The 54965-nt window shown below is 64.9% G+C and carries 56 protein-coding genes (2 of these 56 running past the window's edge); 38 read left to right on the top strand and 18 right to left on the bottom strand.

Annotated features, from left to right (window positions below; translation table 11 throughout):
- Together AC1ROB_RS17515 and AC1ROB_RS17510 are read left to right on the top strand one after the other, a co-directional pair.
- Positions 1-959, top strand: the 3' portion of a protein-coding gene (locus tag AC1ROB_RS17515) for a magnesium and cobalt transport protein CorA (RefSeq protein ID WP_492969830.1). It extends 13 nt beyond the left edge of the window; 959 of the gene's 972 nt are visible here — the last part of the coding sequence; its start codon lies off the left edge, out of view; its stop codon occupies positions 957-959.
- Between the two features lie 168 nt (positions 960-1127).
- Positions 1128-1397, top strand: coding sequence for a hypothetical protein (locus AC1ROB_RS17510; protein WP_492969831.1), 270 nt, complete (start codon positions 1128-1130; stop codon positions 1395-1397).
- A 123-nt stretch (positions 1398-1520) separates the two neighbouring features.
- Here AC1ROB_RS17510 and AC1ROB_RS17505 read toward each other — a convergent pair whose 3' ends face one another.
- Positions 1521-3473, bottom strand: coding sequence for a methyl-accepting chemotaxis protein (locus AC1ROB_RS17505; protein WP_492969832.1), 1953 nt, complete (start codon positions 3471-3473; stop codon positions 1521-1523).
- A 144-nt stretch (positions 3474-3617) separates the two neighbouring features.
- The gene (locus tag AC1ROB_RS17500) at positions 3618-4445 is read right to left on the bottom strand and encodes an SDR family NAD(P)-dependent oxidoreductase (protein ID WP_492969833.1); all 828 of its coding nucleotides are present in this window, start codon (positions 4443-4445) and stop codon (positions 3618-3620) included.
- Positions 4446-4631: 186 nt separating this feature from the next.
- Here AC1ROB_RS17500 and AC1ROB_RS17495 point away from each other — a divergent pair, with 186 nt between their 5' ends.
- From AC1ROB_RS17495 to AC1ROB_RS17485, 3 genes are all read left to right on the top strand, one after another.
- Complete coding sequence (locus AC1ROB_RS17495) at positions 4632-5303, top strand: hypothetical protein (protein ID WP_492969834.1); 672 nt, start codon at positions 4632-4634, stop codon at positions 5301-5303.
- Positions 5304-5539: 236 nt separating this feature from the next.
- Positions 5540-7771: a hypothetical protein gene (locus AC1ROB_RS17490; RefSeq protein WP_492969835.1), complete on the top strand. Its 2232-nt coding sequence runs from the start codon at positions 5540-5542 to the stop codon at positions 7769-7771.
- 50 nt (positions 7772-7821) lie between these two features.
- Positions 7822-8526 carry a hypothetical protein gene (locus tag AC1ROB_RS17485; protein WP_492969836.1) on the top strand — a complete coding sequence of 235 codons (705 nt, stop codon included), beginning with the start codon at positions 7822-7824 and terminating at the stop codon, positions 8524-8526.
- On the opposite strand, the gene AC1ROB_RS17480 is transcribed toward AC1ROB_RS17485, so the two are convergent.
- A complete protein-coding gene (locus tag AC1ROB_RS17480; protein ID WP_492969837.1) occupies positions 8517-9017 on the bottom strand; it encodes a flavin reductase family protein in 501 nt (166 codons plus the stop codon). The two genes, AC1ROB_RS17485 and AC1ROB_RS17480, sit on opposite strands and share 10 nt — an antisense overlap.
- A 32-nt stretch (positions 9018-9049) precedes the next feature.
- Positions 9050-10744 (bottom strand): tetratricopeptide repeat protein, encoded by a 1695-nt coding sequence (locus AC1ROB_RS17475; RefSeq protein WP_492969838.1) that lies wholly within the window; start codon positions 10742-10744, stop codon positions 9050-9052.
- A 179-nt stretch (positions 10745-10923) separates the two neighbouring features.
- Here AC1ROB_RS17475 and AC1ROB_RS17470 point away from each other — a divergent pair, with 179 nt between their 5' ends.
- The 7 genes from AC1ROB_RS17470 to AC1ROB_RS17440 are packed head-to-tail and all read left to right on the top strand — an operon-like array spanning position 10924 to position 16901.
- On the top strand, positions 10924-11388 hold the full coding sequence (locus tag AC1ROB_RS17470) for an SUF system Fe-S cluster assembly regulator (RefSeq protein WP_492969839.1): 465 nt from the start codon (positions 10924-10926) through the stop codon (positions 11386-11388).
- A gap of 18 nt (positions 11389-11406) precedes the next feature.
- The gene (gene sufB, locus AC1ROB_RS17465) at positions 11407-12867 is read left to right on the top strand and encodes a Fe-S cluster assembly protein SufB (RefSeq protein ID WP_492969840.1); all 1461 of its coding nucleotides are present in this window, start codon (positions 11407-11409) and stop codon (positions 12865-12867) included.
- A 24-nt stretch (positions 12868-12891) separates the two neighbouring features.
- Positions 12892-13641: a Fe-S cluster assembly ATPase SufC gene (sufC, locus tag AC1ROB_RS17460; protein ID WP_492969841.1), complete on the top strand. Its 750-nt coding sequence runs from the start codon at positions 12892-12894 to the stop codon at positions 13639-13641.
- Positions 13642-13651: 10 nt separating this feature from the next.
- On the top strand, positions 13652-14953 hold the full coding sequence (gene sufD, locus AC1ROB_RS17455; protein ID WP_492969842.1) for a Fe-S cluster assembly protein SufD: 1302 nt from the start codon (positions 13652-13654) through the stop codon (positions 14951-14953).
- Positions 14950-16194 carry a SufS family cysteine desulfurase gene (locus AC1ROB_RS17450; protein WP_492969843.1) on the top strand — a complete coding sequence of 415 codons (1245 nt, stop codon included), beginning with the start codon at positions 14950-14952 and terminating at the stop codon, positions 16192-16194. Before sufD ends, AC1ROB_RS17450 begins: the two co-directional genes overlap by 4 nt.
- Positions 16194-16541 (top strand): SUF system Fe-S cluster assembly protein, encoded by a 348-nt coding sequence (locus AC1ROB_RS17445; protein ID WP_492969844.1) that lies wholly within the window; start codon positions 16194-16196, stop codon positions 16539-16541. Before AC1ROB_RS17450 ends, AC1ROB_RS17445 begins: the two co-directional genes overlap by 1 nt.
- 12 nt (positions 16542-16553) lie before the next feature.
- A complete protein-coding gene (locus AC1ROB_RS17440) occupies positions 16554-16901 on the top strand; it encodes a HesB/IscA family protein (RefSeq protein ID WP_492969845.1) in 348 nt (115 codons plus the stop codon).
- An 18-nt stretch (positions 16902-16919) separates the two neighbouring features.
- On the opposite strand, the gene AC1ROB_RS17435 is transcribed toward AC1ROB_RS17440, so the two are convergent.
- Positions 16920-18509 (bottom strand): hypothetical protein, encoded by a 1590-nt coding sequence (locus tag AC1ROB_RS17435; RefSeq protein ID WP_492969846.1) that lies wholly within the window; start codon positions 18507-18509, stop codon positions 16920-16922.
- Between the two features lie 95 nt (positions 18510-18604).
- Between AC1ROB_RS17435 and AC1ROB_RS17430 the strand changes: the two genes are divergently transcribed.
- From AC1ROB_RS17430 to AC1ROB_RS17420, 3 genes are read left to right on the top strand one after another with little or no spacing between them, the layout of a single operon-like run.
- Entirely contained in the window at positions 18605-19351 is a 747-nt protein-coding gene (locus AC1ROB_RS17430; protein WP_492969847.1) for a class I SAM-dependent methyltransferase, read from the top strand.
- A complete protein-coding gene (locus AC1ROB_RS17425; protein WP_492969848.1) occupies positions 19348-20355 on the top strand; it encodes a glycosyltransferase family 2 protein in 1008 nt (335 codons plus the stop codon). The genes AC1ROB_RS17430 and AC1ROB_RS17425 overlap by 4 nt, the downstream gene beginning before the upstream one ends.
- Positions 20352-20687 (top strand): DMT family transporter, encoded by a 336-nt coding sequence (locus tag AC1ROB_RS17420; RefSeq protein WP_492969849.1) that lies wholly within the window; start codon positions 20352-20354, stop codon positions 20685-20687. Before AC1ROB_RS17425 ends, AC1ROB_RS17420 begins: the two co-directional genes overlap by 4 nt.
- A gap of 1 nt (position 20688) precedes the next feature.
- Here the strand turns inward: AC1ROB_RS17420 and AC1ROB_RS17415 are convergent, their stop codons facing one another.
- Positions 20689-21813, bottom strand: a complete 1125-nt coding sequence (locus tag AC1ROB_RS17415; RefSeq protein WP_492969850.1) for a DegT/DnrJ/EryC1/StrS family aminotransferase — start codon at positions 21811-21813, stop codon at positions 20689-20691.
- A 26-nt stretch (positions 21814-21839) separates the two neighbouring features.
- Complete coding sequence (locus AC1ROB_RS17410) at positions 21840-22817, bottom strand: NAD-dependent epimerase/dehydratase family protein (RefSeq protein WP_492969851.1); 978 nt, start codon at positions 22815-22817, stop codon at positions 21840-21842.
- A gap of 125 nt (positions 22818-22942) precedes the next feature.
- Here AC1ROB_RS17410 and AC1ROB_RS17405 point away from each other — a divergent pair, with 125 nt between their 5' ends.
- Positions 22943-23344, top strand: coding sequence for a hypothetical protein (locus tag AC1ROB_RS17405; RefSeq protein ID WP_492969852.1), 402 nt, complete (start codon positions 22943-22945; stop codon positions 23342-23344).
- Between the two features lie 18 nt (positions 23345-23362).
- Here the strand turns inward: AC1ROB_RS17405 and AC1ROB_RS17400 are convergent, their stop codons facing one another.
- From AC1ROB_RS17400 to ugpB, 4 genes are all read right to left on the bottom strand, one after another.
- Positions 23363-24457, bottom strand: coding sequence for a sn-glycerol-3-phosphate import ATP-binding protein UgpC (locus tag AC1ROB_RS17400; RefSeq protein WP_492969853.1), 1095 nt, complete (start codon positions 24455-24457; stop codon positions 23363-23365).
- Positions 24454-25305 carry a sn-glycerol-3-phosphate ABC transporter permease UgpE gene (gene ugpE, locus AC1ROB_RS17395; RefSeq protein ID WP_492969854.1) on the bottom strand — a complete coding sequence of 284 codons (852 nt, stop codon included), beginning with the start codon at positions 25303-25305 and terminating at the stop codon, positions 24454-24456. Before ugpE ends, AC1ROB_RS17400 begins: the two co-directional genes overlap by 4 nt.
- Positions 25305-26186, bottom strand: coding sequence for a sn-glycerol-3-phosphate ABC transporter permease UgpA (ugpA, locus tag AC1ROB_RS17390; protein ID WP_492969855.1), 882 nt, complete (start codon positions 26184-26186; stop codon positions 25305-25307). Before ugpA ends, ugpE begins: the two co-directional genes overlap by 1 nt.
- A 73-nt stretch (positions 26187-26259) precedes the next feature.
- The gene (ugpB, locus tag AC1ROB_RS17385; RefSeq protein WP_492969856.1) at positions 26260-27612 is read right to left on the bottom strand and encodes a sn-glycerol-3-phosphate ABC transporter substrate-binding protein UgpB; all 1353 of its coding nucleotides are present in this window, start codon (positions 27610-27612) and stop codon (positions 26260-26262) included.
- A 120-nt stretch (positions 27613-27732) separates the two neighbouring features.
- Between ugpB and AC1ROB_RS17380 the strand changes: the two genes are divergently transcribed.
- Together AC1ROB_RS17380 and AC1ROB_RS17375 are read left to right on the top strand one after the other, a co-directional pair.
- Entirely contained in the window at positions 27733-28464 is a 732-nt protein-coding gene (locus AC1ROB_RS17380; protein WP_492969857.1) for a M48 family metallopeptidase, read from the top strand.
- Between the two features lie 9 nt (positions 28465-28473).
- Positions 28474-29706 (top strand): multidrug effflux MFS transporter, encoded by a 1233-nt coding sequence (locus AC1ROB_RS17375; protein WP_492969858.1) that lies wholly within the window; start codon positions 28474-28476, stop codon positions 29704-29706.
- Here AC1ROB_RS17375 and AC1ROB_RS17370 read toward each other — a convergent pair.
- A complete protein-coding gene (locus AC1ROB_RS17370) occupies positions 29703-30740 on the bottom strand; it encodes an alpha/beta hydrolase family protein (protein WP_492969859.1) in 1038 nt (345 codons plus the stop codon). The two genes, AC1ROB_RS17375 and AC1ROB_RS17370, sit on opposite strands and share 4 nt — an antisense overlap.
- On the bottom strand, positions 30740-32827 hold the full coding sequence (locus tag AC1ROB_RS17365; RefSeq protein ID WP_492969860.1) for a transglycosylase domain-containing protein: 2088 nt from the start codon (positions 32825-32827) through the stop codon (positions 30740-30742). Before AC1ROB_RS17365 ends, AC1ROB_RS17370 begins: the two co-directional genes overlap by 1 nt.
- Before the next feature lie 152 nt (positions 32828-32979).
- Here AC1ROB_RS17365 and AC1ROB_RS17360 point away from each other — a divergent pair, with 152 nt between their 5' ends.
- The 5 genes from AC1ROB_RS17360 (at position 32980) to AC1ROB_RS17340 (ending at position 35938) form a co-directional block, all read left to right on the top strand.
- Positions 32980-33117, top strand: coding sequence for a hypothetical protein (locus AC1ROB_RS17360; protein WP_492969861.1), 138 nt, complete (start codon positions 32980-32982; stop codon positions 33115-33117).
- A 5-nt stretch (positions 33118-33122) separates the two neighbouring features.
- Entirely contained in the window at positions 33123-33920 is a 798-nt protein-coding gene (locus AC1ROB_RS17355) for a metal ABC transporter ATP-binding protein (protein ID WP_492969862.1), read from the top strand.
- On the top strand, positions 33877-34800 hold the full coding sequence (locus AC1ROB_RS17350) for a metal ABC transporter permease (RefSeq protein WP_492969864.1): 924 nt from the start codon (positions 33877-33879) through the stop codon (positions 34798-34800). The genes AC1ROB_RS17355 and AC1ROB_RS17350 overlap by 44 nt, the downstream gene beginning before the upstream one ends.
- A 1-nt stretch (position 34801) precedes the next feature.
- Positions 34802-35713, top strand: coding sequence for a metal ABC transporter solute-binding protein, Zn/Mn family (locus AC1ROB_RS17345; protein WP_492969865.1), 912 nt, complete (start codon positions 34802-34804; stop codon positions 35711-35713).
- Between the two features lie 81 nt (positions 35714-35794).
- Positions 35795-35938, top strand: coding sequence for a hypothetical protein (locus AC1ROB_RS17340; protein ID WP_492969866.1), 144 nt, complete (start codon positions 35795-35797; stop codon positions 35936-35938).
- 77 nt (positions 35939-36015) lie between these two features.
- Here AC1ROB_RS17340 and AC1ROB_RS17335 read toward each other — a convergent pair whose 3' ends face one another.
- Both AC1ROB_RS17335 and leuA read right to left on the bottom strand, forming a co-directional pair.
- Positions 36016-36354 (bottom strand): P-II family nitrogen regulator, encoded by a 339-nt coding sequence (locus AC1ROB_RS17335; RefSeq protein WP_290811128.1) that lies wholly within the window; start codon positions 36352-36354, stop codon positions 36016-36018.
- Between the two features lie 211 nt (positions 36355-36565).
- Complete coding sequence (gene leuA, locus AC1ROB_RS17330) at positions 36566-38260, bottom strand: 2-isopropylmalate synthase (protein WP_492969867.1); 1695 nt, start codon at positions 38258-38260, stop codon at positions 36566-36568.
- A gap of 442 nt (positions 38261-38702) precedes the next feature.
- Here leuA and AC1ROB_RS17325 point away from each other — a divergent pair, with 442 nt between their 5' ends.
- The 6 genes from AC1ROB_RS17325 (at position 38703) to AC1ROB_RS17300 (ending at position 43439) form a co-directional block, all read left to right on the top strand.
- Entirely contained in the window at positions 38703-39404 is a 702-nt protein-coding gene (locus AC1ROB_RS17325) for a CoA transferase subunit A (protein ID WP_492969868.1), read from the top strand.
- A gap of 21 nt (positions 39405-39425) precedes the next feature.
- Entirely contained in the window at positions 39426-40076 is a 651-nt protein-coding gene (locus AC1ROB_RS17320; RefSeq protein WP_492969869.1) for a 3-oxoacid CoA-transferase subunit B, read from the top strand.
- Positions 40077-40219: 143 nt separating this feature from the next.
- Entirely contained in the window at positions 40220-41683 is a 1464-nt protein-coding gene (locus AC1ROB_RS17315; RefSeq protein ID WP_492969870.1) for a M20 family peptidase, read from the top strand.
- 62 nt (positions 41684-41745) lie between these two features.
- Entirely contained in the window at positions 41746-42099 is a 354-nt protein-coding gene (locus AC1ROB_RS17310) for a DUF6152 family protein (protein ID WP_492969871.1), read from the top strand.
- Positions 42100-42101: 2 nt separating this feature from the next.
- On the top strand, positions 42102-42599 hold the full coding sequence (locus AC1ROB_RS17305; protein WP_492969872.1) for a hypothetical protein: 498 nt from the start codon (positions 42102-42104) through the stop codon (positions 42597-42599).
- 237 nt (positions 42600-42836) lie between these two features.
- Positions 42837-43439 (top strand): YbaY family lipoprotein, encoded by a 603-nt coding sequence (locus AC1ROB_RS17300; protein WP_492969873.1) that lies wholly within the window; start codon positions 42837-42839, stop codon positions 43437-43439.
- Between the two features lie 79 nt (positions 43440-43518).
- Here AC1ROB_RS17300 and AC1ROB_RS17295 read toward each other — a convergent pair whose 3' ends face one another.
- Together AC1ROB_RS17295 and AC1ROB_RS17290 are read right to left on the bottom strand one after the other, a co-directional pair.
- Positions 43519-43953, bottom strand: coding sequence for a hypothetical protein (locus AC1ROB_RS17295; protein WP_492969874.1), 435 nt, complete (start codon positions 43951-43953; stop codon positions 43519-43521).
- A gap of 18 nt (positions 43954-43971) precedes the next feature.
- Entirely contained in the window at positions 43972-44355 is a 384-nt protein-coding gene (locus tag AC1ROB_RS17290; RefSeq protein ID WP_492969875.1) for a YkvA family protein, read from the bottom strand.
- A gap of 98 nt (positions 44356-44453) precedes the next feature.
- Between AC1ROB_RS17290 and AC1ROB_RS17285 the strand changes: the two genes are divergently transcribed.
- From AC1ROB_RS17285 to AC1ROB_RS17245, 9 genes are all read left to right on the top strand, one after another.
- On the top strand, positions 44454-45197 hold the full coding sequence (locus tag AC1ROB_RS17285) for a substrate-binding periplasmic protein (protein WP_493031521.1): 744 nt from the start codon (positions 44454-44456) through the stop codon (positions 45195-45197).
- Positions 45198-45285: 88 nt separating this feature from the next.
- The gene (locus AC1ROB_RS17280; RefSeq protein WP_492969877.1) at positions 45286-46047 is read left to right on the top strand and encodes a 3-hydroxyacyl-CoA dehydrogenase; all 762 of its coding nucleotides are present in this window, start codon (positions 45286-45288) and stop codon (positions 46045-46047) included.
- Between the two features lie 223 nt (positions 46048-46270).
- Complete coding sequence (locus AC1ROB_RS17275) at positions 46271-46612, top strand: ArsR/SmtB family transcription factor (protein WP_492969878.1); 342 nt, start codon at positions 46271-46273, stop codon at positions 46610-46612.
- Positions 46609-47499 (top strand): SRPBCC family protein, encoded by an 891-nt coding sequence (locus AC1ROB_RS17270; RefSeq protein WP_492969879.1) that lies wholly within the window; start codon positions 46609-46611, stop codon positions 47497-47499. The genes AC1ROB_RS17275 and AC1ROB_RS17270 overlap by 4 nt, the downstream gene beginning before the upstream one ends.
- A gap of 309 nt (positions 47500-47808) precedes the next feature.
- Entirely contained in the window at positions 47809-48777 is a 969-nt protein-coding gene (gene mdh / locus AC1ROB_RS17265; protein ID WP_492969880.1) for a malate dehydrogenase, read from the top strand.
- 198 nt (positions 48778-48975) lie between these two features.
- A complete protein-coding gene (locus AC1ROB_RS17260; protein WP_492969881.1) occupies positions 48976-49170 on the top strand; it encodes a YqaE/Pmp3 family membrane protein in 195 nt (64 codons plus the stop codon).
- A gap of 358 nt (positions 49171-49528) precedes the next feature.
- Positions 49529-50749 carry an MFS transporter gene (locus AC1ROB_RS17255; RefSeq protein WP_492969882.1) on the top strand — a complete coding sequence of 407 codons (1221 nt, stop codon included), beginning with the start codon at positions 49529-49531 and terminating at the stop codon, positions 50747-50749.
- Between the two features lie 4 nt (positions 50750-50753).
- Positions 50754-51164: a hypothetical protein gene (locus AC1ROB_RS17250; RefSeq protein WP_492969883.1), complete on the top strand. Its 411-nt coding sequence runs from the start codon at positions 50754-50756 to the stop codon at positions 51162-51164.
- Positions 51165-51168: 4 nt separating this feature from the next.
- Positions 51169-51885 carry a response regulator gene (locus AC1ROB_RS17245; RefSeq protein WP_492969884.1) on the top strand — a complete coding sequence of 239 codons (717 nt, stop codon included), beginning with the start codon at positions 51169-51171 and terminating at the stop codon, positions 51883-51885.
- 13 nt (positions 51886-51898) lie between these two features.
- Here the strand turns inward: AC1ROB_RS17245 and AC1ROB_RS17240 are convergent, their stop codons facing one another.
- Positions 51899-54965: the 3' portion of a hybrid sensor histidine kinase/response regulator gene (locus tag AC1ROB_RS17240; RefSeq protein ID WP_492969885.1), read on the bottom strand. Its footprint extends 758 nt past the window's final position; 3067 of the gene's 3825 nt are visible here — the last part of the coding sequence; its start codon lies off the right edge, out of view — the gene reads right to left on this strand; its stop codon occupies positions 51899-51901.

Genomic DNA, 54965 nt, shown 5'->3' with positions numbered 1-54965 from the left:
TGGCCTGTGCGGCCTATGGCAAGGGCAGCCGCATCTGCGACGTGCCGCTGGATGAATCCGCCTTCCGTCTGCCGGCGGGTGCGGATTTCGTCTGGATCGGTCTCCATGACCCCGATCCCGATGCCCTGGAAAATCTGCAGAAACGTTTCGGTCTGCATCCGCTGGCGGTCGAGGATGCGGCCATGGCGCATCAGCGCCCGAAGCTGGAAGTCTATGGCGATGGCCTGTTCATCGTGTTGCGCACGGCGCGGCTGGTGAACGGCGATGTCGAATACGGCGAGACCCATATCTTCGCCGGCCAGGGCTATGTGATCTCGGTGCGCCATGGCGCCTCGTCCTCCTATGCCGAGGTGCGCAGCCGGCTCGAGCGCAAGCCGGCGATGCTGCAACTGGGCGAGCAGGCGGCGGTGCATGCCATCGTCGATTTCGTCGCCGACAATTTCTTCCCCGTCATCGACGACATCGCGGGAGAACTGCGCGAGATCGAGAATCGGGTGCTGGACGAGACGCTCGACCGCGTGATGATCGCCCGTATCTACGAACTGCGCCGCGAACTGCTGGGCATGCGCGGCATCGTGCTGCCGCTGCTGGAAGTGAGCGGCCGGCTCGAAAGGCTGGACCTGCCGCTGCTGACGCCGGATATCCGGCCCTATTTCCGCGACGTGCACGATCATGTGCAGCGCGTGGCCGACTCGATCGACGATCTGCGCGAGGGGCTGGCGGCGGCCTTCGAGACCGAAATCCTGCTGGCCGGTGTGCGGCAGAACGACATTGTGCGCCAGCTCGCCGCCTGGGCGGCGATCCTGGCGGTGCCGACGGCCATTGCCGGCATCTACGGCATGAATTTCGAGCATATGCCCGAACTGCATTGGCGCTACGGCTATGGCCTGGTGCTGGGGGCGGTGGCCGGCATCTGCGGCTGGCTGTTCTGGCGATTCCGCAAAAGCGGCTGGCTGTAAGAGGCTTTTCTGCCCGGCAACCGCCCGGTCACAGGGCTGTCGCCGAAACGGCATCTCGGTCACAGGCCGGTCACAGCGGTCGCTGAACTGTAGCAGCCAGATCACACCCGCTGCGCTGCGCTTTCGCCTAGGCTTTGTTCATCAAGACAAGCCCGAGCGGAGGTTCACATGACGACCACTCTGAAGATCGAAATCGAGGCCGCCCAGCGCCAGGCTCAGCAGTTGCGCCAGGAACGCGAGATTTGCGACCGCGAAATCAGCCTGATGAGCGGCCACTTCTCGCGCGCCTGCGGCACGCTGTCCGATATCGACAGCTTCTCGGCCAGTCTGCGCCGCCGCCGTCGCCTTGACGATGAGCTGAAGCTGACCACCCGTCAGGTGGTGGCGATGCGCCGCCAGCTCGTCGTGCAGAGTGGCTACAAGGCCGCCCATAGCTGACGCTGACCCATTCCTCGTCCGCCGTTTTGCAGAGCCGGCGGGCACCACGGGAACACGGCCGCAGGGAAGTCACCCCTGCGGCCGTGTTGCATTTCAAGCCCGTGAGCGTCAGGGGCGCGAGCGTCAGGCCCGCAGCGCCACCACATTGTCAGGCCGGACAGCACCGCCGCCGGTCCTGAAGAAGCTGACCAGATGGGCCAGCTGGGTTGCCTGCTGCGACAGGGCCTGGGCCGAGGCGCTGGTTTCTTCGACCAGGGCGCCGTTGCGCTGGGTCATTTCGTCCATGGTGCCCACCGCGGTGTTGATCTGATCCAGGCCGGTGGCCTGTTCGCGGCTGGCGCCGGCGATTTCGGCCACGATGTCCGATACCTTCTTGATGGCGGTGACGATCTCGGTCAGCGAGGCTCCGGTCTGATTGACCAGCGCCGCACCGGTTTTCACCTGCGCGTTCGATTCCGTGATCAGCGCCTTGATGTCTTTCGACGCGTTGGCCGAGCGCTGCGCCAGCGCACGCACTTCCTGCGCGACGACGGCAAAGCCCTTGCCGGCCTCGCCGGCGCGGGCGGCTTCCACAGACGCATTCAGCGCCAGCAGGTTGGTCTGGAAGGCGATCTCGTCGATCAGGCCGACGATATCGGCGATCTTGCGGGCACTGGCCTCGATCTGTGTCACGGCGGTCACCGCATTGGCGACGACGCTGCCGCCCTTTTCGGCGGTATCGCGCGCCACTGTCGCCAGCTGGTTGGCAGCCTGGGCGTTGTCGGCATTCTGCTTCACCGTCGCGGTGATCTCATGCATGGAGGCCGCCGTCTCTTCGATGCTGGCGGCCTGAGATTCCGTGCGGCTGGCCAAATCCTGGCTGCCGGTCGAGATTTCGGCAGCAGCCTCCTTGACGGCAACAGAGCTCTGGTTCAGCTCGCCCGCAATCTCGCGCAGCTTGCCGGCCATCTCGTTGATGCCACCCTTCAGCTTGCCGAAGACCCCGTGATAATCGCCACGGATATCGTTGGTCAGGTCGCCCTGGGCCATGCCGGCCGTCACGGTGGCGATCTCACCGGTCACCTGCTGCAGCATCGAGGTCAGGCCGTTGAGGCGCTGGCTGATGGTCAGCAGGAAGCCTTCCTTGTCGCTTTCGTTCAGGCGGTTGTCGAGGTTGCCGGCGGCGGCCTTGTCGCACAGCGCTGAAATTTCCTCGATCGCTTTGCGCTCGCGGATTTCGCGGGCGCTGCGCTGTTCCTCGGTCACCCGACGCTGTTCGGCGATATCGGCTTCGGCCTTTTCGCGGGCAATCATATTGTCCTTGAATACCTGCACGGCGCGGGCCATCGCGCCGATTTCGTCCTTGCGGGCGGCGCCGTCGACCATCGCACTGGTGTCGCCCTTGGCGAGCGTGCCCATGGTGTCGGTCATGCGGCGGATCGGGCGGGTGATGGTGCCGATCGCAATGAACCCGGCAATCAGCAGGGATATGATGATCGAACCGGCCACGGCGAGCAGCATGTTGATGCGCTCCTGGGCATACATGGCCGAGATTTCGTTATTGATGTCGTTGACGGCCTTTTCGTTATTGTTGACCGATGTCTGGATGCGTTCGATCAGCTCGTCGCGCGCCTTGGCATTCTCCGGTGCCGTGGCAAAGGCCTGGGCCGCGACACCATCCTGTTTCTCGGCGATGTCGATAATGCGGCGGCGCGTGGCGATAAAGGCTTCGATCTGACCGCGCAGTTCGGCGAAGGCCTGGCGGCGGTCGGCCGGCACCAGGCGTTCCCACTTGAGGGTCTCCTGCATGACCTTGTCGAAATTCTGTGCCGCCGTGGCGCCGAAGCGCTTCAGTTCATCGGCGTTGCGGGCGGAATAAATCGCGCGGCTGTCGGCGATCACGGTCTGCAGCAGCGCATAGACGCGCATGCCCTGCAGGGCGCGGCTCGAAATGGCGGTCATATCGTCGGTCTTCTGATCGGAGACATCGATGATGGAGCGGGCCATGATCCCGATGCCCAGCGTCGAGGCTGACAGCAGAAGGATGACGAAAAAGATTCGGGTCAGGATTTTTGTATCGGAGAGCAGGCGGGACATGGCGGCCTCAATGGGGTCAGCTTCTACCGCCCCCTCTTTAGGCCCGTATGGCGAGTATCAGAGCTAATTTTCCGTACATGTTTATGCAGAGTTTATGTAGCTGATGGCGCTATTTGCTCCGTATGCATCGAGGAGGCGGGCGACTTACGGTTGTTTGCCGGCTGTCCGCGCCGCGGCCACCGGATCGCTCAGCACCGACGGCATGGTCACCCGGGCCTTGTTCTTCCAGCCGACAAGGCTTTGATCGTCGCCGCGCAGCAACGCGCGGCAGGCCTTGGCCGCCACCTCGGCCGGATCGGTCTTGGCGCTGTGGTTCACCTTCGAGCGCTGCATGCCGGCGCGTTTGAAGAAGTTGGTATCCGTCGGGCCCGGCAGCAGGGCCGTGACCGAGACGCCGGTATCCTGCAGCGAATGCCGGATCGCCTCGGCGAAGGACAGCACGAAGGCCTTGGTGGCGGCATAGACCACCAGATAAGGGTCGGGTGTGGTGGACTCGGTCGATGCGGTGATCAGGATCTTGCCGCGATGGCGCTGCATCATGTCATGCAGGATCAGTTTGGTCAGATGCACCACCGACACGGCGTTGAGCTGGATGATGCGCAATTCAGCTTCCAGATCGGTTTCGGCGAAATCGCCATAGACGCCGGCGCCGGCGTTGCAGCACAGCACCTCCACCGGTCCTGCTTCGCGGGCGGCGGTATACAGCGTTTCCACGCCATCGCGGGTGGCGAGGTCGCAGACCACCGCCTCGACCTGAACGCCACAGGCACTGCTCAGGCCCTGGGCCGCCTCGCGCAGGGCGGCGGCGTTGTCGGCGGCGATCAGCAGGTCGTGGCCATGCTGGGCCAGCTCTCGTGCCAGTTCGTAACCGATGCCGCGCGAGGCACCGGTCACCAACGCCAGCGGCCGGCCGGATCGGCGGCGCGAATGGGTTTCGGTACCGGGAATACTGTGGATCAGCCGGTGGGCCATCACTGTGCTCCTGTCTCATGCCGTTGGGGGCTATGCCGGGGCAACCCGGGGCGCCGAGACAGGTTCCGTCGATGCCGGCCATGCCGCCTACCATATTATGCGGTTACGACCTGTGGAATTTGCTTGTCGCAAATAGAACAAATATGGTACAAGCGGAAGGGTTATATAACAATGGAGTGGGGCGGCATGGCGGGCGACTATACCTATCGGTGTCATGACGTTTGTCTGAGCATGTTGGACTGGGCGCGGTTCGCCGATGCACTTTATGACAATTTTCCCGAAGGCAGATATTTTAACAATCCGTCGATCTTGAGCCGCATGTGGAAGGAACCGCCGCCATGTATGCAGGGGGAACACATGCTGCGGCTTGGTGACGGCGCAGATTCGCTGAATCCTGATGATCACTCAGAGACCGAGATGCATTTCGATCCGGACTGGCGCCCGCAATGGTATGTGACAGGCGAACCGATCAACGACTTCCTGCCTGAACCGGGCTCTCACTGGGATCTGCGCCAGCCGCGCCTGCCGGCTTTCCGCTTCGAGTTCAGTTTCGTTAAACCTGCGGCAGACGGGCAGCCCGAGCATATGAGCGGGGATGGCAAGTACTGGTTCTTCTACGAGCCCGGCAATCGCGAGCATCTGGCGATCGGTCATCGGGCCTTCCGGTTGTTCCGCGAGGTCGCGACCAACCAGAACCAGCTCGTTGTCGCGACAGATGGCAGGGTGTTGCAGCGCCGGCGCATATCGGGACTTTGGCTCGGTCGCGATGCCATCCGCTGGGCCAAGGAAGACCCTGCCAGACTGCTGGCCTATTACGATGACGCAAGCGATCCGGTGGGGGTGCGGCCGTCGCTTTGAACGGGCTCCGATTGGCCAGAACTGGCCTCGAACTGGCCGGAACCGGCATCGAATTGGCTCTCAACGGGCCCGCATGGGTATCAAATTGGCATCGCATGGGCCCCGACTGGGCCTGAACTGGCCCGCTCATCATGGCGCGGGGACCTGTCAGGCCCTTGGAAAGGCTGGATTTCTCTACCGCAATGGGCTGCAATCGGGTGTTTCATAACGCCGCCCGCAGTCTGAAGGGGGATTTCATGGCCGAGATGCAGACCGATGTCGCCGGAACCGAGTTGCAGGAGCGGCCCGTGAACGAGAATGCCCATCGCTGGCGCTTCTTCCGCGCCGGCGGTTTCGATCAGCTGCGCATCGAGACCGGCGAGGATCTGAAGCATCTCAGCCAGCTCGACCAGAAGCTCTGGCTGGCGCTGAGCTGTCCGGCCAAAGGCATCGATTTCGACCGTCGCACGCTCGAACTGATCGACGAGGACCATGACGGCCGCATCCGCGCCGTCGAACTGCTCAATGCCGTGCGCTGGACCTGCCGGCTGGTGCGCAACCCCGATGCGCTGTTTGCCGGCCATGCCGAACTGCCGCTCAACCAGATCGACGACAGCACGGCGGAGGGGGCACGCATCCTCGCCTCGGCCAGACGCATCCTCACCAATATCGGCAAGCCCGACGCCCATGCCATCGGACCGGAAGATGCCGCCGATGTGGGCCGCATCTTCGCCAAGACCACGCTGAACGGCGATGGCGTGGTGCCGCCCTCGGCGGCGAAAGAGCCGGAAACGGCGGCGGTGATGCAGGCGATCATGAAACTGGTCGGCGAGAAGCCGGATCGCGGCGGCGAAACCGGACTCTCCAAGGATGAGGCCGATGTCTTCTTCGCTGCGGTGGATGCCTATATCGCCTGGTGGGACGAGGCCAAGGCGAAACCGGAGATCCTGCCGCTGGGCGAAGGCACGCTGCCGGCGGTCGAGGCCGTCCGCGCGCTGCAGTCCAAGCTCGACGATTATTTCTTCCGTTGCCGCCTCGCGGCTTTCGATCCGGTGGCCGGCGCCGCGCTGAATGCCGATGACAAGGATTTCGCCGCCATTGCCGATGGCGACCTGTCGGCCGGCACGCCGGCCGTGGCGGCTTTCCCGCTGGCGCGCATCGAGGCCGAACGGCCGCTGCCGCTGGGCCATGGTATCAATCCGGCCTGGGCCGCCGATGTGACGCGTCTGCGCGAGGCTGCGGTGCTGCCGTTGCTGGGCAGCGAAACCGGCACGCTGACCGAAGCCGACTGGCGCATGCTGCAGGAAAAACTCGAACCCGCCATGACCTGGCTGACGCGCAAGGCCGGCGCCCTGGTCGAACCGCTCGGCATCGCCCGGGTGCGCGAGATCAAGGCGATGGATGCGCAGTCCAGGATCACCGCGCTGATTGCCGCGGATGCGGCCCTGGCGCCGGAATTCGAGGCCATTGCCTCGGTCGAGACGCTGGCGCGCTATGTGCGCGACCTCGTGCCGTTGCTCAACAACTTCGTCGCCTTCAAGGATTTCTACACCCGGCGCGGCAAGGCGATCTTCCAGGTTGGCACGCTGTATATCGACGGCCGCTCCTGCGATCTCTGCGTTGCCGTGGACGATCCGGCCAAGCATGCCACGCTGGCCTCACTGAGTCGTATTTATCTGCTCTATTGCGACTGCACCCGGCGCGGTTCGGACGGCAAGCCGACCAATGAAAAGATGACGATTGCCGCCGCCGTCACGGCGGGCGATGCCGACCAGCTGATGGTCGGGCGCAACGGCGTGTTCTACGACCGCCAGGGCCGCGATTGGGATGCGGTGATCGTCAAGATCGTCAGCCATCCGATCTCGATCCGCGAAGCCTTCTGGCTGCCGTTCCGCAAGGTGGGAAAATTCGCCAACGAGCAGATCGAGAAATTCGCCACCGCGCGCTCCAAGGCCAACGAGCAGCAGATGACCAACAAGCTGCTGGAGACCGGCAGCCAGGCGATCTCGGGCGGCGCGCCGGCCGCACCGGCGGCAGCGCCGCCGCCACCGGCATTCGATGCGGCGAAATTCGCCGGCATCTTCGCCGCCATCGGCCTGGCCATCGGCGCCATCGGCACGGCGCTGGCTTCGGTGGTCACCGGTTTCCTCAATCTGGCCTGGTGGCAGATTCCGCTCGCCATCTTCGGCGTGCTGCTGCTGATCTCCGGTCCGTCCATGATCATCGCGGCGATGAAGCTGCGGCAGCGCAATCTCGGCCCCCTGCTGGATGCCAATGGCTGGGCGGTGAATGCGCGGGCGCTGATCAACATCCCCTTCGGCAGCAGCCTGACCCAGCTGGCAAAGCTGCCGGCCGGTTCCGAACGGGCGCTGACCGATCCTTACGCGGAAAAGCAGCGGCCCTGGGGGCTGTATATCCTGCTGGCCCTGCTCGTGGCGGTCGGCATCGCCGGCTGGCGCTACGGCTGGTGGGCCCGGCTCCTCGGTTAACCAAGACGGCGATAGGGGAAAACCGCTAGAATGGCGGCCAGAGATCGACCATGAGCCTGCAACCGCGCTTCTTCAACGCCATCGGCACGCTGCGCCATGCCGACCGCCTCGGCTTCCTGACCCAGGATGTCCGTGCGGCTGGCACGGTGCTGGGGTTCTTCGGTGCTGCCGCGGCGCTGGGAGCGCGGCCCGATGAACTGGCGCTGATGGTCTGCCGTCGCCTCAGCCCCGCTGATCTGCATCGCCAGATCGTGCTGGTCTTCCATCAGAATGCGCCGTTTGCCGACAGCCTCGGCAAGCTCTATCGCGCCCATCGCCGGCCGCTCGGTTTCGAGGGCCAGAAGCGCTGGTGCGCGATCCCCGAGCCGGCGTTCCTCGGCGATGAAACCTTCGCGCTGCTGGCGGCGCGGTTCCCCAATCTGCTGCTGATTGACCAGGATGCCGACGGCAAATCGCATGTCGCTGTCTATGCCTCGATGGGCTTCAGCGAGCATCCGCAGCTCAAGCTCGCGCCGCTCGGCCGCTCGGCTGCGCCGCCGATGCCGCAGGGACCGGCCAAGGTGACGCCGCTGCCGCGCCGGGTCATTCCGGTGCCGCCGCGGCCGCAGCCGCGTGCGCTGTCATCGGTATCGGCGCCGGTGGTGCCGTTGCGGCCGCGACGCCTGAAAAGCGTGGTGGCGCTGAACGAAACGGTCGAGCGCAAGGTGGTGAGCGAGTTCCGCCGCCTGTTGCAGGCGGTGGCGCATTATTCCTGAGTGATCGGGCCCGTGCACATATAGGCGCCGTCCTGGTAGACCAGCGGCGCCACGTCGCTGCGACAGTTCGCCCGCACCACCCGGGCGATGCAGATCGAATGACTGCCATAGGCATGCAGCGCCTCGACCTCGCAGAAGATATTGGCCTGGGCATCGGTGAGGAAGGGCACGCCGCTGGCATCGTTCTGCCAGTCGCCCTCGGTGAAGCGGATCTCGCCTTCCACGGCACCGCCGAAGACTTCCGACAGGCGCTGCTGGCTGCGGTGGAGCAGGTTGATGCAAAGCCGTTTGCCCAGCCCGAGCTGGGCATGCAGCGCCGCCGAGCGGTTGACGCAGGCCAGCACCGCCGGCGGATCGGCCGAGACCGACGTGACGGCGGTGGCGGTCATGCCGTGGCGCTGGCCATCGTCCGCCGTCGTGGAGATCACGGTGACGGTGGCGGCCAGCCGGCGCATGGCATTGCGGAAGGCGACGTTGAGCGGATCGGTCATCGCATTATGATGTAGCGGAGGGAAGCGGCCAGTTAAAGTGCCCCGGAAAGTGCCTTGGGCAATTCGCGGGCGACGCTTTCCGCCAGGCCGGTCCAGTCGTTGCGTGCCTGCTGGCGCCACAGCCGGGCGGTCGGATACCAGGGTGTGGTGTCGCTGCCCTGGGTCCAGTACCAGTGCGGCGAAATGCCCCGGTGCAGCAGCAGCCAGGTCGGCTTGCCCAGGGCAGCCGCCATATGGGCCGTGGTGTTGCTGGTGGAAATCACCATGTCCAGCGCGGCCACCTGGGCGGCGAATCCGTCCAGATCCTTCAACTGGTCGATGGCCGGATCGTAGAGCAGGTCGACGCCATGGGCAGCCAGCAGCGCCGCGCGGTCGTCGGCGCGGTTACCGTATTGCAGGTCGACGAAGCGGTAGCCGGGCAGGGTAAGGATCGGCGCCAGATCGGTCAGCTTCGCCGACTTTGGCGCGCCGAGCTTGATGTTGCCGCTATGCCAGGCCACGCCGATCAGCGGCCGCGGATCGGTGGCCTGATACTGCGCGCGGATTGCGGCGGCGCGTGCCATGTCGGCCCGGATCGGCAGGGCGCCGGTACAGTCAGCCGGGCTGGACCGGAACACGGCGGCGAGATCGAACAGCGTTGCCTGCACGGTGAGATCGGGTTCCAGCAGGCGCGGCTGCGGCGGGTTGGTGCGCGCGTGCAATTCGATATCGGGGAAGCTGCGCGCCAGGATCGGGATCATGCGCGGGTCGCATTCGATCACCGGCGTGATGCCGCGTGCGAACAGCTCGGGCAGCAGGCTCCACAGCACCAGCGATTCTCCCACACCCTGCTCGGTGAACAGCAGCATATGCGCGCCGGGCGGCAGCGCCTCGCCCTTCCAGAAGGGCAGGGTGAAGGGCCGCTTGTCGCGGTCGGTGTCGGCCAGACTCCAGCGCGCCTCGAAATGCGGCCAGGCATTGCGGTAATCGCCTTTGACCATCAGGGCCGTGCCATAGCGCATATGGGCTTCGCCATGGCCGGGCTGCTGGCGCCAGGCGCGTTCATACCATTGCAGCGCGGCCTCCAGATCGTCACGGCCGCGGGCGAGGTCGCCGCGCGCCAGCGCCACGTCCAGGCCGGCCTGCAGTTTGACGGGCGCGCTGTCCATGGCGGCAAAAGCCGCTTCAGCGCTTTCATAGTCACCGCTGGCCAGCAGGGCGAGGCCGAGATTCTTGCGGAAGAAGCCCATCTGCGGCTTGAGCGCGATGGCGCGGTTCAGCGCCGTTATGGCGGCAGCATAGTCGCGCAGGTCCATGCGCGCCGTGGCCAGGTTGCTCCAGGCATCGGCCCAGTCGGGTTTCAGCGTCAGCGCCGTTTCGTAGGCGGCGGCAGCCTCTTCGGCCCGGCCCAGCTGACGCAGCAGGTTGCCGCGGTTGCTGTGCGCCTCGGCGGAACCGGGGTTGAGGCTGAGCGCGCGGTCCAGCGAGGCCATGGCGACCTCGGCCTGGCCGGTCAGGCGCAGCAGTTCACCCAGGTTGCTGTGGAAAGGGGCATGGCCGGGACTGAGCCTCACGGCTTCCTGGAGCAGGGGAATGGCCTCGGCGGTGCGGCCGGCCCCGTGCAGCGCGATGGCCCGCTCGTTGAAGGGCGCGCCGGCCAGCACGATCCCGGGTGCGACTCCGGGCGCCGAGGCGGTCGTGCCGCCTGTCGCTGCCTTCCCCTGGGCCCGCCGTTCCTTCCGATTCACGCCTTCCTCCATACTGAACCTTACCCCTTGCCCCGGGACCCCTTAAAAAACCCCTTTAATGCCCGTCTTGACTTCCGATTTTCGGAAATCATCTTGCAATCCAGACCAGATTGGTCTTATTTGCCGCCGTCCAACCGGACCAGCTCGGTATGGATTGCTAATTGCGAAGGATTTGCAACATGTTGCGCCTGAGCCGCCTGGCCGATTACGGCGTCATGGTGATGGCCCATATCGCCGCCGAACCCGCGGGCGTGCATAACGCACCCGATGCGGCGGCGGCTACGGGCCTGCCGGGACCGACAGTGGCCAAGATCATGGCCAAGCTCGGCCGCGCCGGTCTGCTGGTATCCCATCGCGGCGCCCATGGCGGCTACCGCCTGGCGATGCAGCCGGAGCAGGTTTCCGTTGCCGCCATCGTGACGGCGCTGGATGGTCCGATCGCGCTGACCCAGTGCTCGGACCATCACACGCCGAGCGCCTGCGACCGCGAGAATCTCTGTGTTTCGCGCCGCGGCATCAACCGCATCAACACGGCGATCCGCAGCGCGCTGGAAGGCGTGACGCTGGCCGAGTTGGCGCGGCCTTCTTACGACTTCCTCAGTCCCCTGCCGCCGCGCGCCAATGCGCCGGCGCCCAACGCTTAAAATACGGAGCCACGCCCCATGGCTGCCAATGCCCAAACCATCGAAACCGTCGAAGGCCTGGCCGGTGACTATAAATACGGCTTCGTTACCGATATCGAGTCCGAGCTGCTGCCCAAGGGCCTGAGCGAAGACACCGTCCGCTTCATCTCGGCCAAGAAGGGCGAGCCGCAGTGGATGCTGGACTGGCGCCTGCGTGCCTATAAGGCGTGGCTGCGCATGGCCAAGGAAAAGGGCGAGCCGACCTGGGCCAAGGTCAGCTACCCGGAAATCGATTTCCAGGACATTCACTATTACTCGGCGCCGAAGAAAAACACGCTGAAGAGCCTGGATGAGGTCGATCCCGAGCTGCTGGCCACCTATGAGAAGCTCGGTATTCCCCTGAAGGAGCGCGAGATCCTGGCCGGCGTGGCGGTGGATGCCGTGTTCGACAGCGTCTCGGTCGCCACCACCTTCAAGGGCAAATTGAAGGATATGGGCATCATCTTCTGCTCGATGTCCGAAGCCGTGCGCGAATATCCCGAACTGGTGCAGAAGTATCTCGGCTCGGTTGTGCCGGTCACCGACAACTTCTATGCCACGCTGAATTCCGCCGTCTTCTCGGACGGCTCGTTCGTCTATGTACCGCCGGGCGTACGCTGCCCGATGGAGCTGAGCACCTATTTCCGCATCAACGAGGCCAAGACCGGCCAGTTCGAGCGCACGCTGCTGATCTGCGACAAGGGCGCCTACGTCTCCTATCTGGAAGGCTGCACCGCGCCGATGCGCGATGAAAACCAGCTGCATGCCGCCGTGGTCGAGCTGGTCTGCATGGAAGATGCCGAGATCCGCTATGCCACGGTGCAGAACTGGTATCCGGGCGACAAGAACGGCAAGGGCGGTATCTACAATTTCGTCACCAAGCGCGGCGCCTGCCGCGGCGCCCGCTCGAAGATCAGCTGGACCCAGGTGGAAACCGGTTCGGCCATCACCTGGAAATATCCGAGCGTGATCCTGCAGGGCGATGACTCGGTGGGTGAGTTCTATTCGGTGGCTGTGGCCAACAATGCCCAGCAGGCCGATACCGGCACGAAGATGATCCATATGGGCAAGAACACCAAGTCCACGATCATCTCCAAGGGTATCTCGGCCGGCAAGGCGCAGAACACCTATCGCGGCCTGGTGCGGGTGATGCCCGGCGCCACCGGCGCACGCAACTATTCCCAGTGCGACAGCCTGCTGATCGGCGACCGCTGCGGCGGCCATACCGTGCCCTATATCGAAGTGAAGAACCGCTCGGCCAAGGTCGAGCATGAAGCCACCACCTCGCGCATTTCCGACGACCAGCTCTTTTACTGCCGCCAGCGCGGTCTGTCCGAAGAGGATGCTGTATCGACAATCGTGAACGGTTTCTGCAAGGAAGTGCTGCAGAAGCTGCCGATGGAATTCGCCGTCGAAGCCCAGAAGCTGCTGGGTGTCAGCCTCGAAGGCTCGGTCGGTTAGAGATTACGCCCCAAGGATTGCCCCATGCTTGAGATCAAGAACCTGCACGCCAAAGTCGACGGTAAAGACATCCTGCGCGGCATCAACCTGGTGATCAATCCGGGTGAGGTGCATGCCATCATGGGCCCGAATGGGTCTGGCAAGTCGACGCTGTCCTATGTGATCGCCGGCCGCGACGGCTATGAGGTCACCGAGGGCGACATCCTTCTCAATGGCCAGAGCCTGCTGGTGATGGAACCGGAAGAGCGCGCCCGCGAAGGCCTGTTTCTGGCCTTCCAGTATCCGGTCGAGATTCCCGGCGTGGCCAATGCCACCTTCCTGAAATCCGCCGTCAATGCCGTACGCAAGCATCGCGGCCTGGCTGACCTGGATGCGATGAATTTCCTGAAAATCGCCAAGGCCAAGATGAAGCAGCTGCAGATGGACGAGAAGTTCCTCTCGCGTCCGGTCAATGTCGGCTTCTCGGGCGGCGAGAAAAAGCGCAACGAAGTGTTCCAGATGCTGATGCTGGAGCCCAGCATGGCGATTCTGGATGAAACGGATTCAGGCCTGGATATCGATGCTCTGAAGGTCGTGGCCGAAGGCGTCAATGCCCTACGCAGCCCCGAGCGCTCAGCACTCGTGATTACCCATTACCAGCGCCTGCTGGACTATATCGTGCCTGACGTCGTGCATGTGCTGGCCGGCGGTCGCATCATCAAGACCGGCGGCAAGGAACTGGCGCTTGAGCTGGAAGCCAAGGGCTATGCCGATATCGTGGCGGACGCGGCCTGAGGACAGCATCATGGCCGCCTTGCCCCTGATCGATCATCTGGCCGGCGCTTATGAAGCGGCGGCCGCAGGCCTGCCCGGCGCCAGGACGCCGGCGGTGGCTGCGCGTCGCCAGGCGGCGCTGGAAACCTTCCGCCGTCTTGGCCTGCCGAACCAGAAGCTGGAAAGCTGGAAATTCACCGGCCTGAACGCGCTGGAGCGTCAGCAATGGGCCTTGCCGGCCAATGACGGAAGCGTCGATGCCGCGCGCCTGAAGGCCACGGCCCTGGCTGCAGACAGTCACCGTCTCGTTTTCGTCAACGGCCGCTTCGATGCCGCCGCCTCGCGCATCGGCATCCTGCCGAAGGGCGTGACGCTGCTGCCGCTGAGCCAGGCCGGCGAGGCACTGCCGGCTGTTCTGGCAGCCGCCGGGGAAGACCGCACGGTATCGCTGAGCGAGCTGAATGCGGCCTTTGCCAGCGATGGCATGGTGCTGCAGCTGGCGGACGATGCCATGCTGGACCAGCCGGTCGAGATCGTCGCTTTCGGGGCCCCGGCTCTCGTCAACCTGCGTCACTTGGTTCGGCTAGGGAAAAACGCCAAAGCCACCCTGATCGAAAGCTATCGCGACGGCGGCACCGACGGCGCAGGCTGGAGCAATATCTTTGCCGGTATCGAACTCGGCGCCGGTGCACAGCTCACCCATATCCGCCTGCAGGGCGAAGCGGCGACCAGCTATCACGCGGCACTGGGCCGTGTCGCCGTGGGCGACGATGCCCGCTATGCCCATGTCTCGGTCCAGGCCGGCGGCGCCATGGCGCGGCACGAACTGCGCATCGAATATACCGGCCGCAATGCCGAAGTGGATGTGCGCGGCCTGGTGCTGGCGCGCGGCACGGCCCATCTGGACCACACCCTGTTCCTGCATCATGCCACGCCCGACTGCCGCAGCAACCAGCTGTTCAAGCATGTGGTCGACGAGCAGGGCCATGCGGTGTTCCAGGGTGGCATCCGGGTTGCTCCGCACGCCCAGAAGACCGATGCACAGCAGCTCAGCCGCACCCTGCTGCTGGGCGACCGCGCCCAGATCGATACCAAGCCGGAACTCGAAATCCTGGCCGATGATGTGAAATGCAGCCATGGCGCCTCGATCGGCGACGTGGATGCCCAGCAGCTCTTCTACATGCAGGCCCGCGGCATCAGTGCCGGCGAGGCTCGCCGCCTGCTGCTCAGCGGCTTTGCCTATGAGGTGGTGGAGGCCGTACCGGAGGGCGCGTTGCGCGACCATGCCGAGACGTTTGTCGAGGCCTGGCTGGCTGAAGGGGTGGTGCGATGAGCGCGCTGCCGAAAACCAGAACCGTCGCCTTCGATATCGAGCGCATCCGCGCCGATTTCCCGATCCTGTCGGAAAAGGTGCATGGCAAGCCGCTGGTCTTCCTCGACAGCGGTGCCAGCGCCCAGAAGCCGCGCGTGGTGATCGATGCCATGACCCGCATGTATGAGCGGGTCTATGCCAACGTGCATCGCGGCATCTACAGCCTGAGCCAGCAGGCCACCGACGAATACGAAAAATCCCGCGACACCATCGCCCGCTATATCGGCGCCGACAGCCGCGAGATCGTTTTTGCCCGCAACGCCACCGAAGCGATCAATCTCGTGGCGCACAGCTGGGGCTGGAAGCATCTGAAAGCCGGCGATGAGGTGCTGGTCACCCATCTGGAACACCATGCCAATATTGTGCCCTGGCAGATCCTGCGCGAGCGCTATGGCGTCGTGCTGAAGGTGGCGCCGATTGACGATGACGGCGCCCTGATCTGGGACGAATTCGTCAAGCTGATCGGGCCCAGGACCAAGCTGGTTTCGGTCGCCCATGTTTCCAATACGCTGGGCACCGTCCTGCCGGTCGCCGAGATCGTGAAGGTTGCTCATGAGAAGGGCGCGAAGGTTCTGATCGACGGCAGTCAGGCCGTGCAGCATATGCGCGTCGATGTGAAGGCGCTGGATGCCGATTTCTACGTCTTCACCGGCCATAAGCTCTATGGTCCCACCGGCATCGGCGTACTCTATGGCAAGGCCGAGGTGCTGGAGACCATGCCGCCCTGGCAGGGCGGCGGCGACATGATCCTGTCGGTGACCTTCGACAAGACCGAATACAACGACATCCCGCACCGCTTTGAGGCCGGTACCCCGGCTTTCGTCGAAGCGGTCGGCCTGGGTGCCGCCATAGAATATGTCGAAAGCATCGGGCTGGAGGCCATTGCCGCCCATGAGCATGACCTGCTGGCCTATGCCACCGAGAAGCTGTCGGCGATCAACTCGCTGCGCATCATCGGCACGGCCCGGGGCAAGACCGGCGTGATCTCTTTTGTGCTGGGGAGTATTCACCCGCACGATATCGGCACTATCCTTGACCGCGAGGGCATCGCGGTGCGGGTGGGCCAGCATTGCGCCCATCCGGTGATGGAGCGCTTCGGCGTGCCGGCCACCGTTCGGGTGTCGTTCGGGATGTACAATACGCGGGCTGAGGTCGATGCGCTGTGCGCCGGCCTGCAGCGGGTCAGGGAGATTTTCGGCTGATGTCGGCGGCAGGCGCAGAGCAGAAACAGGCGGTTCCGGCCCCGGAAGAGCTTCGGGAACAGGTCCTTGAGGCCCTGAAGACGGTCTTTGACCCGGAAATACCGGTTAACATTTACGAATTGGGCCTTATATACAAGGTTGAGGTGAACGAGGCGCGGGATGTCCAGATCGACATGACGCTGACCTCCGCCAACTGTCCGGCCGCCCAGTCGATGCCGGCCGAGGTGGAGCAGAAAAGCCGCTCCATCGCCGGTGTCGGCGAAGTGACGGTCGATGTCGTCTGGGATCCGCCGTGGAGCCCTGAGCATATGTCAGAGGCGGCCAGGCTCGAACTGGGTGTGATGTAAGGAAGCGATGCGATGACGGCCGTAGCCAAATTCAAACCGATCACGCTGACCGATGCGGCAGCGGAGCGGGTTCGCGCGCTGATCGCCCAGTCGGACAAGCCGGTGCTTGGCCTGCGTATCGCGGTCAAGACCAAGGGCTGTTCGGGTATGTCCTACGACATCCAGTATGCCGCCGAAGCCGAGAAGTTCGACGAAGTGGTGGAAGACAAGGGCGTCACGGTCCTGATCGAGCCGAAGGCGCAGATGTATATCTTCGGCACCGAGATCGACTGGGTGGAAGACAAGCTGCAATCCGGTTTCGTATTCCGCAATCCCAATGAAAAGGGCCGTTGCGGCTGCGGCGAGAGCTTCCACGTCTGACGCGGGAAGGCTGGCGGCTTATTTCAGCCCGTCGCGCCGGCGATAGATCGTATAACGCTCGAAATCCAGCGCCTTTTCGTAATCCTCGAAGCGCTTGGCGAACAGCGGATTGCGCGAGAAGTAATCCAGATAATTGAAGGTTTCGCCCTGGCAGCGCGGAATGCCGGCGACGCTGTCGACGATCAGCAGCGACGGCTTTTTCTTGTAGAAATCTTCGGCCACGGTGCGGAAGACAAACAGCTCCGCCGCCGTCATCGCTTCCGGCGGGTTATACAGCGGCGCCAGTTCCTTGCAGTCGGCATAGGCGCCCTGCAGCAGCCATGTGCTCTCGAAGCGCATGGTCATGTGCATCTTCAGGTAATTGATCAGCGGGAAATGCGGGTAGATGCCGGGCGACAGCACCAGGATGCGGTCGTTGCGGCGCTCCTGCTTCACCACATGCATCAGGCGCCGCAGATCGGATTCGCGGTATTCCAGCTGTTTGAAGAACGGCCGGCTGTGCAGGCATTCCTGGTAGAAGATCAGCAGCATCAGGGCGGCGGCAAACAGTTTGACCGGCCGGTTGTCGCTGCGCTTGGGCCAGACCACATGGTCCATCACATAGGCGATGATGGTGCCGGCCAGCAGCAGGGTGAAGGCCTGGGCCGGAAGGGCGTGATAGGGCCAGCCCTTGCCCTGGGCATAGGCCGAGACCAGGCCGCCGAAACCGGCCAGGCAAATGACGCGGGCCATATGCGAGCGCATGGCGCCGAAGGCGGCGATGGCCAGCAGCGGCAGGATCGCGGTGGGGGCGGCCAGGTTCTCGCCCAGCGCCAGGCTGAACCAGTTGTTCTGGCTGACTTCGCTGTAGAAGGCGCGAGCCAGCGGCAGGGCGACGGTGAAATATTCCGGCGTGACGATGACGGCGAACAGGGCATGGGCCACGCAGACCGCCAGCACCGCCCAGGGCGCCGGATCGGCCAGGCTGCGCCGCAGGGTGATCTGGCTGGCGATATAGAGTTCGACGAACAGCGGGATGCCGAGGAAATACGGCTTCATGGCGAAGCCCAGGCCGGCCATGATGCCGGTAGCGATTTTCAGGCGCTGGCTCAGGTCTTCGCCATCGGCGCGTCCGCTGGCCACCAGCAGATAGGGCATCGCCAGGATCAGCATGATGTGTTCGCGCTGGGCGAACATGTTGTTGGGATAGACGATCAGCAGGAACAGCAGCAGGGGCGGCAGCAGCGCATCCGCCGTGGCATGGGCGGGATCGAGGCTGGCATTCAGCACCACGCGGCAGGTGATGAAGGAGGCGCCGATGCCGATGCCGAGCAGGGCGACCAGCACGGTGGTGCCGGCGATGCCGGTCAGTTTGGAGATGCCCTCGGGCAGCAGATGCAGCACGAAGACCAGTGGGGTGTTGATGTCGATGGCATCGACATAGAGCCGGGCGCCTTCGAGCCAGACGCGGGATATATACAGGATGACCGCGGTATCGTGGTTGATCGGCGGCAGGAAATAGCCGGCAATCCAGAAGGTACAGACCGCCAGCACCAGGCCGTGCAGCAGGCGCGGCCAGTCCAGCCCGCGTCTTTGCAGGGCATCAGGTGGGGGCGTGGTCTGGTTCATGGGTCTATTACAGCAATCCGGACTGGCGGAGCCTAGGGTCGGCTTGGTAAATCTTCACTTACGACTGGGACTTATCTCAAAAACGGTCAGGATGCATGGAGCGGGTTGAATACCACCGGATGGCGATGCTGGAGACCACCATGTGGTGGTACCGGGCTCTGCATGCCGGATTGATCGACCGTCTGGGCGCCGCCGGCCTGCCGGTCGGTGCGCGGCTGCTGGACGCCGGCTGCGGCACCGGCGGCCTGCTCGCCCGTATATCCGGCATGGTGCCCGCCCTGCAGCTGAGCGGCCTGGAATACGATGCCGAAGCGGCCGGGCTGGCGCGCCAGAAGACCGGTCTGGCTGTCGAGGTCGGTTCCGTCAACGCCATGCCCTATGCCGATGCCAGCTTTGATGCGGTGGTCAGTGCCGATGTGCTGTGCCATGCCGGGGTCGACCAGACGGCGGCCCTGGCCGAGTTCCGGCGCTGCCTGAAGCCGGGCGGCCTGCTGCTGCTCAATCTGCCGGCCTATCAGTGGATGGCCTCGGCCCATGATGCCCATGTCCACAATGCGCGGCGCTATACCGCCGGCGGCACACAGGCCATGCTGGAGGCGGCGGGCTACGGGGCGGTGCGCTGCGGCTATTGGAACAGCCTGCTGTTTCCGTTAATGCTGCTGCACCGGCTGACGGCCAGAGGCTCGGGCGGGACGGAGCAGGGCAGCAGCGATGTGCGGCCTTTCCCGGCCTGGCAGGACAAGCTCTTTTTTGCCGTCACCGCGCTGGAACGGCATCTGGCCCGGATGGGGCTGCGGCTGCCGTTCGGCGGTTCGGTTTGGGTACAGGCCAGAAAAGCATGATCGACCAGCAGATGACCGCAACAGCATTCTCCGGCGCGCCGCAGGCGGCACCCGCCTTCGCCCTGTCGATTGTGGTGCCGGTCTACAATGGTGCCACCAGCGTGCCGACCCTGGTTGAAGCCCTGGCAAAGCTGGAGGTGTCTGGCGGCCACGAGATCGTGCTGGTCAACGACTGCAGCCCCGACAATTCGCTGGAGGTCTGCCGCGAGCTGTGCCGCAGGAACGCCGTGGCGCTGACCGTAGTGAACCTGGCGCGGAATTTCGGCGAGCATAATGCCGTGATGGCGGGACTGAGCCATGCCCGCGGCGAATACATCATCAACATGGACGACGATCTGCAGAATCCGCCCGAGGAAGTCGTGCGGCTGTGGCAATACGCCAAAGACAACAAATACGACGTCGTCTACACCTACTATGCCGACAAGCAGCATGCTGCCTGGCGCAATCTGGGCAGCCGCTTCACCAACTGGTGCGCCGACCATTTGCTCGACAAGCCCAAGGGCCTGTATCTCTCCAGTTTCCGCTGCATGAGCGCATTCACGGCGCGCAATATCTTGTCGCATACCGGACCGTTCCCCTATGTCGATGGCCTGGTCATGCAGGTGACGCAGAATATCGGCCGCCTGCAGGTGCACCATCTGCCGCGGGCCGAGGGCCAGAGCAACTACACGATCCGCCGCCTGGTGCGGCTGTTCATGTCGATGTTCCTGAATTTCTCGGTCATGCCGCTGCGTATCGGCACACTGGTCGGCTTCGTCATGGCCGGGCTCGGCCTGCTGGTCTTCGTCGTCATCCTGATCGAGGCGATCAGTGGCCGCACGCCGCAGGGCTATGCCTCGGTGATGGCGGCGATCCTGCTGCTGGCCGGCGTTCAGCTCATCATGCTGGGCCTGGTGGGCGAATATCTCGGCCGCCTGTTCCTCACCATCAACAAGAAGCCGCAGTTCATTGTGCGTGACGTCGAGCGCAACGCTCTGGCCGACAGACCCGGAGATGCGCCATGACCTGGTTCTATGTGGCGCTGGTGGCCGGCATCCTGCTGGGCGTCGGCGGCCAGATCCTGTTGAAGTCCGGCGCGTCGGGCGAGACCCTGCTGCAGCAGTTCCTGTCGCCACAGTCGATCATCGGCCTTGCGCTCTATTTCGCCGCGGCGCTGTGCTACATGTACGCGCTGCGCAAGATTCCGGTTTCGATCGCTTTCCCCAGTGTGGCGCTGTCTTACGTGCTGGTGGCGCTGCTGGGTTATTGGCTGTTCAACGAGCCGCTGTCGATGCCCAAGGTGGCCGGCATTGCGCTGGTCTGCGTCGGGGTCATCCTGATCACGCGCTCGGCCTAGGTCAGGCTTTCCACACGTCCTTCACTGCGGCAATCACCGTATCGACATCGGCATCGCTGAGCTGCGGATAGAGCGGCAGGCTGAGCACGCTCTTTGCCGCGCGTTCGGTATTCGGCAGGCCGCCGGGTCCGAGCGGCACGCGGTCCTTGTAGGCCGGCTGCAGATGCACCGGCACCGGATAATGGATCAGTGTGCCGACGCCGCGGTCCTTCAGCTTCGCCTGCAGGTCGTCGCGGCGGCTGCCGGCATCGATCACATAGAGATGATAGGCCGGAGCGGCGCCCTTGCGCGGCACCGGCGTCTTCAGGCCGCTCAAGCCTGCCAGGCCGGCATCGTAGCGTGCGGCGATGGCGCGGCGGCGGTCGGTATCCTGGGCCAGCCGGGTCAGCTTGACGCGAAGGATGGCGGCTTGCAGCGGATCGAGCCGGCTGTTCATGCCGCTGATGGCGCTGATATAGCGCTCGCGCCAGCCATACTCGCGTAGCGCCCGCAGCGTCTCGGCCAGTGCCGCATCGTCGGTGGTGATGATGCCGCCATCGCCGATGGCGCCGAGATTCTTGGTCGGATAGAGACTGTAGGCTGCGGCCTTGCCCCAGCGGCCGACCATGCGGCCGTCCACGGTGGCGCCATGGGCCTGGGCGTTGTCTTCCAGCAGCAGCAGGCCATGCTGCTGTGCGATGGCGGCGATCTCGGGCATGGCCGCCGGCTGGCCGTAGAGATGCACGGGAATGACCGCCTTGGGTTTCGGCGTCCCGGCCGGCCAGGATTTCAGCACAGCCTCCAGGGCCGCCACCGACATGGTGTAGTGGTCGTCGCTGTCGATCAGCACCGGCGTGGCGCCGACCAGCTCGATGGCCGAAACGGTGGCGACCGCCGTATGGGATACCGTGATGACGGCATTGCCGGGCCCGACGCCGAAGCCGCGCAGGGCGACGATCAGCGCATCGGTGCCGCTGGCCACGGCCACGGCATGCTGGCTGCCCGTATAGGCCGCGAATTCCTTCTCGAAGGCGGCGACTTCCTCGCCCTGGATATACCAGCCGTTTTCCAGCACGCGGCGGATGGCGGCGTCGATGTCCTCGCGCTGCGCCAGGTAGGAGGCTTTCGGGTTGGTCTGCGGAATCATCGGCGCATTCTCATCAGTAAATGGGCTCACAGGTAATGGGCCGCATGCGTGCGGTAATACGCAACGGTCTGCTGCAGTCCTTCGGCCAGCGTGGTCTTCGGCTGCCAGCCGGTGGCGGCGCGGAAGGCGCGATCATCGGCGACATAGTCGCCGATATCGATTTTCTTGCGTTCGGCCGGAAAGACCTTGCGGTCGAAGCCGCCGCTGCCGGCGATGCCGATCAACAGGTCGGCCAGTTCGAGCAGCGATACCGGCGGACAGCCGCCGATATTGTAGACCTGCCCGATGGCGGCCTCGCTGTCGGCGGCCGCCAGCAGCGCATCCACCATGTCCTCGACATAGGTGAAGTCGCGCTTCTGCTCGCCGCCCCAGACCTCGAACCGGGTGTTCTGGATCGCGTGGCGGACCCAGATGCCAAGAAACGTCTGCTTGGCATCCCTGATGCGCATGCGCGGGCCGAACACGTTGGTCAGCCGCAGGGCCGTCGTGCGCATGCCATGCACGCGCGCATAGAGCATGTGATAGGCCTCGGCGGCATATTTGTGGATGCCGTTGATATCCGGCGGCGCGATCGGATGGGCCTCGTCGACCGGCAGATAGCGGGGCGGGCCGTAGAACTGCCGCGTCGAGCTGAATATCAGGCGTGCCTGCGGATTGACCCGACGCACCAGCTCCAGGAAGCGCAGATTGGCCTCCTGGTTCAGCCGCATGTCTTCCAGCGGCTGTTGCATCGAGTCCATATGCGAGGTCTGGCCGGCCAGATTGAAGATCACGGCGGCCTGGCCGATGCTGTCGGCAAATGCGCCCTCAGCGCCAATATCGGCCTCGATCAGTGCGACCGGTGCCGGCAGGTCGGAGAGGTTGAAGGGATTGGCGCCGTATTGCGCCAGCATGCGGTCGATCACGGTCACGGCGGCGCCCTGCGCGGCCAGACGTCGCACCAGATTCGAGCCGATGAACCCCATTCCACCGGTGACAACCACCGTCTTGCCGCGCCAGGTCATGCTGTTTCCATTGTCATCAGGACTCGAAGAACGGCCCTGTATCTCAAGGAATTATGCCCGAAGTAAGACGGATTTGTCAGGGGCCGGGCTTGCCGTTCCCGGGGCGGCGCGGCAAAGTAGCGCCCATGTCCAGACAGGTCATCGGCGTCCTCATTCTTGCTGCGGTTCTGGCCGGCTGTACCGGCGCGGCAACCGACCCGTATTACCTCGGGCGCTGGGTTCCCGGCGACAGCAGCAAGATGGAAATCGGCCTTGGCGAGCCGATGAACGATCCCCGCACGGGCCGGCCGTATTTTTCGGTCTGCTATAACCGGCTGACCCATAAGGCCGAGCAGGTGCGGGCGCTGGTGCAGAAACACTGTGGCGATCCGCAGCTGACCCTGAACCGGACTGACCTGTATTCCTGTTCGCTGGCAGCCCCGGTCCGGGTGACCTATAGCTGCAGTGCGCTCAGCCGCACGGCCGAGGAAGCGCGGCCGAATCTGCTGCGCACGGATTCCCCGCTGGGCACCATCGATCTGAACTGATCCGGCCGAGATAGTCGGTCAGACGGCGACGCGCAGGCCGCTTTCGGAGTCGAACAGATGCGCCCGCGCGGTGTCCACCACCAGACCGGGCTTGGAATTGTCGTGATAGCCCGACTGGCTCGGCACGCGCACCACGATCTCTTCGCCGGCAATCTTGCCATGCAGCAGGGTATCGGCGCCGAGCTCTTCGGCAACATCGACATTGAGCTGCAGATGCGGGGTCTCGCCGCTGCGGACCAGGCGGAAATGCTCGGGCCGCAGGCCGAGGGCATAGTTGCCCGCTGGCATTGTCCAGGCCGCCGGCAGCACCAGGGTTGTGCCATCGGCCAGTACGGCCCTGGGGCCACCGCCGGTGCCAGATTCGACCCGGCATTTGATGAAGTTCATGGCCGGCGAACCGATGAAGCCGCCGACATAGGTGGTGGCCGGATGGTTGTAGACATCGCTCGGCGTGCCGATCTGGTCAGCCCGGCCCTGGTTCATCACCACCAGGCGGTCGGCCAGCGTCATGGCTTCCACCTGGTCATGCGTCACATACACCGAGGTCACGCCCAGCTGCTGGTGCAGGCGCTTGATCTCCAGCCGCATCTGCACGCGCAGCTTGGCATCCAGGTTCGACAGCGGTTCGTCGAACAGGAACACGCTGGGTTCGCGCACGATGGCGCGGCCCATGGCCACGCGCTGGCGCTGGCCGCCGGAGAGTTCGCGCGGCCTGCGCTGCAGATAGGGCTGCAGCTGCAGGATTTCAGCGGCACGCTGAACGCGCTTTTCGATATCGGCCTTGTCCATGCCGCGGATGCGCAGGCCATAGGACATGTTTTCATACACGCTCATATGCGGATAGAGCGCGTAATTCTGGAACACCATGGCGATGTCGCGGTCGGCCGGCTCGACGTTGTTGACCACGCGGTCGCCGATCAGGATCTCGCCGCCCGAAATCGCCTCCAGGCCGGCGATCATGCGCAGCAGGGTGGATTTTCCGCAGCCGGACGGACCGACGATGACGATGAACTCGCCATCCTTGATCTCCATGTCAACGCCGTGGATGGCCTTAACAGGACCGTAGTTCTTTTTTACGCTTTTCAGCGTCACCTTCGCCATGAGGGCGCTCACTTTTCAGTTTCAACAAGACCTTTGACGAACCAGCGCTGCATCAGCACCACCACCATAACCGGCGGCAACAGGGCCAGCACGGCCATACCCATGATGACCGGCCATTCCAGGTAGGCGTCCGGTGCGCGCACGAGGCGGCCGATGGCCAGCACGATGGTCTGGTATTTGCTGTCCGACGCGATCAGCAACGGCCACAGATATTGGTTCCAGCCGTAAATGAACTGGATCACGAACATGGCGGCGATGCTGGTGCGGGTCAGTGGCACCAGGATGTCCCAGAAGAACCGCAGGGGGCCGGCACCGTCGATGCGGGCCGCTTCCACCAGTTCGTCCGGCACCGTCATGAAGAACTGGCGGAACAGGAAGGTGGCGGTGGCCGAGGCGATCAGCGGCAGCACCAGGCCGGTATAGGTATCCAGCAGGCCCAGATCGGCGACGATCTTGTAGGTCGGGATGATGCGCACTTCGACCGGCAGCATCAGGGTGACGAAGATCATCCAGAAGAAGAAGGTCTTCAGCGGGAAACGGAAATAGACAATGGCGAAGGCCGAGAGCAGCGAGATGATGATTTTGCCGACGGCAATCGACACCGCCATAATCAGGCTGTTCAACATCAGGACGATGGCCGGGGTGGCGCCGCTGACGCCGACCAGCTGCGGGCCGTCGAACAGGGCGCGCGCCGTGTTGGTCAGCAGCTCCGCGCCGGGTAGCAGCGGCATCAGCGACGCATCCTGGATGGTATGCGAGGCGGCGATGACGGCCAGGTAGATCGGGAAGGCGACGATGATGATCGCCAGGATCAGGGTCAGGTGGCCGGTGAATACGGCGACGGGGCGGCGCTCGATCATCAGTAGTGAACCTTGCGCTCGATGTAGCGGAACTGCACCACGGTCAGGCCGATCACGATCACCATCAGGATGACGGACTGCGCTGCCGAACCACCCAGGTCCTGCGCTTCGAAGCCGTCATACCAGACCTTGTAGACCAGGATTTCGGTGGCCTTGGCCGGGCCGCCGCGGGTCAGCGAGTGGATGACACCGAAGGTCTCGAAGAAGGCATAGACGATGTTGACGACGACCAGGAAGAACAGCGTCGGCGACAGCAGCGGGAACACGATGCTCCAGAAGCGGCGGATCGGCCCGGCGCCGTCGATGGCGGCCGCTTCGATCAGGGATTTCGGAATCGACTGCAGGCCGGCGAGGAAGAACAGGAAGTTGTAGGAGATCTGCTTCCAGGTCGCGGCGACCACGACCACGAACATGGCCTGGTTGCTGTTGAGATAGAAATTCCAGTCGACGCCGAATTTCTGCATCAGCCAGGCGAAGACGCCGGGGCCGGGCAGGAAGACGAAACCCCAGAGCGCGCCGGCGACAGCGGGCGCCACGGCATAAGGCCAGATCAGCAGCGTCTTGTAGAAGGTGGCGCCGCGCACCAGGCGGTCGGCGGTAACGGCGAGCAGCAGCGAGATGGACAGGCCGAGCGCGGTGACCAGCGTGCTGAACAGGGCCGTGATCTTGAAGGAGTTGACGTAATACTCGTCCTCGAAGAGGGCGAGGAAATTGGCCAGGCCAACAAACTCGCTGCGTGTGCCGAAAGCATCCTCGCGCAGCACGGACTGTATGACCGCCTGACTGGCCGGCCAGAAGAAGAAGATGAGCGTGATGGCGATCTGCGGCGCGAGCAGCAGATACGGCAACAGCTTGTGATCAAATACGACTCGTTTTTCCATGGAGCGCCAAAGAAAAGCCCGCGCCCTGCAAAGTCAAGGCGCGGGCTTCCGTTAAGAGTGGTAAATCAACCGATCAGGACCGCTTGTTGTCGCGTTCGAACTGGCGCAGCAGGCGATTGCCACGCTCCACCGCGGTGTCGAGCGCTTCCTTGGGCGACTTCTTGCCCGACCAGATCGCTTCCATTTCCTCGTCCATAACGTCGCGGATCTGCAGGAAATTGCCCAGACGCAGACCCTTCGAGTTGTTGGTCGGCGGCTTCAGGGCCATCTGCTGCACGGAGATGTCCGTACCCGGATTGGCGGTATAGAAGCCCTGCTGCTTGGTGGCTTCATAGGCCATCGGCGTGATCGGCAGGTAACCGGTCGCCTTATGCCACCAGACCTGGTTCTCGGTCGACGACAGATAGTCGAAGAACTGGGCAACGCCCTTGTAGTCTTCGGTCTTGTGCTTGCCCAGAACCCACAGCGAAGCACCGCCGATGATCGAGTTCTGCGGTGCGCCCTGCACGTCGCTGTAATAGGGCAGCATGGAGATGCCCCATTCGAACTTGGCGCCGCGGGCGAAGGTGGCGTAACCGGCTGAGCTTTCCATATGGATGGCGCACTCGCCCGAGACGAACTTGGCGTTCGGCTCGTTCTTGCGGCCGGCATAGACCATCAGGCCTTCCTTCATCCAGTTGGCGAGGTTGGTGATGTGACGGACATGCAGGGCGCTGTTGAACTGCAGCTCGGAGTCGAAGCCGTCCAGGCCATTCGACTTCGAGGCGAAGGGCACGTTATGCAGCGTGGAGAAGTTCTCGAGCTGGATCCAGGTCTGCCAGTTGGACTGGAACGGGCAGGTGCTGCCCGAAGCCTTCAGCTTGCGCAGCATCGGCTCGAATTCCTGCCAGGTCTTCGGCGGCGCATTCGGATCAAGGCCGGCCTTCTTGAAGGCATCCTTGTTGTAATACATCACCGGGGTCGAGGAGTTGAACGGATAGGACAGCATCTTGCCGTCCGAGGTGCTGTAATAGCCGGTGACTGCGGTGATGTAGGAACCGGGGTCGAACTTGTAGCCGTTCTGGGCCATCAGCTCATACACCGGCTTGATCGCGGCGCGCGAGGCCATCATCGTGCCGGTCGCCACTTCCTGGACCTGCACCACATGCGGGCCCTTGCCGGCGCGGAACGCCGCCATGGCGGCGGTGATGGTTTCAGGATAGCTGCCCTTGTTGACGGCAACGACCTTGTACTTGTCCTGGCCCTTGTTGAAACCCTCGACCACGTCATTGACGCGTTCGTTCAGGGCGCCGGTCATCGCATGCCAGAACTGCAGCTCGATGCGGCTGTCCTTGGCCTGGGCAAAGGCGCCGCCGGCGCTTGCGGCGACGGCTGTGCCGGCCAGCAGCGCGAGCGCGACGCGCGCGAGTTTCCCTGTCGATTTCATTATGGTGTCTCCAATGCTAAAGAAATTCCCGTCCCTGAGTCGGGAGGCCGACTTTTTTATGGTTCCTACGATGACGATCGCACGTAAGATTTATGACGGTTATATGACAAGGGGCGGCCGTTGACCAAGCCTTATTCTGCGCCTGTGGAAATCGTTGCCGACCGGCTGACGGTCGGGGCGCAGACATTCCCCTTCCTGGTCAAACGCGACGCCCGCGCCCGCCGCATGCTCCTAAGGGTTATGCCGCGGGATGGTTCGGTGGTCCTTGTGCTTCCAATTCGGGCAAGCCTGAAATCCGGGCAGCGATTCGTCACCGAGCAGGTGGCCTGGATCATGGCCCGTCAGGAAGAGCGGCCCGCGGCACAGCCCTGGGAGGACGGCGCTGTCCTCCCGCTTTATGGTGCGCCGCACATCATTCGCCATCGCCCTGCTGCGCGCGGCGGGGTCTGGGTCGAAAACAGCGAAATTCATATCAGCGGCCAGGCCGAGCATCTGCCGCGGCGCCTGCGCGACTGGCTCAAGCGGCGGGCGCGAGACGAGTTCGGCGCCATGGCGCGCGAGATGGCGGCCGGAATCGATGTGGCTGTGCAGCGCGTCACCGTGCGCGACACCCAAAGTCGCTGGGGCAGTTGTTCCGCTCATGGCAACCTGTCCTTCTCCTGGCGCCTTCTCCTGGCGCCGCCGGCCATCGGCCGCTATCTGGTGGCCCATGAGGTGGCCCATCTGCGGCATATGGACCACAGCGATGCGTTCTGGTCGCTCTGTGCCAGGCTGCTGGGCGGTGAAACCGAGTTGCGTCTGGCGCGCGGCTGGCTGCGCCGGCATGGCGCCACCCTGCATCTGCAGGGCTGAGAGCACGCCATGAGGCTATCCGGGCGGCCTCTGGCGCGCGACTCGACGGCCCTGGTGTTCCTGCTCGGCTGCGCCACGGCGCTGGGCCCGCTCAGCACCGATATGTATCTGCCATCCCTGCCGGTGCTGACCGGCCTGTTCGATACGGATGCCGCGGCCGTACAGCTCACGCTCAGCGCGTTTCTGGCCGGCTTTGCAGTGATGCAGCTGATCTATGGTCCGGCGTCCGACCGGTTCGGCCGCCGGCCGGTGCTGCTGTTCGGCGTCGCGCTTTATACGCTGGCCTCGATCGGCTGTGCGTTTGCCGCCAGCATCGAATGGCTGGTCGCCTGGCGTTTCCTGCAGGCACTGGGTGCCTGTGCCGGTGTGGTGCTGGGACGCGCCATCGCACGCGACCTGTTCGAGGGCGCCGCTGCGGCGCGCGCGCTGTCGATGATGGCCATGGTACTGGGTCTGACGCCGGCGGTGGCGCCGATCCTGGGCGGCTATCTGCATAGCTGGTTCGGCTGGCAGGCGAATTTCTTCGCCATGGCTGCGACGGGCGGCCTGTTCGGCCTCTGCGTGCTGGTTTTTCTGCCCGAGAGCATCCGTCAACGCAATCCGGTGGCGACCCGCATCGGTCCCATGCTGCGCAACTTTGCGATCATGGCGCGCCATCGCGGTTTCCGCGGCTATGTTGCCTGCGTCGCGTTTTCCTATGCCGGCATGTTTGCCTTCATTTCCGGTTCGTCTTTCACGCTGCGCACGGTGTTTGGCGTTACCGAAACCATGTTCGGCTACTGCTTCCTGTTCATCGTCGTCGGTTACATCATCGGCGGTTTTATCGGCACGCGGCTGACCGCGCGCCTGGGCGTCGACACCATGCTGCAGCTGGGCACGGTCCTCTGCGCCCTTGGCGGCGTCAGCATGGCGCTGCTGCAAACGGGTCTGTGGATGGCGGGCAGCGAAGGCCACTGGTTCAGCCTGATCGGTCCGATGATGATCTTCACCATGGGTGTCGGCCTCACCATGCCGCAGGGCCAGGCCGGCGGGTTGCAGCCCTTCGCCCATATGGCCGGCGCGGCGGCCTCGCTGATGGGGTTCGTGCAGATGAGCGGCGCGGCGGTCACCGGTATCGCGGTCGGCCATGCGCTGAACGAGACGGCCCTGCCGCTCAGCTGGACGATGGCCGCCATGGGGACAGGCACACTGCTCAGCTATCTGCTGATCGTGCGGCGGCTGCGCTCGGCGGTTGACCGCTAGCGGTTGAGACGGGCCTGGATCCAGCTGCCCATGCGGGTCAGCACGGTCGGATCGATCTCGCCCTGCAGGCCGGGATCCTTGGCGCCTTGCAGGGTCTTGAGGTTATGGCTGCCCTGCGGCAGCAGCACCAGCGCATGATCGTCGCGTTCACGCTGCGCCAGCGCACGGTCCAGTGCCGCCGCATCGCGTTCGGCCGAGACCTGCAGATCCGCTTCGCCCTGCAGCAGCATCACCGGGCCGCTGTATTTCGCCACCAGGGTCGGCGGGTCGAGTTTCATCTGCGATTGCCAGAACGGTCCGATATAGGACGGGTAGATCGCCACCAGCCCGGGTGGCACATCGGATGGCACCTTGCCCGTCTCCCGAATGGTGCGGGCGATACGGTCGTTGGACTCAAGGAAGAATTTGCGCTGGTTCTGGCTGGCCTTTTGATCGATCAGCAGGCGTTGCAGCTGTTCGCGCACGACCACATCCAACGGCCGTCCCGGCGTCGATGCCAGGACCATGAAGCGCGGCGCTTCACCGGCCACCAGCCGGTTGCTGAGATCGAGCGCGATCAGTCCGCCCTCGGAATGTCCGAACAGGCCGGTCTGCTCCATGTTTACCATCGGCTGCGCGCGCAGGAAGGCATAGGCGGCATAGGCGTCGTCGACGAAGCGGTCCCAGCTGAAATAAGTCGCATAGCTGTCCGGACTGGTCGGCAGGCCGGCGGCATTGGCATGCATGCCGCGCTTGTCGTAGCGCAGCGTGGCAATGCCCTGCTGCGCCATGCTGTCGGCGACCTGGCGTAGCAGATCGATGCGCACCGCCGGGGGCTGGTTGCCGTCGCGATCGGTCGGTCCGCTGCCTTGCAGCAGCACCATGGCCGGAATCTTGCCGGCCAGGTTGCTCGGCATGGTCAGGGTCCCGGCCAGCACCGAACCGTCATTGGAGGTGAAGGTGACTTGCTGGTTGGCGACATTGTCGATGGCATGGCCGTCCATGGCGACGCATGCTGCCGAGAGCAGGATCAGAAAACCAGCGAGATATCGCATCAGGGTCGCACCGGCTGGGGCCCGACCTGCCAGATCATCTGCGGCTCGGCGAATTGCTGGACGGGCGAGGGCGGCCGCTCCGATGGCGGCGGGGCGGCAGGTTCGATATGGCTGCGCGGCGGTGGTGGAACGGCGGCGGGCTGGCGCGCCTGCGCCGGGCTGCTGCCGAAGCTGCCGACAAGGCGGTCCCACAGCGAGGGCAGGCTGAAGCTGCGGCTCGGCGGCTGGGGCAGGTCGCTGACAGGACGTCCCTTCATGGCGTCGGACATGAAGGCCCGCCAGATTTGCGAAGGCAAGCCTGCGCCGCTGACTTTTTTGGTCGGCGAGTTGTCGTCGTTGCCGACCCAGACCGAGGTCACCAGATCGGGGGTGTAACCGACGAACCAGGCATCGCGATAATCCGAGGTCGTCCCAGTCTTGCCGGCCGCCGGGCGGCCGATGGCGGCGGCGCGGCCCGATCCGCGCTCGATAACGCCCCGCAGCATATCGTTCAGGTCGCCCAGCGCATCGGCGCCGATCATATGGGCGTAGGCACCGCCGGTATCGCGACGGAACAGCACGACATTCTGGTTGTCGCGGATTTCGATCACGCCATAAGGCTGCACGGCATACCCGCCATTGGCAAAGGCGGCATAGGCGGCAGTCAGCTCAAGCACGCCCACTTCAAAGGCGCCGAGGGCCAGGGATGGATGCGGCTTCAGGTCGCTGGTGATGCCAAGCCGGCGCGCCGTCTCGATCACCTTGTCGCGACCGACCTTTTCATCCACCTGCACGGCGACGGTGTTGATCGACCGTGCCACCGCTTCGCGCATGGTCATGGCGCCGTGATACTGGCCGTCATAGTTGCGCGGCTTCCAGCCGGCGACCTCGATGGGCTGGTCGATGAACTGGTCGTCGGGGCGGATGCCCTGTTCCAGCGCGGTGAGGAAGACCAGCGGCTTGAAGGCCGAGCCGGGCTGGCGGCGAGCCTGGGTCGCGCGATTGAACGGACTGTCGATATAGTCGCGGCCGCCGACCATGGCGCGCACCGCCCCATCGGGCGCCAGCGCCACCAGGGCGGCCTGGTCGACATCCTGCTTTTCCGCCTCGCGATCCATCAGCGTGCCGACAGAGCGTTCGGCGCCGCCCTGCAGGCGGCTGTCCAGGGTGGTCCAGACCGTGAGGTCGGTATGGTCGCGGCCGACCAGCTGGTAGACCTCGTCGATCACCCAGTCGGCGAAATAGCGCGCATTGGGCAGCGGCAGGCGCGAGCGCGCCAGCTGCGTCGGCTTGGTGATCGCGGCTTCGGCCGCTTCCGTGGTGATGTAGCCGGCCTCGGCCATATTGCGCAGCACCTGGGCGCTACGCGCCTGCGCCGACTTGATGTTGCCGGTCGGCGCCAGCCGCGACGGCGCTTTCAGCAGGCCGACCAGCATGGCGCTTTCGCCCAGCGAGAGCTTGGCCGCCGGCTTGTCGAAATAGCGCTGTGCAGCGGCTTCGACGCCATAGGCGCCGGCGCCGAAATAAACGCGGTTGAGATACATCTCCAGGATCTGGTCCTTGCTGAAGCGATGCTCCAGGCGGAAGGCCAGCATCAGTTCCTGCACTTTTCGTTTCAGCGTGCGGTTCGGGCTGAGGAAGACATTCTTGGCCAGCTGCTGCGTCAGGGTCGAACCGCCCTGCACGGTGCGGCCGGCGCGCAGGTTGGCCCAGGTGGCGCGCGCGAGACCGATCGGGTCGATACCGAAATGGCTATAGAAGCGGCGATCTTCGGTGGCCATCAGCGCCTGCGGCAGGCTGGGCGGCAGGGCCTTCAGCGCTTGGTGCTCGCCATAGAGGTCGCCATAGGTGGCCAGCACCATGCCGTCGGCGGCCTTCAGCGTCACCGAGCTTTTGCGCTCGACGATATAAAGGTCTTCGAAATCGGGCAGGTCATAGGCATACCAGGCGAGCAGGCCGCCCACGACGACCAGGCCCCAGATACCGGCCAGCAGGCCATAGCGGCCAAGCCGCCCCAGCCAGCCTTGCCCGAATGTCGGCAGGATCCGGCGTTTGCGGCCGGATGAGGAGGTCTTCTGGGGTGCGCGGCGCGGCTTACGGGGGGCCATGGGTACGAGTTTACAGGTCCGGAAACAGGGAAAGCATGCCGTCCTAACGATGGCAGGCGGGGTTTGGCAGCGGAATGTGACCGGTTTAGGGCATAGAGGGTTGACGGGCCCTGAAGATCGTATGTTATAAAATAACACATTCAGGACGCATCATGCAGCCCCACCGCCACTCACAGGCCTTCGACCTGCCCATTGCCGCGCTTGCCGCCGGCTGGTGGATGCGGCTGGTTGCGCTGCTGCCGCTGATCGCGCTGCTCTGGCTGGCGATTGCCTGGGCCCTGCAGGAATGAGCGCCATGCCTGCACCGGCCGCCAGTGAAATCCGCCTCGACAATGTGACCGTGGCCTATGACCGCCATCCGGCGGTGCATCATGTCACTGGCTGCTTTGCCCCGGGCTCGCTCACCGCCATCGTCGGTCCCAACGGGGCCGGCAAGTCGACCCTGCTGAAAGCCATCATGGGGCATCTGCCGGTGGCCGATGGCAGCATTGCCCGCGGGGCGCTCAAGCCGCGCGACATCGCTTTCCTGCCGCAGCAGGCCAGCCTGGATCGCGCCTATCCCATTTCGGTGCTGGAACTGGTGCTGCTCGGCCACTGGCAGCGTGCCGGCGCCTTCGGCCGTATCGGCCGGGACGGCATCGAGGCCGCGCGCCATGCCCTGCATGCGGTTGGCCTCTCGGGCTTCGAGAAGCGGCCGCTCGGTACGCTCTCCATCGGCCAGGCCCAGCGCGCGCTGTTCGCCCGCGTGCTGGTGCAGGACGCGCGCGTCATCCTGCTGGACGAACCGTTCAATGCGCTGGATACCCGCACCATTGCCGATCTGTTGGCGCTGATGGAGCGCTGGCATGGCGAACAGCGCACGGTGATTGCCGTGCTGCACGATTTCGATCTGGTGCGGCAGAATTTCCCCGAGGCCGTCTATCTGGCGCGCCGGCTGATCGCCTGGGGCCGCATCGACGATGTGCTGACGCCGGAGAACCAGCTCGCCGCCCGCCGCATGGCCGAATCCTGGGACGAGGATGCGGCGCTGTGCATCGTCGACGACGGGCATGGCCACGATCACGACCATCATCATCCCGGTCACGCGGCCTGATCCGATGACTGCAGCGTACGATTTCCTGTTCGGTCCCTTCGCGGAATTCGCTTTCATGCGTCGCGCCCTGGTGGCCTGCTGCGCGCTGGCGCTCGGCGGTTCGCCCATCGGCGTGGTGCTGATGCTGCGCCGCATGAGCCTGTTCGGCGAGGCGATGAGCCATGCCATCCTGCCGGGCGCCGCCGCCGGCTTCCTGGTCGCCGGCTTTTCGCTGCCGGCCATCAGCATCGGCGGCGTGATCGCCGGCCTGGTGGTGGCGATCGCCGCCGGCGCGGCCACGCGCGCCACCGACCAGCGCGAGGATGCCAGCTTTGCCGCATTTTATCTGGTGGCGCTGGCGCTCGGTGTCACGCTGATCTCGACGCGCGGCTCCGCCGTCGATGTCATGCAGATTCTGTTCGGCTCGGTGCTGGCGGTCGATGAAGCGGCCCTGCTGCTGCTCGGTGCGGTGGCCAGTATCAGCCTGCTGGTCTTCGCGGCCATCTACCGGCCGCTGCTGGCCGATGGCTTCGATCCGGATTTCCTGCGCAGCGTGCAGTCCGGCGGCGGCACGCTGTATCACTTCATTTTCCTCGGTCTGGTCGTGGTCAACCTGGTGGCGGCTTTCCAGGCGCTGGGCAGCCTGATGGCTGTGGGCCTGATGATGCTGCCGGCGCTGGCGGCGCGGTACTGGAGCCGGTCGCTGATCAGCGGCATGCTGGTGGCCGCTTTCATCGGCATGGCGTCAGGCTACTGCGGCCTGCTGCTGTCCTTCCATGCCGACCTGCCGTCCGGCCCGGCCATCGTGCTATTTGCCGGCGCGGCCTATTTCTTCTCGCTCGGCTGCGGCCGCCAGGGCCTGATCATGCTGTGGCGCCAGCGTCGCCATCTGGAAGCCTGAGATGCTGCGGCTGATCGCCGGCCTGCTGGCCGCCCTGCTGTTCGCCGTGCCTGCCGTGGCTCAGCCGAAAAAGGTGGTCGTCAGCTTCTCGATCCTGGGCGATATCGTCAGTCGCATCGGCGCAGACAGGACCGCCGTCACCGTGCTGGTGCCGGCGATGGCCGATGCCCATGTCTACCAGCCGACGCCGTCCGATGCGCGCGCGCTCGCCCATGCCGATATCCTGGTCAGTAGCGGCCTGAATTTCGAACCCTGGCTCGACCGCCTGGTGGCGGCGTCGGGCTTCAGGGGCACGCGCATCGTCGCCAGCGACGGCATCCGGCCGCGCCAGATGGGCGAGCACGATCACGGCCCGGGCGACAGGCACAATCACGGCAAGGTGGCGGATCCCCATGTCTGGCACGACCTGCAGCGCATGCAGACCTATATCGCCACCGTTGCGTCCGGCCTTGCCGCCGCCGATGCCGCCAATGCCGATTATTATCGCCAGCGCGGTGCCGCCTATGCCGCCGAGCTGAAGGCGCTGGACGACTGGGCGGCGGCGGAATTCGAGCGTCTGCCGCGCGCTTATCGCAAGGCGATCACCCAGCACGATGCCTTCGGCTATCTGGCTGACCGCTACGGCATCGAATTCCTGGCGCCGCAGGGCGTGACGACCGAATCCGAGGCCTCGGCCGAAGCCGTCGGCCGGCTGGTGCGGCAGATCAAGCGCCAGCGCGTGCAGGCGCTGTTTTTCGAGAACATCACCAATCCGCGGCTGATCGAACAGATCGCGCGCGAGGCCAAGGTGAAGGTGGGCGGCCGGCTCTATTCCGATGCGCTGTCGCCGCCCGGCGGGGAGGCTGACAGCTTCACGAAGATGTACCGGCTGAATATCACGCGCCTTGTCGAGGCGATGCAGCGGCAGGATTAACCCGCCCGTAGGCTAGGAGCATGGGAACTGTCGGGTGTTGTGCCGAGTTGAACCGGCATGACAACAAGAAGGATGCGCCCCATGCTCCGATTGCTGCTCGTGCTGTTCGTCTTTTCAGGCGCCGCGCCGCTACTCGCGGCCTGCGCTGAAGCGCCGCCGAAAGTCCCGGTTCTGCATGAGCCGGGCAAATACAAGACCTGCCCGGGCGGCGGCACCAACTGCTGACGCCACAATAATGATGCCTGAAACAAAACGGCCCGGCTGTTGCCAGCCGGGCCGATCTGTACGGATGAATGAAAATCTTACAGCGCGTCGTCGTCGGTTTCGCCGGTGCGGATGCGCAGGGCTTTTTCCAGATCGACCACAAAAATCTTGCCATCGCCGATCTGACCGGTCTTGGCGGCATTCTGGATCGCCTCGATCACGCGATCGGCCAGTGCGGATTTCACCGCCACTTCGATCTTGACCTTCGGCAGGAAGCTAACGGCGTATTCGGCACCGCGGTAGATTTCGGTATGGCCCTTCTGACGGCCGAACCCTTTAACCTCGGTGACGGTCAGGCCCTCGACGCCGAGGCTGGTAAGCGCCTCGCGGACTTCGTCGAGTTTGAATGGCTTGATGACTGCCATGACCAGTTTCATGTGTCTCACTCCTCAGCGTTGTTGGCCGCTGTCAGGGTCGTTGCCCGCACGGCGCGTCGTCGCCTGTACTACCCTTCAAGAACCGTGCCGGTTGTCCGGCGCGAGTCGGCCACCACTTTAGCCGCCGCCGAGGCGGGCAGGAAAGGCCGCGTCGCGGCTTTCTGCCCTAATCCCGGCGGCCTGCCAAAAGTTTAGGCAGCGACAGCCCGATTCAGCCGGCGGCCAGCAGCCGGTTCGCGGCCGAGGTGACGGCCTTGAGTGAGGCCGCGACAATATTCCGGTCACGTCCTACCCCGAACAGCGTGCTGCCATCCGCCCGCTTGACCTCGACATAGGCGACCGCCTCCGAGGAGGCGCCCCCATTGGCCGCAGTCGGGGCGATGGCATGTTCGCGGTAATCGATCAGGTTGATGGTCAGGCCGGCATGACGGGCCAGCGCATCGATATAGGCGTCGATCGGGCCGGTGCCCTGGCCTTCCAGTTCGACGGCCTGACCGCCATCCTTGAGGCTGGCGGTCAGGCTGCGGCGCTCGCTCTGATGCGGGTCGGGCAGGGTGCGATGGCTGCCGAAGCCGAAACGGCCGTCCGGCTGCTCCAGATATTCGTTCTGGAAGGTGTCCCAGATCAGCTTGGGCGAGATTTCCTTGCCCGTACCATCGGCGATGCGCTGGATCACCTGGCTGAACTCGATCTGCAGGCGACGCGGCAGTTCGAGACCGTAATCCGTTTCCAGTACGTAGGAGATACCGCCTTTACCAGACTGGCTGTTGATGCGGATCACCGGTTCGTAGGCGCGGCCCACATCGGCCGGGTCGATCGGCAGGTAGGGCACTTCCCAGACGCCGTCGTTGCGCTGGGCCTGTGCCGTCATGCCCTTCTTGATCGCATCCTGGTGCGAGCCCGAGAAGGCCGTAAAGGCCAGTTCACCCACGTAAGGGTGGCGCGGATGCACCGGCAACTGGTTGCAGTATTCCGCCGTGCGGGCAACGGATGTGATGTCGCTGAAGTCCAGTTCCGGATCGACGCCCTGGCTGAACAGGTTCATCGCCAGGGTCACGACATCCACATTGCCGGTGCGCTCGCCATTGCCGAACAATGTGCCTTCCACGCGGTCGGCGCCGGCCATGACGCCCAGTTCGGCCGCCGCCACGCCGGTGCCGCGGTCGTTATGCGGATGCAGGCTGAGCGTGATGCAGTCGCGGTTCTTCACCTTGCGCAGGAAATACTCGATCTGGTCGGCATAGATGTTCGGCGTGCTCATCTCCACCGTGGCCGGCAGGTTGAAGATCACCGGCTTCTGCGGCGTCGGCTGCCAGACATCCATCACGGCTTCGCAGATCTCGATGCTGTAATCGATCTCGGTGCCGGTAAAGCTTTCCGGCGAATACTGGAAGACCCAGTCGGTCTCCGGTGCCGCGTCGGCCAGGCGCTTCACGATCTTCGCGCCGTCGGTGGCGATCTTGGTGATGCCGGCCTGGTCGAGGCCGAAGACCACCCGGCGCTGCAGCGTCGAGGTCGAGTTGTAGAGATGCACGATGGCGCGGCGTGCGCCCTTGAGCGCCTCGAAGCTGCGGGCAATGAGTTCTTCGCGGGCCTGGGTCAGCACCTGGATCGTCACGTCATCGGGGATCAGCTTTTCCTCGATGATCTGGCGCACGAAGGCGAAATCGGTATCCGACGCCGCCGGGAAGCCGACCTCGATCTCCTTGAAGCCGAGCTGCACCAGGGTATCGAACATGCGGCGCTTACGCTCGGGCCCCATCGGCTCGATCAGGGCCTGGTTGCCGTCGCGCAAGTCGACGCTGCACCACATCGGCGCCTTGGTGATGGTGCGGTTGGGCCAGGTGCGATCGGGCAATACGATCGGCTGGAAGGGTCGGTATTTGTGGAAATTCATCTTGTTCATGGCTTCGCTCCTGAAGCGAAAAGAAACGGAATTAGGGTTCGACCGGGCCTTGGATGGCCGCTGACAGAGGCCCGCTGTTCAGCGGCCGCCCGTAAGTCGAAGCTGTAGTCGTAGCGTCAGGAGCAGCACCGCGTGAGACGCAGTGCGAAAGCTGGAGGCGTAAGTGTTTGGCGAGATGGACATGACAAACCGGACCGGTTGATGGACGACACACGCACTCTTCGGCGCCCCGACCCTGCTTACAGGATCGGGCAGCTAAGAAGGAGGATGTGTAGCCGGCGGGTTTTGTTCATATCCCCAACAAATTGCCAGTCTGCCGCGTCCGCGTCAAGTCGACCGTTGCCGCAACGCAAACGCACCAGTAATGTCCTCGCGTTTCAGGGACTTGGGCCACCATGGATCGCAGGGGCCCGGGCCTGGTCTCCAGTCTGGGAAGAGGCGCATGAACAAGGTTTACCCGAATGCGAAGGCGGCGCTGGAAGGCATCGTCCGCGACAATATGATGGTGATGTGCGGCGGCTTCGGCCTCTGCGGCCTGCCGGAACGGCTGATCGACGCGCTGATGGACAGCGGCGTGAAGGGCCTGACCTGCGTGTCCAACAATGCTGGCGTCGATGGCGCCGGCCTGGGCAAGCTGCTGGAGACCCGCCAGGTCAAGAAGATGATCTCGTCCTATGTCGGCGAGAACAAGATCTTCGCCAAGCAGTATCTGGCCGGTGAGCTGGAACTCGAATTCAATCCGCAGGGCACCATGGCCGAGCGCATCCGCGCCGGCGGCGCCGGTATCCCGGCCTTCTTCACCAAGACTGGCGCCGGCACCCTGATCGCCGAGGGCAAGGAAGAGCGCATCTTCAACGGCGAGCGCTACATCATGGAGACCGGCCTGGTCGCCGACATCTCGCTGGTCAAAGCCTGGAAGGCCGACACCGCCGGCAATCTGGTCTACCGCAAGACCGCCCGCAACTTTAACCCCGCGATGGCCACCGCCGGCAAGATCACCATTGCCGAAGTGGAGGAACTGGTCGAACCCGGCCAGCTCGATCCCGACAATATCCATACGCCGGGCATCTATGTGCAGCGCGTCATCCTGGGCGCGCCGTACACCAAGGTCATCGAAAACCGCACCGTGCGCAAGCGCGCCTGAGCCAAGAAGGAGACACAGATCATGGCTTGGACCCGCGATGAAATGGCCGCCCGTGCAGCGAAAGAGCTGAAGGACGGTTTCTACGTCAACCTCGGCATCGGCATCCCGACGCTGGTGTCGAACTACATCCCCGACGGCGTCGACGTTGTGCTGCAGTCGGAGAACGGCATGCTCGGCATGGGCCCGTTCCCCTATGAGGGTGAGGAAGATGCCGACCTGATCAATGCCGGCAAGCAGACCATCACCGAACTGCCGCATTCGAGCTTCTTCGGTTCCGACCAGTCCTTCGCGATGATCCGCGGCGGCCATATCGATCTGTCGATTCTGGGCGCCATGCAGGTGGCCCAGAATGGCGATCTGGCCAACTGGATGATCCCGGGCAAGATGGTCAAGGGCATGGGCGGTGCCATGGACCTGGTCGCCGGCGTCAAGCGCGTCGTCGTCGTCATGGAGCATAATTCCAAGGACGGCGAGAAGAAGCTGCTGAAGAAATGCGATCTGCCGCTCACCGGCGCCGGCGTTGTCGACATGGTGGTGACCGATCTCGCGGTCTTCACCATCGACCGCAAGGGCGGCGGCATGGTGCTGATCGAGCGCGCGCCTGGCGTCTCGCTGGAAGAACTGAAGGAAAAGACCGGCGCCGATTACACGGTGGCCGCCTCGGCGAAGTGAAAGGCTGGGCCAAGTAAGCGTCCGGCGTTTACGGAATGGAACGAGGCCCCGGCGGGCGACTGCCGGGGCCTTTTTCATATCCTAGCGTCAACTGGACAGCCGGTGGCAAAGCGCTAGGCTGCCGGCAACACGGAGGTGTCGTGATGATCCGGAAGCTGCTGGCCCTGCTGGGCGTTGTCGTGGTGGCGCTCGCCGCCGTCGTGCTTTACCGCACGATCACCTTCACGCCGCAGGCCTTGCCGGCCGTGCAGGCCTCCACCCATGCGGTCGATGGCAACGCCGTGGCCCAGCGCCTGTCGCAGGCCGTGCAGTTCGCCACCATCTCGGTGCAGCCGCCGGCCGTCGCCGATCCGGCGCCCTTCGAGGGTTTCATCGCCTGGCTGGAGACCGCCTATCCCGAAGCCCATGCGCAGATGAAGCGCGAGCGTCTCGGCGGCCACAGCCTGCTGTTCACCTGGTCCGGCAGGGACCCGGCGGCGCAGCCGGTGCTGTTGACCGGTCATTACGACGTGGTGCCGGTGATCCCGGGCACCGAGAAGGATTGGAAGCAGCCGCCGTTTGGCGGCGTGATCGCCGATGGCTATGTCTGGGGCCGCGGCACGCTGGACGACAAGGGCGCCATCGTCACCATGATGGATGCCGTCACCTTCCTCATCAAAGCAGGCTTCCAGCCGAAGCAGACGGTGTACCTGAGCTTCGGCCATGACGAGGAGGTCAGCGGCGAGCAGGGCGCCGCCGCCGTCACCGCGCATCTGAAAAGCCAGAATGTGCGGCTGGCCTGGACGCTGGACGAGGGCAGCTTCGTGCTCGACGGCATCGTGCCCGGCGTGGCGACGCCGACGGCCAGCATCAATATTGCTGAGAAGGGCTACCTGACGCTGGAGCTGACCGCCAGGGGCGCTGGCGGCCATTCCTCGATGCCGCCGCGCGAGACCGCGGTCGGCGTGCTGGCCTCGGCCCTGGTCCAGCTGCAGGCCGCACCTGTGCCGGGCGGCCTGGACGGCGTGACCCGCGACGTCTTCGAGGCGCTGGCCCGCAACATGTCGTTCGGCATGCGCCTGCTGTTCGCCAACCAGTGGCTGTTCGGCCCGCTGATCGAGAATCAGATGGGCAAGGCCCCCAGCACCAATGCCATGCTGCGTACGACAACGGCACCCACGATGCTGTCGGGCAGCATCAAGGAGAATGTGCTCCCCATCGAGGCGGTGGGCGTGGTGAATTTCCGCCTGCATCCGCGCGATACCGTGGAGAGCGTGATCGCCTATGTGAAAAAGACCATCGACGACGAGCGCGTCAGCATCGCCGTGAAGGGCACGGCCTCGAATGCCTCGGTGCTGGCCGGCACCGACACGCCGGCCTTCCGCGCCATGGCCGATGCGGTACGGCGCAATTACGGCGAGGTGGTGGTGGCGCCCGGCCTCACCATCGCCGCCACCGACAGCCGCCATTACGGCCAGCTCACCGACAATGCCTACCGCTTCAACCCGATGATGATCACGCCGCAGGACCTCACCGGTTTCCACGGCACCAACGAGCGGCTGTCGGTCGAGAACCTGGTGCGCGCCACCCGCTTCTATATCGATTTGTTGAAGACGGCCGCGAACTAATATCGTTGCATGGGCGGCGGGATGGCCGGAGAATGGGGGCGTCCAGACAGGGAGATGCCCCCATGCTCCGTCGCAGCCTTCTGCTTTCCGCCACCGCCGCACTCTGCGTCAGCACCGCGGCACTCGCTCATCATGGCTGGGGTTCGTATGACTCCAACACCGTGCTGACGCTCGATGGCACGGTGGAGAAGATCACGCCCGACAATCCCCATGCCGAATTCCTGCTGAAGACGCCGGACAAGACCTGGCAGGTGACGCTGTCGCCGCCCTATCGCATGGTCAATCGCGGCAAACCGGTTTCCGACATCAAGGTCGGCGACCGCGTGGTGGCGGTCGGCTATCCCAGCAAGGTGACGCCGAACGAGATGCGCGCCGAGCGCATCACTCATAACGGCACCACCGTCGAGCTGCGCTGACCGTGGAGCACGCCGCCTCGCATCATCCCTGGCTGGTGGCGCTGGAGCAGTCGGTTGTCGGCGACACCATGCGCTCGTCGCTGATGCTCTATCCCGCCGTCGAGGTGCTGCATATTCTCGGCTTCGTGCTGCTGGTCGGCAGCATCGTCGGTTTCGACCTGCGTCTGCTCGGCCTGACGCGGTATTTGCCGGCCGGCGCTTACGCCCGCCATGCCGTGCCGCTCGCCATGCTCGGCTTTTTCATCGCCGCGCCGACTGGGCTTCTGCTGTTCACCACCGAGGCGACCAGCATCGCCGTCAACCCGGCCTTCCAGATCAAGCTCGTCTGCGTCGCCCTCGGCCTGGCCAATGCGGCGCTGTTCCATCTCGGGCCCTGGCGCAGCATGGACCTGTGGGGTGCCACATCCTATGTGCCGCCGGCGGCGCGTGTCGGTGCGCTGCTCTCGCTGCTCGCCTGGTGTGGCGTGGTCATCGGCGGCCGTCTCATCGCCTATCTCTAGGCATCGCCTTTATTCAGCCGCAATGCCAAACATCTGCTGCGGGTGCCCCGCGGGCCGACGCATGCGGAGGGCCTGCGACAAAAACATGATCATGTCGACGAAGCGGAACTGCGCGGAACACGATTCCGTTTGATGCACACCAGTTCGCGGAAAACAGCGGAACCTTATCTGCACAGCTTCGTTCCTATGTGCAGCCGGTCCACTCGCCATTCCCGACGGCTCATAAGGAGAAAAGCCATGATTGCGCGTCGTACATTCTTCACGTTATTTGCAGCATCCATTGCCGTTTCGTCGCTGGCCGCCTGCGCCAGCCGCAGCTATGCCGTCAGCGGCACCGTATCCTATCGCGAACGGCTGATCCTGCCGGCCGATTCCGTGATCGTCGTCCGCCTCGACGACATCACCCGCGGCCAGGCCTATCCGGCCCCGGTTTCGGAGCAGCGCATCGTTCCGAACAGCGCCGCCGTCACCAGCTTCGCGCTGCCCTATGAATACGGCTCGCTCAATCCGAACGCGACCTATGTCGTGAATGCCTGGATCGAGCAGGGCGGTCGCGTGCTGTTCCGCAACACCAAGGTCTATCCGGTCGTGACCAAGACCGCGCCCAGCAGCAACATCAACGTTGAGCTGGAGCAGGTGGCGGCCGTGTTCGTGCCGCAGCCGGTGACCACCGTGCAGCCGGCGCCGGGCACCGTCGTGCAGCAGACCACCACCACGACCACCACGCCGACCGGCGCCGTGATCGTGCAGCCGGCGACGACCGTTCCGGGCACCTATTACGTGCAGCCGGCTCCGGCCGCCGCCCCGGCCGGCACCGTGATCCTGCAGCCGTACCGGTAAACCTTCGGCGCCTTTGCGCTGATGTGATCGGGGCCCGTCTCCAGACCGGAGACGGGCCCCGGTTCTTTTCAACGCCGTTTTAAGGGCAGGCGATTTCGCGGAAGCTGTAGATGCGGTCATCCGCCGGGGCGTAATCCACGCGCGGCTGGCTGTCCCTGGTGGCGCGCGACCATTCCGGCGAGATCGTGGTCTGGTAAGTCTGGCAGACCATGTGGCCGCCGCGCTGCTGGCGGAGATACTCCACCTTCGCGGCCCAGCGGCCGCTGGCATCCAGCAATTGCGTCTCGCCGTGAGCGACCGTGACCTGCCAGTGCAGCGGCGGGCCTTCGCTCGGGATCAGGGTCACCGGGCCGGGGCGTGGCGGCAGCATGACTTCGGCCGGCAGCAGATGCCCGCCCGGCAGGATCGTGCCGGCGCGGAAATACAGCGGCGGCGCCGGCGGCTCGTCGGCCAGAGCCGGGAGGGCCAGGGCGGGGAGGGCCGGCAGCAGAAGCAGACAGACCAGGCGGCGCATGGCGCCAGCTTACCAAGATCAGGACTGGTTGCGCAGCTTGTCCAGATGCGTGCGCGCCTTTTCCCGATGGACGTCGGTGATGCAGCCTTCCACCGCCTTGATGGCGGCCAGGATCACGGCGATGTCGTCGCCATAGCCGAAGGCGCCCAGGATATCCGGGATGAAATCCACCGGGACGACGAAATAGCCGAGCGCACCGAGCAGGATGGCTTTCGCGCCGGTCGGCGTCTTCGAATCGACGGCGGCGAAGAAGGCCGCCAGAAAGGTCTCGGCAAAGGGCAGATAGCCGATGGTCTTTTTCAGCTTGCGCCAGAAGCGCTTCGCCAGCCGCGGCTGCTCGATGGCCAGCCGCGCCGGATCGGCCGGCAGCTGATAGGTCGGGGGATTGGGGTCCAGGCTCACGCCAGCAATATGGGAAGCCCGGATCGGCGCTGCAAGCGGGGCACTGCAAGCCGGGCGGCGCTATGCCATACTTCGGGCGAGGGGGCTCTCGACCGGACATGGAATTGCGCGCGCTTGTCATCTGCATGGCGGCTGTGGTCATGGGGCTGTGCCACCCCGGCCAGGCGGCCGAGCGGCTGGCCCTGGTGACCGGCGAGGATTATCCGCCCTTTGCCGATCCGCGTCTGCCCGGCGGCGGCCTGGCCACCATGCTGGTGCGACAGGTGGTCGATCGCCTGGGGGCAACCGCGGGGGTCGATTTCCTGCCCTGGCGGCGCGGCTATGAAGAGACCCTGCGCGGCCGCTATGACGCCACGTTCCCCTATGTACACACGCCCGACCGCGAACGCGATTTCCTGTTTTCCGACGCGCTGATCCATATGCGGCAGGTCGTGTTCGTCGCAACAGAGCGTCCCTTCGACTATCGCGCGGCGCGGGATCTGCGCGGCCGCCGCGCCTGTGTTGCGCTAGGCTATGCGCCACCGCGCGAATTGCAGACCATGATGGATCGCGACGAGGTCCAGCGCGTGACGCCCAGCAGCGCGGCGATGTGTCCCGGGCTGGTGGCTGCGGGCCGCGCGGATTTTTTCATCCAGGACGAGCGGATCGGCAACGCCCTGGTCGCCAAGATGGGCCTGGCGCCGGCCGTTGTCGCCATTCACGAGCCGCCGTTCGGCGCCACCGATCTGTATGTCCTGGTGCCGCGCACCCGCCCGGATGCCGCCAGCCTGATCCAGCGATTTAACAAGGCCCTCGGCAGCTTGCGGGCCGATGGCGGCTACGATCGCCTGCTGCTGGACTGACGGTCCGATCATGGAAAATCCGCGTCTGCTGGTTTATAACCGCCGCCCGGAATAGTTACGATACATAACGATCAAAGGGAGTGAGTCCATGGATCTCAAGGGTGTTGGCGCCATCGTCACCGGCGGCGCTTCGGGTCTGGGCGCGGCCACCGCGCGCGAGCTGACCAAGGGCGGCGCCAAGGTTGCCATCTTCGACATGAATCTGGAGCTGGCCGAGCAGACCGCCAAGGAGATCGGCGGCGTGGCGGTGAAATGCGACGTGGCCGACGGCCCGGGCGGCGAAGCCGCCGTGAAAGAGGCGATCGCCAAGGTCGGTCCGGTGCGTGTGCTGGTCAATTGCGCCGGCGTCGGCACCCCGATGAAGGCTGTCGGCAAGGACGGCCCGGTGGCGCTGGAGAAGTTCATCAAGGTCGTGCAGATCAACCTGATCGGCACCTTCAACATGATCCGCCTGGTCGCGCATCACATGCAGCAGCAGCCCGAGATGGCCGACAAGGAGCGCGGCTGCATCATCAATACCGCGTCTGTCGCCGCCTTCGATGGCCAGATCGGCCAGCCGGCCTATGGCGCCTCCAAGGCGGGCGTGCATGGCATGACCCTGCCGCTGGCGCGTGAATTTGCGTCGTTTGGCATCCGCGTCTGCACCATCGCGCCGGGCCTGTTCGGCACGCCGATGATGTTCGCGCTGCCGCCCGAAGCGCAGGAGAGCCTGGGCAAGTCGGTGCCCTATCCGTCGCGGCTGGGCCGTCCGGAAGAATATGCCAGCCTGGCGCGCCACATCTGCGAGAACACCATGCTGAACGGCGAGACCATCCGCCTTGACGGCGCGCTGCGTATGGCGCCGCGGTAAAACCCTATGCCGTCACCCTCGGGCTTGTCCCGAGGGTCCATCCCAACAATCCACGCATCGGCACGCGCCGATGGACCCTCGGAATAAATCCGAGGGTGACGTTTACAGAATTGATATAGAGGCCGCCGGTTCACCCCCGGCGGCCGTTTTCTGGCCCCACAATTAGTTAGCCAATCGGCAAACTGTTCTTGACAGCTTCCGGCGCGTCCATATAGTTAGCTATATGGCTAAGTATGATCCCGATCTCTCGCTGCTCTTCCATGCGCTGGCCGATCCGACCCGCCGATCGATCCTGACCCGGCTGGCCGAGGAACCGGCGCGGGTCACCGATCTGGCCGGTCCCACGGGACTGCGGCTGCCCACGGTGATGCGCCACCTGTCCGTGCTGGAAGAGGCGGGTCTGATCTCGACCTCCAAGGACGGACGGACACGCACCTGCGCCATCGTGCCGGAGGCCCTCACCCCGGCGCGGACATGGCTGGAGGAACAGCGGGCCATCTGGGAAGGCCGGCTCGACCGGCTGGATGCATTTGTGATGACCGTGATGAAGGCACAAAAGGAATGACGCAGACCCCGGATTCAAATCGTTTTGCGACGCTGACCTTCGCGCGCGAGGTGGCGGCGCCGGTATCGGTGCTGTGGCAGGCCTGGACGGCCCCGGCCGCGCGCAGCATTTGGGCCGCCCCCACGCCCGCGGTGACCGTGGAATTTCTGGAAGCCGACAGCCGGGTGGGCGGCCGCGAGGTCTCGCTCTGCAAGGTTGAGGGGCAACCGGATATCCGCTGCGAGGTTGGCTGGCTGGACATCCAGCCAATGCAGCGCAGCGTGAATTACGAGGTGGTGTCCTGCGAGGGCGTGACGCAGTCGGCCGCCCTGGTGACGGCGGATCTCTCAGGGACCGAGGAACGCAGCCGGCTGGTCGTGACGGTGCAGCTCTCTTCGCTGGCCGAGAATATGGAAGCGGGATACCGGCAGGGTTTCGGCGCGGGGCTGGACAATCTCGCCGCCGTGGCCGCGCGGACCATGGTGCTGGAGCGCGTGATCCGCGCACCGCGCGCTCTGGTCTGGGCGGCGTGGATGAACCCCGAGACGCTGCCGCAATGGTGGGGGCCGGACGGCTATTCCTGCCGCACGGCGCGGATCGATCTGCGGGCCGGCGGCGAATGGGTCTTCGACATGATCGGGCCGGATGGCACGGTCTTCCCCAACCACCATCGCTATGGCGCGGTGCGGGCCGGGGAAAGGCTCGACTACACGCTGCACTGGGGCGAGAACGGGCCGAAACATGCCGATGCCTGGGCCGTGTTCGAGGATCGGGACGGCGCAACGAAGGTCACGCTGGGCATGGTGTTCAGCACCGAAGCCGAATTCCAGACGGCCAAGGGCTTCGGCGCCGTGGAACTGGGACTGCAGACGCTGGGCAAACTGGACCGCTTCGTCGCATCCCGCTGAGGCGAAGCGGCATCGCAAGGACAAGCCTGCGCATGGCGCCCCGCTAAGTAAAAGAACTCGTAGATGCCCGGGCCGAGCCCGGGCATGACACTGAATCGATTCTCTCGCTTTAATTGTCATGGCCGGGCTTGTCCCGGCCATCCACGTCTTAGGACCGCCGGTTCACCCCGGCGGCCGTTTCTTTGCTGAAACCCCGCCGTCTTCGGCCTTCGGAGGGCCCCCGGAGCCTTGCCCGGCCCGGCGATTCCCGCTACCCCTTGGGCCGACCATTTCCCACCCCAAGACGATGCATTTCCGGAGGATTTCCCTATGGCGCGCAAGAAAATCGCCCTGATCGGCGGCGGCAATATCGGTGGCACCCTGGCCCTGCTGGCCGGCATGAAGGAACTCGGCGACATCACCATCTTCGACGTGGTCGAGGGCCTGCCGCAGGGCAAGGCGCTCGACATGGCCCAGGCCGGCGCCGTCGAAGGCTTCGACGCCAAGCTGCGCGGCACCCAGGACTATGCCGACATCGCCGGTTCGGACGTCATCATCGTCACCGCCGGTGTGGCGCGTAAGCCTGGCATGAGCCGCGACGACCTGCTCGGCATCAACATCAAGGTCATGCAGGCGGTCGGCGCCGGCATCAAGGCGCATGCGCCGAACGCCTTCGTCATCTGCATCACCAATCCGCTCGACGCCATGGTCTGGGTGCTGCGCGAAGTCTGCGGCCTGCCGCATAACAAGGTGATCGGCATGGCCGGCGTGCTCGACAGCGCCCGCTTCCGTCACTTCCTCGCTGAAGAGTTCAACGTCTCGGTCAACGACGTGAACGCCTTCGTGCTCGGCGGCCATGGCGACACCATGGTGCCGCTGATCCGTTATTCCACCGTGGCCGGCATTCCGGTGCCCGACCTGATCAAGATGGGCTGGTCGACGCAGGAGAAGATCGACAAGATCATCCAGCGCACCCGCGACGGCGGCGCCGAGATCGTCGCGCTGCTGAAGACCGGTTCGGCCTTCTATGCGCCGGCCTCGTCGGCCATCGAGATGGCCGAGAGCTTCCTGAAGGACAAGCGCCGGGTGCTGCCCTGCGCCGCCTGGCTCGACAAGGGCAAGTACGGCCAGACCGGCATGTATGTCGGCGTGCCGGTGGTGATCGGCGCCAATGGCGTGGAGAAGATCGTCGAGATCCAGCTCAATGCCGACGAGCAGAAGATGTTTGAGCATTCGGCCAATGCCGTGAAGGGCCTGGTCGACGCCTGCAAGGCGATCGATCCCAGCCTCGGCAAGTAAGACCTTTCAGCTTCGGCTGAACCGAAGGCGGCGCGCTGGCAACGGCGCGCCGTTTTTTGTTTGTGAAGACCCTCACCCCTAACCCTCTCCCATGAAGTGGGAGAGGGAGGGGTCCGTCGCAGCGCGACGGGAGGGTGAGGGGCTTTCTATGGGCTCTGCTATACTCGCCGCACGACTCAAGCCTGACGGAGACCCGAAGTGCGCCTGCTGATCGCCATCTTCCTGCCCTTCCTGCTGTTCTTCACCATCGGCCGGCCGATTGCCGGCATCATCTGCCTGATCCTGCAGATCACCCTGATCGGCTGGATCCCGGCCGCGCTCTGGGCCGTCTACGCGCTCAGTCAGTACAGCACTGCCAAACAGATCGAAAAGGCCACCGGGCGATCCGTGTAGTCGTCCGGTCGGGCCGGCCCGAAAAGGGGACTCGCCCTTCGGCCCAAATGTTGCTATAATGTTCTTGTTCGCGTGTATAAGTATCACGGCTGGACAAGGAGAGCGAGAGTGAAGCGAAATAAGCTCGGATAAGACGGAATAAGCCGCCAATAGCGCCGAATAAGCGCGCAATAGGGCGGGATAGGATCTCGCAGCGCCGGAATAAGGGTGTTTGAGTGCCGAATGGATGCGGCAGGACGTAATGTCGGGTCACAATTCTGAACTTGCCCGCTGGCGGCGGCGCGCCCTAGATGCTCGGTAAAGCCTGCTCGGTAAAGCCGATGCCTGGCAAAGAACGACCGTTCAGGAGAGACGTCCGATGAGCATGCCCCCTGCCGCCCTGCTGACCTGGCGCACGCCCATGCTGGTCATCGTCGTCGGCTGCACCATCGCGCTGCTGAATTTCGGCGTGCGCTCGGGCTTCGGCCTGTTCCTCGAGCCGATCAGCGTCGCCAATGGCTGGGGCCGCGAGACCTTCGCCTTCGGCATCGCCATCCAGACCGTGCTCTGGGGTTTCGGCCAGCCCTTTGCCGGTGCCATCGCCGACCGCTACGGCTCCGGCCGCGTGCTGGCCATCGGGGCGATATTCTATGCCGCCGGCATCGCGCTCACCGCCTATTCCACCACGCCGCTGATGCTCAACCTCACGCTGGGCGTGCTGCTCGGCATGGGCCTGGCCGGCACGTCGTTTACCGTGGCGCTGGCCGCCATCGCCCGCATGGTGTCGCCCGAGCGCCGCTCCTGGGCGCTGGGTCTGGGCACCGCCGCCGGTTCGATGGGGCAGTTCCTGATGGTGCCGCTCAGCCAGGGCTTCATCGCCGCCTGGGGCTGGCAGATCGCGCTGCTGCTGCTCAGCCTGTTCGCGCTGGCGATCGTGCCGCTGTCCAGTGTGCTGGCCGGTCGGGCGCCCGAGGGCACTGGGCCGAAACAGTCGCTGGGCGAGGCGCTGAAAGAGGCCGGTAACCAGAAAAGCTACTGGCTGCTGATCTCCGGCTTCTTCGTCTGCGGCTTCCACGTCTCCTTCATCCAGACCCATCTGCCGGCCTATATCGTCGATCGCGGCCTCGATCCGGCCACCGGCGCCTGGGCGCTGGCGCTGGTTGGCCTGGCCAATGTGGTCGGCTCCTATACGGCCGGCGTTCTGGGCGGCAAGCAGTCGAAGAAATACCTGCTCAGCTTCATCTACGCGGCCCGCGCCGTGGTGATCGCCGTCTTTGTGCTGCTGCCGATGACCCAGGTCAGCGTGCTGATCTTCGCCTTCTGCATGGGCCTGCTCTGGCTCTCCACCGTGCCGCTCACCTCCGGCCTGGTGGCGCAGATTTTCGGCCCGCGCTACATGGCCACGCTGTTCGGCATCGTCTTCTTCAGCCACCAGGTCGGCGGCTTCCTTGGCGTCTGGCTCGGCGGCCGGCTGTTCGATCTCACCGGCTCCTATGACATCGTGTGGTGGATTTCGCTCGGCCTCGGCGTGTTTGCGGCCATCGTGCACTGGCCGATTGACGAACGCCCGCTGGTCCGCGTGGCGCCAGCCGCCGCCTGATGCCATGACCGGCGGTCGCCCCGTGCTGTCCTGGGGCCTGCACTGGCTGGCGCTCGGCTTTATCGGCGCCGTGCTGCTGGTCTGGGCGACGATCTTCGGCCTGACGCTGCGCCGGGCCGAACTGCCGCCGGACTCTGCCGGGCGCGTCGTCGCCGTCTATCCGTTCGGCTGGTCGGGCGAGCGCAGCATCGCCGCCGCCTTCGGCACCGAGGCCCGGCTGGTGCGCGAGACCTGGCTGCCCAATGTCGTCGAACTGGTCTCCGACGATCCCGGCTTCGCGGCGCGGCTCCGGACCCAGGGGGCCATCGGCGTCTACCGCGCCCAGCCCTTCGATATCTTCACCCTGGCCGGGTGTACCGGGATGGCGCCGCCGCGCCCGACTGTCGGACCGCAGGCCGCGCGCCGTTTCGGCTGACTCTTTGGTCGAGGCCCGCCTCGGCTTGCTGCCGCAGCGGCAGTGGTTTACCGTCGTAACCATGACGGGAGCAGGCAAGGCCGGCACAGAACCGGCGCTGACAATTATCATCGCCGACGACCATCCGCTGGTGCGCGAGGCGCTGGGCCAGGCCCTGCGCCAGGCGATGACCGGCGTCGAGGTCATCGGCGCCGCCGATCTCGATGGCGCGCGGGCTGCGCTGGCCGGCCGCGACAGCGTCGACCTGCTGATCCTTGATCTCGACATGCCGGGCATGGACGGCTTCGCCGGCCTGGCGGCCGTGCGCGCCAGCCATCCGGCCATTCCGGTCGCCATCGTGTCGTCCACCCGCGAACCCGCCATCATGCGCCGCGCCATCGAATTCGGCGCCGCCGCCTTCGTGCCCAAGTCTGCCGCGCTCGAAACCATCGCCAGTGCCCTGCAGTCGGTGCTCGACGGCGAGGTCTGGCTGCCGCCCGAAGTGGAGGGCGGCGAGGCCGCCAGCATGCCCGACGATTTCGCCCGCCGCGTCGCCGAACTGACGCCACAGCAGCTGCGCGTGCTCACCCTGCTCAGCAAGGGCAAGCTCAACAAGCAGATCGCTCATGAACTCTCGGTGGGCGAGGCGACCGTGAAGGCGCATGTCACCGCGATCCTCAAGAAGCTCGGCGTGCGCAGCCGCACCCAGGCCGTGATCGCGGCCAGGCACTTCTCGCTCTAGATTTCTAGAAAACTCAGTCGCCGGTTTCCGCCAGCGTGCCGGCCGGCCGGTGGCGCTGGCTGATCAGGGCGCGCAGGGCGGCCGGCTTCACCGGCTTGTGCAGCACGTCGACGCCCATGTCATCGGCGCGATGGCGCGTCTCCTGGCTGCGGTCGGCGGTGATCAGGATGGCGGGCAGGCGCTGGCCCCAGTCGCGGCGCAGCTGCGCGATCGCATCCAGGCCATCGGGGCTGTCTTCATCGAGATGCAGATCGGCCAGGATGATATCGGGGCTGCGGCCGGCGGCGGCCACGGCCTGGCGCGCCGCGGCGATGGTGCCGACGGCGGCGATCTGGCAGGACCAGCCCTCCAGCAGCGTGGTCATCGCCTCGCGGACGCCGGCCTCGTTCTCGATGCAGAGCACGAAGCTGCCGCGCAGCGAACCGGCGGGGATCGGCGGCAGCGCGGCGGGCAGGGTCTGTTCCGCCGGCTCGACGGCGGCGCGCGGTACGGTGATGCCGAAGATCGAGCCGCGGCCGCGTTCGGAATGCAGGCCGATGGGATTGTCCAGCATGCGGGCGATACGTTCGACAATGGCGAGACCCAGACCCAGGCCGCGCTCGGCGGCATCGCCGCCATGATCCAGCCGGGCGAATTCCTGGAAGATCACATGCCGCTTGTCGGCCGGAATGCCGAGGCCGTTGTCGCAGACCTCGATACGGATCTGGCGGCCCTGGCGCCGGCAGCCGATCAGCACGCGGCGGTTGGCGCGCTCCGGGCTGGCATAGCGGATGGCATTGGCGACGAAATTCTGCAGCACGCGGCGTAGCAATGCGGGATCGGTGCTGATCGTGGCGCTGGTCGGCACGACTTTCAGCGTCACGCCGCGCCGCGCCGCCAGGGGCGCGAAGAAGCTGGTGATCGAGTCGAACAGCGGGTTCAGCGCCACCGGGCGGATTTCCGGCTGCACGGCGCCGGCATCCAGTTTGGAGATGTCGAGCAATGTATCGAGCAGCGCTTCGACGGCGCTCAGGCCATGATCGATCTTGCCGACCAGCGGATTGTCCGGCTCGCGCTCGGCCAGGGCGGCGGTGAACAGCCGCGAGGCATGCAGCGGCTGCAGCAGGTCATGGCTGGCGGCGGCAAGGAAGCGGGTCTTGCCCAGATTGGCGGCCTCAGCCTGGGAACGCGAGGCTTCCAGCTCCTGTACGGCCAGTTGCAACTCGGCGGTACGTTCGGCGACCCGGCGTTCCAGGCCTTCATAGGCGGCGCGCAGCGCGGCATCGGCGCGGCGGCGTTCGGTGATGTCCTGATACAACAGGAAGAAGCCGAGCACGTTGCCGCGCTCGTCGATGTGCGGAATGTAGGTGCCCTGGGCGATTTCGATCTTGGCGTCGTTGGTGGGGAATTCGGTCTCGAAGCTCTGGCGCTGGCCCTTGAAGGCCGCCTCGATATGCGGCTTCAGGCGCTCGTAACGTTCGGACGACAGCATCTCACGCACCGTGCGGCCGTCGATATGCTGCTGCGGCAGATTGAGGGCGCGGCGGAACGGCATGTTGGTGAACCGGTAGCGCTCCTCGCGATCCACATAGGCGATCAGCACCGGCACGTTGTCGGTGTAGATGCGGATGGCGCGTTCGGAATCGCGCAAAGCTTCTGCCGCGCGCACGCGTTCGCTGACATCGGTACAGGTGGCGACGAAGCCGCCATCGGGCATCGGATCGACGCGGATTTCGATCACCTTGCCATCGGGCCGGCGACGTTCGAGGATGCGGGATCCGCTGGCGCCGGAGGCCAGCATGGCCGCGAGGTCCGATGCGCCATCACCCACCAGCGTGGGCAGCGGCACGCCATTCTCGGCCAGATTGGCGGGCAGGCCCAGCAGATCGAAGAAGCGGTCGTTCCAGGCGGCCAGTTTCTGCGCGCGGTCGAACACGCCGATGCCCTGGCTGATATGGTCGAGCGTGGTACGCAGCAGGTCAAGGTTATGGCGGATCGCCTCCGATGCCTCGCCCAGCATGGCGCGGGCGGCGCGCGGACTGAGCAGGTTCTTGCCGCGTGCCGAGGCCATCACGATGCGGGCCGAGGCGGCACCGATGGCGCCGCCCAGCAAATGTTCGGTGAAGGCCATGGCTTCGGCCGGATTCATGCGGCGGCCGGCGAAGGCGCGTTCGGCACGTTCGGCGCCGATGAAGCGCGAGGCCAGGGCTCGCAGTTCGTCGATCCGTGGATCCTGACCATCTTCCGCCATGGCGGGCGCGGGGAGGCCTTCGCCGCCGGACACGAAGATATCGGCCTGTTCCTGGTCGTGGCGGTTGGGCCGCGACAGCAACGAAATGCCGACCAGCAGCAGGGTGTTGGCGATGACGCCGACGACAAAGCCCTGCAGGATGAAATCGAAGCCGTTGAACGGTGCTGGCAGCAGGGCCGTGAGCGGCGCCACCACCGGGCGGCCGGTCGCCGCGCCCTCGATGGAGGGCAGCAGCAGGGCATAAATCCAGACAGCGAAGCCGGCGAGCAGGCCGCCGATGACGCCGTAGCGATGGGCGCGCCGCCAGTACAGGCCCAGCAGCAGCGGCGGCGCGAAATTGCCCACCGCGCAGAAGGAGATCATGCCGATGGAGGCGAGCGGCAGGTAGCCGGCGATCCAGGTGTGGTAGATGTAGGCCGCGATCAGGATCAGGATCACGGCGGTGCGGCGCACGTTCAGCACGATCTGGCCGACCTCGCGCGAACCGCCGGCGCGCGAACGCAGCAGGAAAGGCGTGACCAGTTCGTTCGAGACCATGATCGACAGCGCCATGCAGGCGACAATCACCATCGAGGTTGCCGCCGACAGGCCGCCGATGAAGACGAAAACCGACAGCGCCAGCTGGTCGGCCATCATCGGCAGGGTCAGCACGAAGAAGTCGGGGTTGGTGCCGGTCTGTGTCAGCAGCAGGCCGGCGGCGGCAATCGGCACCACGAACAGGTTGATGATGACGAGGTACAGCGGGAAGAGCCAGCGTGCCGCTTTCAGCTGGTTCGGGTGTCCGTTTTCCACCACAGCAACATGGAACTGGCGCGGCAGGCAGAGGAAAGCGAAGCCCGACAGGATGGTC

The sequence above is a fragment of the Ferrovibrio sp. GW821-FHT12F09 genome (assembly GCF_058806775.1).
Note: the sequence above shows the minus strand (reverse complement) of the source record. Positions and strands in the feature narration are given on the sequence as shown.

Bases quoted from the DNA above. Each gene is read 5' to 3' on its own strand.
- AC1ROB_RS17510 (WP_492969831.1), top strand. From the start codon at position 1,128: ATGACGACCACTCTGAAGATCGAAATCGAGGCCGCCCAGCGCCAGGCT.
- AC1ROB_RS17505 (WP_492969832.1), bottom strand. From the start codon at position 3,473: ATGTCCCGCCTGCTCTCCGATACAAAAATCCTGACCCGAATCTTTTTC.
- AC1ROB_RS17500 (WP_492969833.1), bottom strand. From the start codon at position 4,445: ATGGCCCACCGGCTGATCCACAGTATTCCCGGTACCGAAACCCATTCG.
- AC1ROB_RS17495 (WP_492969834.1), top strand. From the start codon at position 4,632: ATGGCGGGCGACTATACCTATCGGTGTCATGACGTTTGTCTGAGCATG.
- AC1ROB_RS17490 (WP_492969835.1), top strand. From the start codon at position 5,540: ATGGCCGAGATGCAGACCGATGTCGCCGGAACCGAGTTGCAGGAGCGG.
- AC1ROB_RS17485 (WP_492969836.1), top strand. From the start codon at position 7,822: ATGAGCCTGCAACCGCGCTTCTTCAACGCCATCGGCACGCTGCGCCAT.
- AC1ROB_RS17480 (WP_492969837.1), bottom strand. From the start codon at position 9,017: ATGACCGATCCGCTCAACGTCGCCTTCCGCAATGCCATGCGCCGGCTG.
- AC1ROB_RS17470 (WP_492969839.1), top strand. From the start codon at position 10,924: ATGTTGCGCCTGAGCCGCCTGGCCGATTACGGCGTCATGGTGATGGCC.
- sufB (WP_492969840.1), top strand. From the start codon at position 11,407: ATGGCTGCCAATGCCCAAACCATCGAAACCGTCGAAGGCCTGGCCGGT.
- sufC (WP_492969841.1), top strand. From the start codon at position 12,892: ATGCTTGAGATCAAGAACCTGCACGCCAAAGTCGACGGTAAAGACATC.
- sufD (WP_492969842.1), top strand. From the start codon at position 13,652: ATGGCCGCCTTGCCCCTGATCGATCATCTGGCCGGCGCTTATGAAGCG.
- AC1ROB_RS17450 (WP_492969843.1), top strand. From the start codon at position 14,950: ATGAGCGCGCTGCCGAAAACCAGAACCGTCGCCTTCGATATCGAGCGC.
- AC1ROB_RS17445 (WP_492969844.1), top strand. From the start codon at position 16,194: ATGTCGGCGGCAGGCGCAGAGCAGAAACAGGCGGTTCCGGCCCCGGAA.
- AC1ROB_RS17440 (WP_492969845.1), top strand. From the start codon at position 16,554: ATGACGGCCGTAGCCAAATTCAAACCGATCACGCTGACCGATGCGGCA.
- AC1ROB_RS17435 (WP_492969846.1), bottom strand. From the start codon at position 18,509: ATGAACCAGACCACGCCCCCACCTGATGCCCTGCAAAGACGCGGGCTG.
- AC1ROB_RS17430 (WP_492969847.1), top strand. From the start codon at position 18,605: ATGGAGCGGGTTGAATACCACCGGATGGCGATGCTGGAGACCACCATG.
- AC1ROB_RS17425 (WP_492969848.1), top strand. From the start codon at position 19,348: ATGATCGACCAGCAGATGACCGCAACAGCATTCTCCGGCGCGCCGCAG.
- AC1ROB_RS17420 (WP_492969849.1), top strand. From the start codon at position 20,352: ATGACCTGGTTCTATGTGGCGCTGGTGGCCGGCATCCTGCTGGGCGTC.
- AC1ROB_RS17415 (WP_492969850.1), bottom strand. From the start codon at position 21,813: ATGATTCCGCAGACCAACCCGAAAGCCTCCTACCTGGCGCAGCGCGAG.
- AC1ROB_RS17410 (WP_492969851.1), bottom strand. From the start codon at position 22,817: ATGACCTGGCGCGGCAAGACGGTGGTTGTCACCGGTGGAATGGGGTTC.
- AC1ROB_RS17405 (WP_492969852.1), top strand. From the start codon at position 22,943: ATGTCCAGACAGGTCATCGGCGTCCTCATTCTTGCTGCGGTTCTGGCC.
- ugpE (WP_492969854.1), bottom strand. From the start codon at position 25,305: ATGATCGAGCGCCGCCCCGTCGCCGTATTCACCGGCCACCTGACCCTG.
- ugpA (WP_492969855.1), bottom strand. From the start codon at position 26,186: ATGGAAAAACGAGTCGTATTTGATCACAAGCTGTTGCCGTATCTGCTG.
- ugpB (WP_492969856.1), bottom strand. From the start codon at position 27,612: ATGAAATCGACAGGGAAACTCGCGCGCGTCGCGCTCGCGCTGCTGGCC.
- AC1ROB_RS17375 (WP_492969858.1), top strand. From the start codon at position 28,474: ATGAGGCTATCCGGGCGGCCTCTGGCGCGCGACTCGACGGCCCTGGTG.
- AC1ROB_RS17370 (WP_492969859.1), bottom strand. From the start codon at position 30,740: ATGCGATATCTCGCTGGTTTTCTGATCCTGCTCTCGGCAGCATGCGTC.
- AC1ROB_RS17365 (WP_492969860.1), bottom strand. From the start codon at position 32,827: ATGGCCCCCCGTAAGCCGCGCCGCGCACCCCAGAAGACCTCCTCATCC.
- AC1ROB_RS17360 (WP_492969861.1), top strand. From the start codon at position 32,980: ATGCAGCCCCACCGCCACTCACAGGCCTTCGACCTGCCCATTGCCGCG.
- AC1ROB_RS17355 (WP_492969862.1), top strand. From the start codon at position 33,123: ATGCCTGCACCGGCCGCCAGTGAAATCCGCCTCGACAATGTGACCGTG.
- AC1ROB_RS17350 (WP_492969864.1), top strand. From the start codon at position 33,877: ATGGCCACGATCACGACCATCATCATCCCGGTCACGCGGCCTGATCCG.
- AC1ROB_RS17345 (WP_492969865.1), top strand. From the start codon at position 34,802: ATGCTGCGGCTGATCGCCGGCCTGCTGGCCGCCCTGCTGTTCGCCGTG.
- AC1ROB_RS17340 (WP_492969866.1), top strand. From the start codon at position 35,795: ATGCTCCGATTGCTGCTCGTGCTGTTCGTCTTTTCAGGCGCCGCGCCG.
- AC1ROB_RS17335 (WP_290811128.1), bottom strand. From the start codon at position 36,354: ATGAAACTGGTCATGGCAGTCATCAAGCCATTCAAACTCGACGAAGTC.
- leuA (WP_492969867.1), bottom strand. From the start codon at position 38,260: ATGAACAAGATGAATTTCCACAAATACCGACCCTTCCAGCCGATCGTA.
- AC1ROB_RS17325 (WP_492969868.1), top strand. From the start codon at position 38,703: ATGAACAAGGTTTACCCGAATGCGAAGGCGGCGCTGGAAGGCATCGTC.
- AC1ROB_RS17320 (WP_492969869.1), top strand. From the start codon at position 39,426: ATGGCTTGGACCCGCGATGAAATGGCCGCCCGTGCAGCGAAAGAGCTG.
- AC1ROB_RS17315 (WP_492969870.1), top strand. From the start codon at position 40,220: ATGATCCGGAAGCTGCTGGCCCTGCTGGGCGTTGTCGTGGTGGCGCTC.
- AC1ROB_RS17310 (WP_492969871.1), top strand. From the start codon at position 41,746: ATGCTCCGTCGCAGCCTTCTGCTTTCCGCCACCGCCGCACTCTGCGTC.
- AC1ROB_RS17300 (WP_492969873.1), top strand. From the start codon at position 42,837: ATGATTGCGCGTCGTACATTCTTCACGTTATTTGCAGCATCCATTGCC.
- AC1ROB_RS17295 (WP_492969874.1), bottom strand. From the start codon at position 43,953: ATGCGCCGCCTGGTCTGTCTGCTTCTGCTGCCGGCCCTCCCCGCCCTG.
- AC1ROB_RS17285 (WP_493031521.1), top strand. From the start codon at position 44,454: ATGGAATTGCGCGCGCTTGTCATCTGCATGGCGGCTGTGGTCATGGGG.
- AC1ROB_RS17280 (WP_492969877.1), top strand. From the start codon at position 45,286: ATGGATCTCAAGGGTGTTGGCGCCATCGTCACCGGCGGCGCTTCGGGT.
- AC1ROB_RS17275 (WP_492969878.1), top strand. From the start codon at position 46,271: ATGGCTAAGTATGATCCCGATCTCTCGCTGCTCTTCCATGCGCTGGCC.
- AC1ROB_RS17270 (WP_492969879.1), top strand. From the start codon at position 46,609: ATGACGCAGACCCCGGATTCAAATCGTTTTGCGACGCTGACCTTCGCG.
- mdh (WP_492969880.1), top strand. From the start codon at position 47,809: ATGGCGCGCAAGAAAATCGCCCTGATCGGCGGCGGCAATATCGGTGGC.
- AC1ROB_RS17255 (WP_492969882.1), top strand. From the start codon at position 49,529: ATGAGCATGCCCCCTGCCGCCCTGCTGACCTGGCGCACGCCCATGCTG.
- AC1ROB_RS17250 (WP_492969883.1), top strand. From the start codon at position 50,754: ATGACCGGCGGTCGCCCCGTGCTGTCCTGGGGCCTGCACTGGCTGGCG.